Source organism: Prevotella sp. P6B4, assembly GCF_000619985.1.
Classification (GTDB): domain Bacteria; phylum Bacteroidota; class Bacteroidia; order Bacteroidales; family Bacteroidaceae; genus Prevotella.
In genome coordinates, this window is sequence record NZ_JHVE01000006.1 from 1 (window position 1) to 57671 (window position 57671).

General features: G+C 44.7%; 44 protein-coding genes, 1 pseudogene and 1 riboswitch (1 of these 46 running past the window's edge). Of the genes and pseudogenes, 28 read left to right on the plus strand and 17 right to left on the minus strand.

The genetic code is table 11. The features are described 5' to 3' along the window. Positions 1 to 232 (minus strand): annotated as a pseudogene (locus tag T491_RS0105220) (IS5/IS1182 family transposase); the annotation flags it as partial. Between the two features lie 233 nt (positions 233 to 465). On the opposite strand from T491_RS0105220, the gene T491_RS0105225 reads away from it, so the two are divergent. Together T491_RS0105225 and T491_RS0105230 are read left to right on the plus strand one after the other, a co-directional pair. After that, positions 466 to 3519: a SusC/RagA family TonB-linked outer membrane protein gene (locus tag T491_RS0105225; RefSeq protein ID WP_369699742.1), complete on the plus strand. Its 3054-nt coding sequence runs from the start codon at positions 466 to 468 to the stop codon at positions 3517 to 3519. Between the two features lie 24 nt (positions 3520 to 3543). After that, a complete protein-coding gene (locus T491_RS0105230; RefSeq protein WP_051522985.1) occupies positions 3544 to 5511 on the plus strand; it encodes a RagB/SusD family nutrient uptake outer membrane protein in 1968 nt (655 codons plus the stop codon). Between the two features lie 90 nt (positions 5512 to 5601). Here the strand turns inward: T491_RS0105230 and T491_RS0105235 are convergent, their stop codons facing one another. From T491_RS0105235 to T491_RS18020, 7 genes are all read right to left on the minus strand, one after another. Next, complete coding sequence (locus T491_RS0105235) at positions 5602 to 6864, minus strand: DUF2264 domain-containing protein (protein ID WP_028902953.1); 1263 nt, start codon at positions 6862 to 6864, stop codon at positions 5602 to 5604. After that, positions 6861 to 8036: a DUF4861 family protein gene (locus T491_RS0105240; RefSeq protein ID WP_028902954.1), complete on the minus strand. Its 1176-nt coding sequence runs from the start codon at positions 8034 to 8036 to the stop codon at positions 6861 to 6863. The genes T491_RS0105235 and T491_RS0105240 overlap by 4 nt, the downstream gene beginning before the upstream one ends. Next, a complete protein-coding gene (locus tag T491_RS0105245) occupies positions 8033 to 9778 on the minus strand; it encodes a heparinase II/III family protein (RefSeq protein ID WP_028902955.1) in 1746 nt (581 codons plus the stop codon). Before T491_RS0105245 ends, T491_RS0105240 begins: the two co-directional genes overlap by 4 nt. After that, a complete protein-coding gene (locus tag T491_RS0105250) occupies positions 9775 to 10890 on the minus strand; it encodes a glycoside hydrolase family 88 protein (RefSeq protein ID WP_028902956.1) in 1116 nt (371 codons plus the stop codon). Before T491_RS0105250 ends, T491_RS0105245 begins: the two co-directional genes overlap by 4 nt. A gap of 158 nt (positions 10891 to 11048) precedes the next feature. Then, a complete protein-coding gene (locus T491_RS0105255) occupies positions 11049 to 13079 on the minus strand; it encodes a RagB/SusD family nutrient uptake outer membrane protein (protein ID WP_036915371.1) in 2031 nt (676 codons plus the stop codon). A gap of 13 nt (positions 13080 to 13092) precedes the next feature. Beyond that, on the minus strand, positions 13093 to 16308 hold the full coding sequence (locus T491_RS0105260) for a TonB-dependent receptor (RefSeq protein WP_231480187.1): 3216 nt from the start codon (positions 16306 to 16308) through the stop codon (positions 13093 to 13095). A 193-nt stretch (positions 16309 to 16501) separates the two neighbouring features. Next, on the minus strand, positions 16502 to 17668 hold the full coding sequence (locus T491_RS18020) for a glycoside hydrolase family 43 protein (RefSeq protein ID WP_369699743.1): 1167 nt from the start codon (positions 17666 to 17668) through the stop codon (positions 16502 to 16504). A 1115-nt stretch (positions 17669 to 18783) separates the two neighbouring features. Here T491_RS18020 and T491_RS0105270 point away from each other — a divergent pair. Continuing rightward, the gene (locus tag T491_RS0105270; protein WP_081773252.1) at positions 18784 to 21663 is read left to right on the plus strand and encodes a two-component regulator propeller domain-containing protein; all 2880 of its coding nucleotides are present in this window, start codon (positions 18784 to 18786) and stop codon (positions 21661 to 21663) included. Here T491_RS0105270 and T491_RS0105275 read toward each other — a convergent pair. Continuing rightward, on the minus strand, positions 21652 to 24609 hold the full coding sequence (locus tag T491_RS0105275; protein WP_081773253.1) for an ATP-binding protein: 2958 nt from the start codon (positions 24607 to 24609) through the stop codon (positions 21652 to 21654). The genes T491_RS0105270 and T491_RS0105275 overlap by 12 nt on opposite strands. Next, entirely contained in the window at positions 24606 to 25556 is a 951-nt protein-coding gene (locus tag T491_RS0105280) for an ABC transporter substrate-binding protein (protein ID WP_028902962.1), read from the minus strand. The genes T491_RS0105275 and T491_RS0105280 overlap by 4 nt, the downstream gene beginning before the upstream one ends. A 125-nt stretch (positions 25557 to 25681) precedes the next feature. On the opposite strand from T491_RS0105280, the gene T491_RS0105285 reads away from it, so the two are divergent. Further along, the gene (locus T491_RS0105285) at positions 25682 to 26005 is read left to right on the plus strand and encodes a TfoX/Sxy family protein (protein ID WP_028902963.1); all 324 of its coding nucleotides are present in this window, start codon (positions 25682 to 25684) and stop codon (positions 26003 to 26005) included. A 187-nt stretch (positions 26006 to 26192) separates the two neighbouring features. Here the strand turns inward: T491_RS0105285 and T491_RS0105290 are convergent, their stop codons facing one another. After that, positions 26193 to 26813: a hypothetical protein gene (locus T491_RS0105290; RefSeq protein ID WP_028902964.1), complete on the minus strand. Its 621-nt coding sequence runs from the start codon at positions 26811 to 26813 to the stop codon at positions 26193 to 26195. 320 nt (positions 26814 to 27133) lie between these two features. Here T491_RS0105290 and T491_RS0105295 point away from each other — a divergent pair, with 320 nt between their 5' ends. The 3 genes from T491_RS0105295 to T491_RS0105305 all read left to right on the plus strand — a co-directional run bounded on the left by T491_RS0105295 (position 27134) and on the right by T491_RS0105305 (position 29934). Then, positions 27134 to 28594 (plus strand): site-specific integrase, encoded by a 1461-nt coding sequence (locus T491_RS0105295; protein ID WP_197018802.1) that lies wholly within the window; start codon positions 27134 to 27136, stop codon positions 28592 to 28594. Positions 28595 to 28795: 201 nt separating this feature from the next. Further along, positions 28796 to 28951, plus strand: coding sequence for a multiprotein-bridging factor 1 family protein (locus tag T491_RS18240; RefSeq protein WP_369699744.1), 156 nt, complete (start codon positions 28796 to 28798; stop codon positions 28949 to 28951). A gap of 80 nt (positions 28952 to 29031) precedes the next feature. After that, positions 29032 to 29934, plus strand: coding sequence for a hypothetical protein (locus T491_RS0105305; RefSeq protein WP_028902966.1), 903 nt, complete (start codon positions 29032 to 29034; stop codon positions 29932 to 29934). Between the two features lie 18 nt (positions 29935 to 29952). Here the strand turns inward: T491_RS0105305 and T491_RS0105310 are convergent, their stop codons facing one another. From T491_RS0105310 to T491_RS0105325, 4 genes are all read right to left on the minus strand, one after another. After that, positions 29953 to 30579: an RloB family protein gene (locus tag T491_RS0105310; RefSeq protein WP_028902967.1), complete on the minus strand. Its 627-nt coding sequence runs from the start codon at positions 30577 to 30579 to the stop codon at positions 29953 to 29955. Further along, complete coding sequence (locus T491_RS0105315; protein ID WP_028902968.1) at positions 30579 to 31796, minus strand: ATP/GTP-binding protein; 1218 nt, start codon at positions 31794 to 31796, stop codon at positions 30579 to 30581. The genes T491_RS0105310 and T491_RS0105315 overlap by 1 nt, the downstream gene beginning before the upstream one ends. A 194-nt stretch (positions 31797 to 31990) precedes the next feature. Then, positions 31991 to 32377, minus strand: a complete 387-nt coding sequence (locus T491_RS0105320; RefSeq protein ID WP_028902969.1) for an AlpA family transcriptional regulator — start codon at positions 32375 to 32377, stop codon at positions 31991 to 31993. Between the two features lie 32 nt (positions 32378 to 32409). Next, a complete protein-coding gene (locus tag T491_RS0105325; protein WP_028902970.1) occupies positions 32410 to 32922 on the minus strand; it encodes a hypothetical protein in 513 nt (170 codons plus the stop codon). A gap of 158 nt (positions 32923 to 33080) precedes the next feature. Between T491_RS0105325 and T491_RS0105330 the strand changes: the two genes are divergently transcribed. The 13 genes from T491_RS0105330 (at position 33081) to T491_RS0105390 (ending at position 43529) form a co-directional block, all read left to right on the plus strand. After that, positions 33081 to 33581: a hypothetical protein gene (locus T491_RS0105330; RefSeq protein WP_028902971.1), complete on the plus strand. Its 501-nt coding sequence runs from the start codon at positions 33081 to 33083 to the stop codon at positions 33579 to 33581. Continuing rightward, on the plus strand, positions 33578 to 34837 hold the full coding sequence (locus T491_RS0105335) for a hypothetical protein (protein WP_028902972.1): 1260 nt from the start codon (positions 33578 to 33580) through the stop codon (positions 34835 to 34837). The genes T491_RS0105330 and T491_RS0105335 overlap by 4 nt, the downstream gene beginning before the upstream one ends. A 193-nt stretch (positions 34838 to 35030) precedes the next feature. Beyond that, on the plus strand, positions 35031 to 36089 hold the full coding sequence (locus T491_RS0105340; protein WP_051522987.1) for an ImmA/IrrE family metallo-endopeptidase: 1059 nt from the start codon (positions 35031 to 35033) through the stop codon (positions 36087 to 36089). Positions 36090 to 36093: 4 nt separating this feature from the next. Continuing rightward, a complete protein-coding gene (locus T491_RS0105345) occupies positions 36094 to 36597 on the plus strand; it encodes a hypothetical protein (protein WP_036915378.1) in 504 nt (167 codons plus the stop codon). 29 nt (positions 36598 to 36626) lie between these two features. Further along, entirely contained in the window at positions 36627 to 37700 is a 1074-nt protein-coding gene (locus tag T491_RS0105350) for a DUF6043 family protein (protein WP_028902975.1), read from the plus strand. Positions 37701 to 37856: 156 nt separating this feature from the next. Next, positions 37857 to 38153 carry a DNA-binding protein gene (locus T491_RS0105355; protein WP_036915381.1) on the plus strand — a complete coding sequence of 99 codons (297 nt, stop codon included), beginning with the start codon at positions 37857 to 37859 and terminating at the stop codon, positions 38151 to 38153. Positions 38154 to 38160: 7 nt separating this feature from the next. After that, the gene (locus T491_RS0105360; RefSeq protein WP_028902977.1) at positions 38161 to 39162 is read left to right on the plus strand and encodes an AAA family ATPase; all 1002 of its coding nucleotides are present in this window, start codon (positions 38161 to 38163) and stop codon (positions 39160 to 39162) included. Further along, positions 39155 to 40216 (plus strand): DUF6371 domain-containing protein, encoded by a 1062-nt coding sequence (locus T491_RS0105365; RefSeq protein WP_028902978.1) that lies wholly within the window; start codon positions 39155 to 39157, stop codon positions 40214 to 40216. Before T491_RS0105360 ends, T491_RS0105365 begins: the two co-directional genes overlap by 8 nt. 117 nt (positions 40217 to 40333) lie before the next feature. Further along, positions 40334 to 40699 carry a plasmid mobilization relaxosome protein MobC gene (gene mobC / locus T491_RS0105370; RefSeq protein ID WP_036915383.1) on the plus strand — a complete coding sequence of 122 codons (366 nt, stop codon included), beginning with the start codon at positions 40334 to 40336 and terminating at the stop codon, positions 40697 to 40699. Continuing rightward, positions 40680 to 41795: a relaxase/mobilization nuclease domain-containing protein gene (locus T491_RS15765; protein WP_051522988.1), complete on the plus strand. Its 1116-nt coding sequence runs from the start codon at positions 40680 to 40682 to the stop codon at positions 41793 to 41795. The genes mobC and T491_RS15765 overlap by 20 nt, the downstream gene beginning before the upstream one ends. Positions 41796 to 41818: 23 nt before the next feature. Then, complete coding sequence (locus T491_RS0105380) at positions 41819 to 42469, plus strand: hypothetical protein (protein WP_028902980.1); 651 nt, start codon at positions 41819 to 41821, stop codon at positions 42467 to 42469. Between the two features lie 39 nt (positions 42470 to 42508). Beyond that, entirely contained in the window at positions 42509 to 43180 is a 672-nt protein-coding gene (locus T491_RS0105385; RefSeq protein ID WP_036915387.1) for a ParA family protein, read from the plus strand. Between the two features lie 31 nt (positions 43181 to 43211). After that, positions 43212 to 43529 (plus strand): hypothetical protein, encoded by a 318-nt coding sequence (locus T491_RS0105390; protein ID WP_028902982.1) that lies wholly within the window; start codon positions 43212 to 43214, stop codon positions 43527 to 43529. A gap of 45 nt (positions 43530 to 43574) precedes the next feature. Here T491_RS0105390 and T491_RS0105395 read toward each other — a convergent pair whose 3' ends face one another. Continuing rightward, positions 43575 to 44378 (minus strand): hypothetical protein, encoded by an 804-nt coding sequence (locus T491_RS0105395; RefSeq protein WP_155950045.1) that lies wholly within the window; start codon positions 44376 to 44378, stop codon positions 43575 to 43577. A gap of 542 nt (positions 44379 to 44920) precedes the next feature. Between T491_RS0105395 and T491_RS0105400 the strand changes: the two genes are divergently transcribed. The 3 genes from T491_RS0105400 to T491_RS0105410 are packed head-to-tail and all read left to right on the plus strand — an operon-like array spanning position 44921 to position 53984. Next, positions 44921 to 47830, plus strand: coding sequence for an SNF2-related protein (locus tag T491_RS0105400; protein ID WP_036915389.1), 2910 nt, complete (start codon positions 44921 to 44923; stop codon positions 47828 to 47830). A 12-nt stretch (positions 47831 to 47842) separates the two neighbouring features. Next, positions 47843 to 50773: a DNA methyltransferase gene (locus T491_RS0105405; protein ID WP_028902985.1), complete on the plus strand. Its 2931-nt coding sequence runs from the start codon at positions 47843 to 47845 to the stop codon at positions 50771 to 50773. Positions 50774 to 50777: 4 nt separating this feature from the next. Continuing rightward, entirely contained in the window at positions 50778 to 53984 is a 3207-nt protein-coding gene (locus T491_RS0105410; RefSeq protein WP_028902986.1) for a DEAD/DEAH box helicase family protein, read from the plus strand. A 70-nt stretch (positions 53985 to 54054) separates the two neighbouring features. On the opposite strand, the gene T491_RS0105415 is transcribed toward T491_RS0105410, so the two are convergent. After that, entirely contained in the window at positions 54055 to 54312 is a 258-nt protein-coding gene (locus T491_RS0105415) for a hypothetical protein (protein WP_155950046.1), read from the minus strand. After that, positions 54310 to 54423, minus strand: a riboswitch (SAM-I-IV-variant riboswitch). (Overlaps the previous gene by 3 nt.) Before the next feature lie 165 nt (positions 54424 to 54588). Here T491_RS0105415 and T491_RS17630 point away from each other — a divergent pair. From T491_RS17630 to T491_RS0105435, 5 genes are all read left to right on the plus strand, one after another. Next, positions 54589 to 54747 (plus strand): hypothetical protein, encoded by a 159-nt coding sequence (locus tag T491_RS17630; RefSeq protein ID WP_155950047.1) that lies wholly within the window; start codon positions 54589 to 54591, stop codon positions 54745 to 54747. Positions 54748 to 54930: 183 nt separating this feature from the next. After that, complete coding sequence (locus T491_RS15770; protein ID WP_036915392.1) at positions 54931 to 55968, plus strand: RNA ligase, Rnl2 family; 1038 nt, start codon at positions 54931 to 54933, stop codon at positions 55966 to 55968. Positions 55969 to 56087: 119 nt separating this feature from the next. Then, positions 56088 to 56717 (plus strand): metallophosphoesterase, encoded by a 630-nt coding sequence (locus T491_RS16960; RefSeq protein WP_051522990.1) that lies wholly within the window; start codon positions 56088 to 56090, stop codon positions 56715 to 56717. Between the two features lie 34 nt (positions 56718 to 56751). Continuing rightward, on the plus strand, positions 56752 to 57453 hold the full coding sequence (locus T491_RS0105430; RefSeq protein WP_028902988.1) for a hypothetical protein: 702 nt from the start codon (positions 56752 to 56754) through the stop codon (positions 57451 to 57453). A 51-nt stretch (positions 57454 to 57504) separates the two neighbouring features. Continuing rightward, positions 57505 to 57671 carry the 5' portion of a metallophosphoesterase gene (locus T491_RS0105435; RefSeq protein WP_028902989.1) on the plus strand. It continues 604 nt past the right edge of the window, so 167 of the gene's 771 nt are visible here — the first part of the coding sequence; its start codon is at positions 57505 to 57507; the stop codon falls past the right edge of the window.

A 57671-nucleotide genomic window follows, 5' to 3' on the forward strand; every position in this document is an offset into this window, starting at 1 on the left:
CATCCACGTCGGAGATATCATAGATGACCTTAAGGAGCAGGTACTTGAACATGCGGATAGGAGACTCTGCCATACGACCATTGTCTGGACAGTATTTGTCTAACAACTCTTGATAGACAAAAGAAAAATCAACGAGCCCGTTGATACGTCTCAGAAGATTGTCTTGTGGGACAACTATGTCGTACAAGGCACTATACTCACTCAATACTAACTCTTGTTGTTGCGACAGCATAAGCACTCTCTTTTATGCTGTAAAGGTACAAAAAAATCTGCACATAGCCAAATGTTTTACTGACTATGTGCAGACTGTAATTGTTAAAAAGTGCCTAATAGGACTTTTTCAGTGCCCTCCTATCTTTGCGGCAGATTTTTTTATCGTTCAAATTAATTATTAACTAACAAACCAAACGTATGAGTTTCAAAGCAAAGAAAACAGCCTTAGTTGCAGGATTGTGCTTCTTTAGCATGGTCACCGCACAGCAGGCTTCGGCAGCTACCACAGCAGTAGCTTCCGTTCAGCAAACGAAGCAGGCAACCGGTTATGTATCCGACACACAGGGTCCACTGATTGGTGCCACGGTCAAGGAGAAAGGTACCAGCAATGGTACTGTTACCGATTTCAATGGCTTCTTCACTCTTAATGTTAAGCCAGGTGCTACGCTTGTAGTATCTTATGTTGGCTATGTATCGCAGGAAATCAAGGCCGGCGATAACCTGAAGATTAATCTGAAAGAAGACGGTCACATCGTTAACGAGGTGGTTGTTATCGGTTATGGTACCCAGCGTCGTGAGGCCGTTACGGGTTCTGTAGCCAACATCGGTGGTGAGAAACTGAACCAGATTGCTGCAACCAACGCTGCTCAGGCTCTGCAGGGTCGTGTAGCTGGTGTGCTGATGACACAGACAGGTTCTAAACCTGGTGATGAAATGCAGATCCGTATCCGTGGTCAGCGCTCACTGAGTGCAAGTAACGACCCCCTGATTGTGCTCGATGGTATTCCATTCATGGGTCAGCTTTCAGATATCAATCCAGCCGACATCAAGTCGATGGATATCCTGAAGGATGCCTCTGCTACCGCTATCTATGGTTCTCGTGGTGCAAATGGTGTTATCATCATCACAACCGTTAAGGGTGCTCAGGGTACCCCTGCAAAGGTTACCTATAATGGCTATGTAAGCTTTAAGAAGGTTTTCCATAAGTATCCTATGATGGATGGTCCTACGTTCAACAAGTTCCGTCAGTATGCTGGTAAGTATAAGAACTCACTCGATGAGAACGAGAATACTAATACCGACTGGCAGGATCTGTATTACAAGACAGGTGTAAGCCATAATCATGATCTCAGCGTAGCTGGTGGTACCAATGGTGGTAGCTACAGCTTTGGTGCAGGTTACTATCACGATGAATCAGTTCTCCCTACTGAGGGTTACGACCGTATCTCTGTTCGTGGTAACTTCGACCAGACTGTTGGAAAGTACTTCCGTTTCGGTTTAAGCACCAATAACAGCTATCGCAAGACTCAGGGTGTAAACAATATGTATAATGTACTTAGCGCATCTCCACTTTCAAGTCCTTACGATGAGAATGGTAATCTGAAGCGTTACAACACTCTGCCTGCAGATGATCAGGTTGTTGTAACCAAAGAGACTGTTGAGCGCGATAAGGATGTATGGTTGAGCGAAAACAAAGGTATCGGTTCTTACAATACGTTGTTTGCAGAGGTTAAGTGTCCATGGATAGAGGGACTGAGCTATCGTGTAAATGTAGGTCTGAACTTCCGTAGCTCTAAGGGTGGCAGCTTCACTGGTACTGGTGTCAATAATAAGGATGCAAATGCTGTTAACAGTGGTAGTATCTCAGAGAATCAGACTCGTAACTGGGCTGTTGAGCATCTGTTGACCTTTGATAGAACCTTTGCTGAGAAGCACAACCTGAATGTTGTAGCTATGTATTCTGCCGAGCAGACTACATATGAGTCTACAGGTGCTTCGGCTCAGGAGATTCCTGCCGACTACATGCAGTATTATAATCTGTCGTACGCTACAGGCGAAGTTAACCTGAACAACTATAGTTACTGGCAGAGTGGTCTTATCTCTTGGATGGGTCGTGTGATGTACTCTTATGATAATAAGTATATGCTTTCTGCAGCCCTCCGTTCTGATGCATCTTCACGTCTGGCTAAGGGCCATCAATGGCACACCTATCCTGCAGTAAGTGCCGGTTGGAACATTTCTCGTGAGCAGTTCATGGAGAATCTTACTTGGATTGACAACTTGAAACTGTGTGTAGGTTACGGTGAGACTTCAAACCAGTCTATTAACCCATATTCAACCTTGGGTACCCTTTCAATCCGTAACTATAACTTTGGTGACACCTATAAGGCTGGATATTATGTATCATCTCTGCCTAATGTGGATCTTGGATGGGAGTATTCTAAGACATGGAACTTCGGTCTCGACTTCTCTTTGTTCAATGGTCGTCTGTCAGGTTCGTTCGAATACTATGTTCAGAAAACAAATGACATCCTGCTCGATGTAACTATGCCTTCAACTTCTGGCGTAAGCAGCTATACTGGTAACATTGGTAAGACTGAGAATAAAGGTTGGGAGTTAACTCTTAATGGCATCATCATTGATAACAAGAATGGATGGAGCTGGGATGCCGGTATCAACCTCTACGCTAACCGTAACAAGTTGACATCTCTGGCTTCTGGTCAGGATCGTGATGAGAGCAATCGTTGGTTCGTTGGCTATCCAATCGATGTTATCTACGACTATGAGTATGAAGGTCTGTGGAACGAGAGTGATATCGTTAAAGGTCCTGATGGCAAGACCAATCTCGAGGCTCTGGTAAAAGGTGGAAATGTGGGAATGATTAAGGTGAAGTATACTGGCGACTATGACGCAAACGGCATTCCTACTCGTCAGATCGGTCCAGAGGATCGTCAGATCATCAGCATGGAACCAAAACTGATGGGAGGTTTCAATACTACAGTTGGTTATAAGAACTTCGACCTGACTGTAATCGGTGCGTTCCAGGTAGGTGGTAAGTTGATTTCTGCTATCCACTCTTCAAATGGTTACCTCAATATGCTGACAGGTCGTCGTAACAACCTTGACGTTGATTACTGGACTGAGGAGAATACAGGTGCCAAATACCCCAAACCAGGTGGTATTCAGGATGGTGATAATCCCAAGTTCGGTTCTACTCTTGGCTATTTCGATGCTGGCTATCTGAAGATCCGTGCCATCACTCTTGGTTACAACTTCGACAAACTGAAGGCTATTAAGGATCTCGGCATCAGCCGTCTGCGCCTCTATGCTACTGTTCAGAATCCATTCGTTCTCTTCTCACCATTCAATAATGAGAGCGGCCTTGATCCTGAGACCAACTCTTGGGCTAACCAGAACACTGCTGTTGGCTATAGCGAATATTCTGGCAAGCACAAGATGCCGATTGTGGGTTATAACACACCTGCAACCCGCAACTTCCTCTTTGGAGTAAACGTAACATTCTAATGAATCATTAAAGAATAAAGAGTTATGAAAACTAAAAGTATAAAATTTATTCTCGCTGCGGGTTTGGTTTGCTGTGGTCTTTCCACAACATTCACCTCTTGTAGTGAAGTGCTCGATGAGCAGCCACGCAGCACTTTCGACCCATCATTCTTCACAACGAAGACGGGTATTGAGGGCGGTCTGACATCGCTCTACGCTCACCTGCGCTATTTCTATGGCAATGGTTATTATCTGAACACACTGGAGACAGGTACCGATGAATATACATACGCCCAGTCGGCCGATGGCAACTTTAAGGATGCCGACCTTTCTGGTGTAGGTTCTGTTACTTCTACCAGCACTGTTGCTGGTGGTGCTTGGGGCACATTGTTTGCAAATATCAATACCTGTAATGGTATCATTGAGAATGGTGCAGCTGCAGGTATCGACGATGCACTGCTCGCTGAGGCTTATTTCTTCCGTGCATTCGACTACTTTATCCTGGTGCAGACCTATGGTGGTGTGCCCCTTGATCTGGGTGCTGGCGAACTGAAATTCAATACAACAACTGTTCGTACTTCTGTACGTAACACTGTTCCTGAGGTTTATAAGGTTATCTTCAGTGACCTGGAGAAGGCTCTGTCTGATCTGCCTGATAATCCACGTCTTACAGGTTCTGCAACCAAGAATCTGGCTCGTTTGTACCTTTCAAAAGCTTACCTGACATACGCATGGTGGTTGGAAAATCCAAACAATATTCCTACCTATCCTGAGTGCAGCCGCGACGCTGGTCAGGCTCAGAGCTACTTCCAGAAAGCTTTCGATATGGCCAAGGCGGCTATCGACAATCCTGGCCCTTATGGATTGCAACCCACATTCTATGATGTTAATGTAGCTACCAACGACCGTAACTCAGAGATTATGCTCTATGCTGATCACAATGAGAATGAGAAGTTTGGTAACGGTGGTGCTGGTTACGGCTGGGGTAATGGTGGCTCACCTGAGAACTTTGCTTACTGGATGGAGACCTGGAACTATACAGAAATGATTGCAAAGACCGATAGAAAGAATGATAAGGGTGAAACTGTTTATATCAACCCCGTTCAGCGTGAGGCTGTTCAGGCTCTTGGACGTCCTTGGACACGTATGGCTCCTATCGCCGACAACTTCATGGAAGGTGGTGTATGGGAAGATGCTGTAAAGGCTATCGACTCTCGTTATGATGCAACTTTCACACTGCGTTATCACACCAACTGGCATAAGGCAGGAGGTAGCGATGCATTTGTATATGGTGCCAATGGTGAGAAGGTCTATCCAAATGATGTTTACTTCAGCTGGATTCCTGAAAGCGAGGATGAAAACATCAACTATACAGGTGCTGATGACAAGCTTGGTTTCGGAGAAATGCCTGGCCGTGCTGACTTTGTTGTAGCTGTTAACCACATCAGTCGCAAGAAGTACCCCATCAACTGGAAGATTGGTATCTATCGCACAGATAATGATGGAGGTCTTGGTTCAAAGGTTAATGGTGGTAGCCCACGTCCTTGGAACATTGCTAAGTTCTCTGAGTTCTATTTGATAGCTGCTGAGGCTGCTGTTAAGATTGGCAAGAACGATGATGCAAAGACACTGGTTAACGTGCTCCGTGCCCGTGCTGGTAAGCAGACTTTCAATCAGAACGACAATGTTGCTGTTTCTATTGATAAGAGTGCAGAAATGGTTGCTGCAACTCCTGCCACTATCACTATAGACTTCATTCTTGATGAGCGTAGCCGTGAGTTCTGGGGTGAGGGATACCGTTGGTTTGACCTTGTTCGTACCCAGAAGTGGGCTGAGCGTGCTGGTACATACCGTATCGCTGGTGCTGGTTACACCGATAAGGATCTGCAAACAGTTAAGCGCGATATTCCTGCAGGTTACTATATCCGACCTATTCCACAGGACCAGCTTGAGGGTATGGAGATGAGTGATGAAGAGAAGATTGCTTATCAGAACCCTGCATACAGAGATTAAATATTGATTAGTTAGTTTATTTGCGAACGGACCGTCCAATTGGGCGGTCCGTTTTTTCTTTCTGTATTTAGTAAGGATAACTGGAATTGCTTACCACTTATCGTGGGTACGAATGTCATCACTCCAACGATGATCCTTGGGGAAAGACTGACCATTCCAGGCTTTTACCTGTGTCCAAGGCTGGGGGGCATCAGTCCAGAACGGATGATTGGCTGGCAAACCAAGAGGCATCAGGCTGAGGCTTGTGAGATAAAGCGAACCATTGTTGGTGTACCAGTCGGCTACTTCGGGCTGCGAGCCACAGAAGCCGATAGTCAGGTAGCCTGCATCATTGAAATTCTGCTGATAGTCGAACATACGGTGATGTACCTTGGTGAGGGCTGCACGAACCTGACCATTACTCAGTTCCTGAGGCAACTTCTGGTACCAGGCTATCAAGGCCAGAGTCTGCATAGCTGCTGTGCGGTAGGGGATAGAACGCCCTATCACGGGGAAGGTGCCCTCTGGCGAGATGAATCGCTCAAGGATGATAGCAAACTTCTGTGCACGCTTCAAGGCGCGGTCGTAATACTTCTGATAGTCGATACGTGTGTTGGCTTTGGCATCGACCATGGCCTGCAATGTCTCAAGATACATGGCATGGAACACATAGCTACTATAGTAGTCAAAGGCAAACACAGGTCCATCGGCATACCAACCATCGCCCACGTACCACTCTTCAACCTTACGGCAGGCGGTGTTTACGCGAAACTCATCGTACTGAGCACCAGCCTTTGCCAATAGGCTCTCGATGGTAGATGAGAACAGGAACCAGTTGGTATAAGGTGGATCAATCTTTCGTAGGGCTTGGAACTCTTTGATGTAACGCTGCTTGGTAATCTCGTCGAGTGGTTGCCATAGGTTGTCCCAAGCACGCAGGAATGACTCGGCTATATAGGCAGCATCAACTAAGTTCTGACCTGCCTTACCCCAACAGAGATAATCGGGCGAGGTGGGGTCAACGGCGTTTTTGTACGCAGCTAAAGCCCATTGGCGTAGCTGACGGCGCTGTATGCCTTCAGCAGTATTGTCATCAGGCAGCGATAACCAAGGAGCAATGCCTGCCATCAGGCGTCCGAAGGTCTCCATATAGACTACTGAACGGTCGCGATTATCGAATGATGGCGAGAACTCTGTTTTCATGTTCTTCTGCAGTTCGCCTTTGGCCATATTCTCCAGTACGGGCTGAGCCATCTTGTAAGCTAACGAGCACCAGTATTGGCGGTCATTCTGGTCTGTGGTCTTTGTCTTTTTGGCTTGCGTTGGTATGGCTAATAGAAGTCCAAATACCAACAGGGTTGTTATTCTTTTCATTGTATGACTGTTATTAGTGGATTATTGATATTCTTCAGATAGTTGTTGCTCAGGAGTTGCCACTCTGCGAAAGTCTTGACATCGTAGTTACTCCATGCCGAACCGAAATAATAAGTATATGGCTGTCCCTTGTATTTGCGGACAATACCTATGCCATGGCTCTTATTACCTTTCAGCATAGTGGTTTCATCAACACCATCAGGAAATAAGGTGCCGACGTATATCTGTGATTGATTAACCTTGGGGTTGTCGGTAGGGTCGGCATAAAGCACATAGTCCTGTCCCATTGCCAGTTGACCGTCGCCATTCATGACAACACCCGATGCCCATGCTGTAGGTTGTTTGATGCCATCGTACCAAACCGTTATCTTATTATAATGCGAGCCTCGGTCCAAACTGATTAATCTGTGCTCTGTAACGCCGTCGCTGTTGGGATGGTAGGTAAGCTCTACAGTGAAGCGGATGGGGCCGTTGTCGAGTATCTTATAGTCTTTATAACAATAGGGGAATACCAGTTCGCCGTTTTTCATCAGTGCTGGCGCACCGCAGCCTAAACTGGGTCCAACGGAATAAACATCGAGTCCATCGCCGTGGTCGTGGTGGAACGAGCTGGCAATATAGATGGCGTTGCCCTCCTTGGGGTGACCTGCTTTCTTCAGCGAGTCTCGCTGTCCCACACCCCATAGGTGTAGTTTGTAGCGCTTATCTACTACTAATTCCTGTGTACTTTTAGTCCATACGTCAGTTCCAAACGATTTCTCACCGTTGCGCTGTAAGGCGGGGCCGTACACACGATAGGCTGAGCGATCGTTTTCCCAAGCGAGATCATCGATGCGTTCAGGATAAGCTTTTCCGAAAACAAACGATTTGTACGCTGACGGAGAGCCCTTGACAATTGTGAATTCTGCTTTACTCTTGGGTAAAACAGATACGTACAGCAATAACTTACCATCGTACGATTTCTGATAGGCTTGCTCCTGTCCGAATCCGTTCTTGATGACGAACGACTCTTGAGCGGTGATGCCTAATAGGTTTTGAACTGTTTGTAGATTCGCTTCAACCACCTCCTGGCGTTGATGGTCGGTAGGGTTGGATACAGAGAGCGTGATTTGCTGAGCGTGAGCACTTAGTCCCAGTGTGGTCAGCATGAATGTAATGAGTAGTTTTTTCATTTGATACAATATCTGATTTGTTGTTTAGTTTTCGATGATTTCACCGTGAGCACGATGCGATACATCTCTTGTCCCCACATGCCTTGCAGCAGTGGATCGAGTTGTTTGCTGATATCCTCGATAGAGGCTTCCAGCTGATTGGCGTTATAGCTGATATGTTTCAATGCATGACGATTGGTGGTTATCAGCATCAGACGGGTGGGAGCGGTGGTTTCGTTAAGTTCGAAGTCCTCTGTGACAATAATACCTGATTTCATCGCAGATACAGTTCGCTTCCATGTCTTTACCTTTGCTTCTGCGGGGTATGCGCCTGCGATGTCAAGCGTCAGCTGACCATCTTTGTGGCTAATGACTCTGGCAGCAAAATCCTTACCGTCCTTCTGGTCGATGCCGTTAATCTGAGGTAGATTGTGGTAGCCTGACTGCATAGTCCATATCTCATAGCGTCTGTTGCTGAATGTCTTGGCTGTATATTCGCCTACACCTGGATCAATAAACAAAGGTTCGCCATCCGCATAAACCACAAACGAGCCCACATCGTTATGATTATGACTCTCACCATTATGTCCGCCTTTAAATGCCGTAAAAAGGCCACCACGTCGCGCGGTCATGATTTGTAGATTAGGCAACCATGCGTCCTTAATTAATGGCTCCTGAGGTTTTTCTGCAATGAAATGACGAATATCCCGTAAGAAAAACAGCTCGCGCCCCAATGTAGGAAAGTTCCCGCTCTTGTCGTAGAGCTTGGCAGGCTGGGTCAGCACTTGCTTAGTTCTACCCAGATAGGCTCCAAACTCCCTCATCGTCTTGTCGTTGAGCCAATAGCCGAATGGATAGACAATGTTGACCTGTTGCACAGCTTTGTTCTCGTGTGCATCGGCAAAGTTCACGCAGTAGTCATGACCGATATAGGTTTTATAGGTATAGGTAGCCATCTTTCTGATTTTATCAGCTGAGGCGTCAAAACATGAGCCGTCAGGTAGCAGCCTCAGCACCTCGAACATCGAGGCTGCTGCTCTGTCCCAATAGCCAGGACCTTCGTCGCAACCGCCATCCTCGGGATAGGTATTGATAAAAGCCTGAGTGGCTTTTTCTATTTGGGTGATGGCTTCGGCCTTACGGTCCTCGTTCTTTTCGCAGATAAGCACACAAGCCAGCCAGTTACTGCATATCCATGGGTTCCAGTTCATGCCGGCAGTCTTCCACCAGTAATCTTTGGTAAGTGCAGGTTTCAGAATCCGGTTTTCTATCTCTTGGTCTATACGTTTACAGATGTCGGGCGAGAAGTTGTTCAACTGTTTTTCGAGCATATATCTGGTCCAGACGATGAGGCTGGCAGTCTCGGCGTTAAAGAGGTCTACCTCTTGGAGTTCTTGCAGCGGGATTCGTTTACCATAGTGGGCAGGGATACCCCACCAGGTTTCTTCGCAGAAACTTCCGATACCATTGATGATATCGGAAGTAAATCTTTTTTTTCCTTCTACAATCTCTGCCATAACGAGTGCTGCCAGATGACGACGTTTCTCAAAGCAGATGCCCTCGTAGTTCACGCGATTGCCAGTTATCTTGTTCTCTGCAAACACAGTCCAGGGTAGGGCTGTCCATGCTTTGCCCAGGTACTGTTCGCCATATGCTATATAGCTCTGTTTCATCTCTTGCGGGATGGAGTCGCGCCAAAAGGCATCTTCAGCCTGTGGTAGCAGACTGGCTAAACTGAGGGTTATCGTCAATAACAGATTCATCGTTCAATATATCTTACGTATTCACATGCAGCTAACAAGAAGGCACCCACGCCGAAGTTGGCCTGAGAGTTGGCGTTGATGACCTGACCAGGGATGGCACGATCGCCAATAGGCTGTACGTAGCCAACCTTTCCATCTTTCTGTAGTGCGATGGTTGTCAGATAGTTCCAGGCTTTCTCAATGGTTGCTCCGAACTCTTTTTTTGAGAGATAACCATGATTAACGCCCCATAGCAAACCATAGCAGAAGAAAGCTGTACCGCTGGTTTCGTAACCAGGTGCCTGTTGGGGATCCATCATCGAACGGGTCCAGTATCCTTCGGGTTGCTGAAGTCTCTTGACGCCACGGGCCAAATTGACATATTTTTCGACGAAGAAAGGCTGGCGTACGTACGATTCTGGCATGTCCTGCAGCACTTTGGCCAGTCCGGCCAGCACCCAACCATCACCACGCGCCCAGAAATCCTTTTTACCTGCCTCGGTCTTATGTTTTGGATATACATATCGGCCGTCACGGAAGTAAAGTCCTGTTTCCTTGTCGAGCATGATACTGTCGCTATAGCAAATGTTATCATAGAGCTTGCGCAGGTATTTTGTATCGCCGGTGAGCTTATACATCTTAGTCAGCGCGGGCATTACCATGTAGAGGGCATCGGCCCACCACCAATAGTCGTTCGCCTTAGAGTTGGCCTCATAGCCCATCACCTCTTTGGCGCGTGCCACTTTTTTCTCATCGGGTGCCAGGTTATAGAGATCGATATAGGTCTGGAAGCATATCTGCCAGTCGCCAAAGAGTACATAGTCCTGTCCTTCGCCATAATTCTTATATTTCCAGTTGGCAGGATTGGGCTCAGTGGCGCCTTTCCACTGGTTATGTTCTGCCCAGCGTATGCTATAGTCCAGCATCTGCTGATCTTTCAGCAGTTTATATACCTCCATATTTCCTGTATGGTAAGCGGCATTGTCCCAGAAGGAACGGACCTCAGCGGGATTGTTTGTCTGCCAGTAGGTGTTTACCTGCCGGATGACATCCTTCACCTCATTGGCTGTCCAGTGTCGTGCATGAATAGCAGTTATACTCAGCAAACACGCTAATAATAATAACTTTCTCATTTCGTTTGTCTTAGTTTCGTTGCAAAGATACGAATATCCTCATAAAAAACGCGAATCAATAAGTTAATTCTTAATAAAAGGGGCAGTCTAAGACTAAATAGACCGCCCCTCCACCTTAGAAATACTAACTTATAACCTAATTATGTATGAACTATAGATTAATTAGCGGACTCCTCATCAGCTACGGCTTCCTCCCAGTCAGTCCACATGGGAATCGTTTCGCTATAGCCATCGTAGCCAAAGTTCTGACGGAGCTGTCCCTTGTTGTTTGCTGTGATAGCAGAGTTTGGAACTGGCCAGAATAGATTGTGCTTATTGATCTTGTACTCAAATGTCTGGTTGCCCTGCTGACCTTTTCCGTAGTCGTGGTTGAATACATTATAGGTGGTGCAGCGGCGATACCAGTAGCTTCCGCCATTCAGATCGGTACCTTCCTGCTTGTCCCATGTGTTGAGATCGTAGGTGTTACCCCATTCATCGGCTACACCGCTACGAGCCAGACACCAGCTGACGCGTACCATCTCAGCCTGACGGAACTCCTCAAGATACAATTCACGGGCACGTTCTGCCATGATATCACCGATGTTTACTGTGGTGTACATCTTCTTAGCGTTGGCACGCTTACGGATGGCATTTACATCCTCTGCAGCCCCCGTTGCATTCTTTTGATAGAGACGAGCTTCGGCACGCAGCAAGTAAGTCTCTGCCAAACGGAACAGATACATATCGCCATTAGCTCCCTTTCCCGATGCTCCCTGGAACTGGTTGGCACCATCATTGTTTTCATTAGGTGTATCAAGGATGTAGAGCTGGTAAAGTGGTGTTGGATACCAACTACGGATAGTATCTGAGCACAGAATGTCGCCCTTGTGTACCAAAACCTTCGAGGGATCTGAAGGATCAGTATAATCTTCTGTGGCATACAACTGATAGTTCTGGCCATAGCAGTCTGAACTCTTATTGTTGTATTTGAAGTCTTCCATTTCCATCCAGTTACCTACTTCACGGTTGTGGCGTAGGTCCTGCCAGTCATATTCTCCATCGTACATCCATATAGTCTTGTTGTAAAAATATGATGTGCGGTTCACGGCAATACCACGTCCAGCAGCACGCACCCAGTCGAGTTCTGCATTATATTCCCAGTTGTTACGGGCAATGTTTTTGCCAGGGCCTCCTAATCCATGAGGATCGCGGATGATACCATTGCTCCAGTGAGCAAAACAGGCACGCATTACATTGTAAGTTGTAAAGTCCTGGTCGTTAGAGTTAGAGATCATCATGATTGTCTCCTTGTTGGCAGGGTCGGCAATATTTGGTGTACGGTGCAAATCCCACACAACATTACGGGTAACCTTCCAGGTTTCCTCTGCGCCTGACGGCTGCCAAGTTCCGAAATTATCGGTCATCAGCTTCAATCCATGGTTATTGATCAAATCTGTGGCTACAGCCTCAGCTTTGGCATATTCGCCAACAGTCAGATAGCACTTAACAAGCAAGTGCATACATGCCTCTTGATTGACCTGACCGACATATTTCATATTTGCCTGTGATGGAACGTGGCTTACAGCGAACTCCAGATCGTGAACCAGCATCTTGAAGATGGCTTCTTTGCTGGTAGATGTATAATTGCGCTTGGGCACACTAATCAGTTTTGTTATCAAAGGAATATCGCCGAACTGCAAAGCCAGATTGTAGTAGGCATAAGCACGATGGAAGTATGCACGTCCTTTATAGGCGTCGCGAGTAGCGTCATCCAAACCTTTTACTTGATCGATGGAGGAGAGAATAGTATTGGCGTATTTTACCATGCTGAATCCCTGATCCCAGAAACGCTGCATGTAGTTGGCATCGCCACCACTTGCCATACCAGAAGTTGGTGTGAGTTTGGCATCAAAGTTGTCTTGGAAACCACCACCCATATCGGTCTTTGCATACATACCAACATCCGACATCAGGTAGTTGGTAAAGATACCAACGTTGTTCCAGTTACCATCGATACGATAGGTTTTCAACTGTTTGTCGCATTGTGCCAGAGCTGCTTGCAGACCAGCCTCTGTGCTATAGGTAGTTGCCGGCTCATAGAATGACAGTGGATCTTGCTCCAGGAAGCTGTCCGAACATCCTACCATGGTTCCCGCAAGGGCTAACATGAGTCCTCCGCGGAGTATATTGTTCTTTTTGATTTTCATACGATTCTACATTTTAAAGTGTTACATTAAGACCGAATTGGAACTGACGGTTGGCAAAACCTCCTGTTTCAGGATCGCCATACTCCCAACTGTCGATTGTGAATGCATTGTGGATACCAGCAGTTACATGTACACGCTGGATTCCCCACTTGTTAGTAATGTCGCGTGGGATGGTGTAACCCAGGGTGATGTTGTCCAAACGTACGAAACTGCGGTTGTAGAGCTTCTGTATTCCTGTAACACCAGAGGGACCAACAGCGCCTAGACGAGCATACTCGTTGGTTGGGTTCTCAGGTGTCCAGTACTCCTTCTTGTAAGTATTACAGGTTTGAGTGAACATTGAACCAGAGTTATCGCCATTCAGCCAGTTGCCGCTCAGGCTCTTGTGGCCCATGTAGCTGTACATTGAGAACGAGAAGGTGAAGTCCTTATACTGGAAGTCGTTACGCATATTCCAGTAGATTGGTGGCTGGGTAGTGCCTTGGTAAACACGGTCTTTGTCGTTATAAACAGGTACGCGTGTGCCGTCAGCCAGAATCTTATCGTCTTCGGTATAAACATTTACAACCTTAGGATCACCAGGCTTCTGGTTTACAAGTGCAGCCTGTTCAGCCTCGTTGACCTGCCAGATGCCGTCGGTCTTCCAGTACCAGATTTCGCCGATAGGCTTTCCAATGAACCAACCGTTACTGGTATCGTCCATCTCCTTACCATCCTCGTCGTATTCATAGTACAGGTGCTTAATCTTATTCTTATTGTAAGAGAATCCAAGAGAGGTACCCCACTTGAAGTCCTTTGTTTCGATATTTTTGCTGTTCAGCGTAATTTCAAAACCAGTGTTGGTAACCTCGCCAAGGTTAGTAGTGATGCTGCTGAAACCAGTGAAGTTTGGCAGACGCTGTGACATAATCATGTCGTGGGTCTTCTTGTGGTAGATATCGATGCTACCGGAGAGGCGCTTGTTAAGGACAGCGAAGTCAATACCGAAGTTCCATGACGAAGTCTTCTCCCATTCCAGATTGGGGTTACCAAGGCGGTCTACGCTCAGGGCATTGAGCACCTCCTGTGTGGTTGAACCGTACTTATAGTAAGCGTAGAGACCACCGTTAGCGAGGTTAGAAAGTGCCAAATATGTATCAGCAAGCGAGCGGTTACCATTAGTACCATAGCTCAGACGCAGCTTAGCCATATCGAGCCACTTCCAATCCTGTGCGAACTTCTCCTCAGAGAGTACCCAACTGGCACCTAATGACCAGAAGTTTGCCCAAGGATTGTTCTGTCCGAATGCAGAATAACCGTCACGACGTACAGTAGCAGTCAGCATGTAGCGATCCATGAATCCATAGAATACACGACCCAGATATGCTGAAGCTGTGTAGTGAGTATCATTGGTTGAGAATGAACTCTGCTCCTTGTTGGCGCCAGAGATATAGTGGTAGCTGAGTACGTCAGTTGGTGTAATGTTACGGGCAGAGATGTTATCACTCCAATAACGGTTTTCCTCAGCCTCCTGAGCCAGGGTCACTGTGACATGATGCAGCTTGGCAAAAGTGCGATCCCATGTCAAAGTGTTGTTCAGGTTCCAGTTGAAGGTCTTTGAAGAATTGCGGTTCACACCACGTGTAGCGGGGTCGCTATTTGGTAACTCGGCTGACATCCAATAGCGATCGTAGAACCACTGATAGCGTGGAGCAATATTAAATTGGTAGGTAATGCCGAATGGCAAGGTAACCTTTGCATTGAAAATTGTGTTCAGTACGGTATAACCCTTCTCCAGTCCGATGTATTGCTGCTGGAAGTGGTAGTTGTAACCACCATTTGTAGGGTTGCCTGTACGAGGATACTGGATTTCGTTGCCATCAGCATCGTAACGTGAAGCGTAAGGCGACTCGCGCAACTGGTTGTCATCCCAATAATTGCTGCCCAGAGGCACAGCCTGTGATTCATCGCTACGATCCTGGAAATTTACGTTAGCACCTACTTCGAGCCAATTTGTTATCTTGGCGTTCAATTTCATGTTAGCGCGATAAGCATGGTAGTCATCACCTTGAATGGCACCCTGATTCTTCAGATAACCAAAACCTAAGTAGTAGTTAACATTATCTGTTGCACCCGAGATGCTGGCATTGTAATCCTGATTGAAACCTGTACGGAAGGTAGCATCCTCCCAGTTGTAAGTCTTACCAGCCAGGAAGTTCTCCATAACGAGGGCAGCATCAGCGTCAAATCCCATACGACGTGCATAGAGGCTCAGCATACTTTCGCCTGCCTGCTGTGTTTTTGGACCGGTGCTGGCCCACTGCTCCTGCGAGATACCATACTGGCCGATGTTGTTCACATTATCATAGTAGCCAGCAGGTATGCCGCTGTCTTTACCATAATAGCCCCATGTACCATCTTCACGATAGCCGTAGGTCTGTCCCTTATACCAGTCCTCTCGGTAGGTCATATATTCGCTGGCGCTGAAAACATCGCGATAGGCTGCCTTTGAGTTTGCTGCCAGGTTCATGCTTACATTAATAATAGGCTTGCCCTGCTTACCTTTCTTGGTTGAGATGATGATAACACCGCTGGCGGCCTTAGCACCGTAGATAGCTGCTGAAGAAGCATCTTTCAGAACGTCGATCTGCTCAATGTCGTCAGGGTTGATTTCTGAGAGCTCACCTGCGAACTGCATGCCGTCGAGAATAATCAATGGAGAGTTGTGCGAACCTGATGTGTAAAGAGAGTTCTGTCCACGCAGCTGGATGCTGGCGCCAGAACCTTTTGCTGATGAATCGAAGCCAATCTGCAGACCAGGTGTTCCGCGCAGCAGATCCTGTACACTACTAGGGTTCTGGTCAGCAAGTTTGCTGGGGTCAATCTGTACTACAGAGCCAGTCAGGTCTTTCTTGCGCATGGTACCATAACCAACTACTACTACCTCTTGAAGGGTCTCAGCATCTTCTTCGATGGTAATGTTAAGTGGCTGGCCTCCTCTGTAGGTAACTTCTTTGGTTTTGAAACCGATGTAAGATACCACCAGTGTACCACTGCCAGGAGCGGATTTAAGTTCGAATTTACCATCGAAATCGGTAACTGTACCAACATTTTCGATGTTTTTTACTTTAATGGTCGCACCAATAACTGGCTCACCACTCTTGTCTGTCACCTGACCTTTCACAACTCCGCTTTGCTGCGTAGCTTGAACTGCAGGTTCTGCCATTGCTGGTATTGGGAATGAAATCATTCCAGCTGCCAACGCCATCGCAAAACATAGTTTGCGGGATGGATTTGTTAAATTAGCATACTTCATTTAAGTTTTCTTTAGTTATTAATTAATAAAATTGATAGAAGTTCCTTGAAAGATTTTTTTGGCTGCAAAGATACGGCGGTTGATGTAAATCAAGGGGAAAAATCAGTGATTTTTGGGGAACAAATCGTTATTTATTCCCCAATTCACTGAGATTCCATGCATCGCGCCATCTGATTACGGGTGTTCCGTTCTCAAATTCGATAGGCAGCCAGATATAGCGGGCATCACTTGGATGTTTGGGACGCCAGATGTCGGCCATGAAGATGAAACGGTCGCCGTAGGGAAGGATGAAAGTTGACTGTCCCTCGAAGGTTATTTCCGATTTTGGTCCAACGCAAGGATTGGGGTGCTGAGTCCAAGGTCCCCAGATGCTGGGTGCCGAGAACATGCGAGCCTCGTTGGGAGCCCATCCGGTGCAACCAGATGTAATCATCCAGTAGGTGCCGTCTTTCTTGAAGATGGCAGGTGCCTCGTTTTGTCCACCAGGTGCCACACGGGTGTAACGTCCTGAGTGGTGCAGGTAGTCGCCTGTCAGTTCTGCAATGTGCAAGGTCAGGTTGTCTTCAGATGAGAAGATATGGTAAGCCTTGCCATCGTCGTCGACATAGAGAGTCATATCGCGGGCCATCTGTCCAGTGCCGAAGTCACGTTTCAGGAAGAGTCCTTGTTTGATGGCCTCACGCCAAGTTGGTGTCCACCATTTCTTGAAGTTGTCGGCGTTGAGTGTATCGAGTGTAGTTTGTTCGTTTTTACCAAATTCAATGGGATAGGTGCCCGCGTTGGCTCGCTGTGAATACAGGAACTTATAGGGGCCTTCGGGACGATCGCTTACGGCTACACCATAGCGGGCTGCACTATACCCCTTGCCTTTCAGTTCCAGATGGAACCACATGCAGAATTTCTTTGTTACCTTATTATATATAACTTTAGGGCGCTCCAATATGCAACCACGTGTGATGTCGCTATGGCGGTCATCGCTCACATAAAGGGCTACGCCGCGGTTCTGCCAGTTCATCAAGTCCTTCGATGAGTAGCACTGCACACCAATCATAGCCGATGAGGTGGTATCACACTTGTTCTCACCGAACCAGTAGTAGGTATCTCCGTATTTCATGATGCCGCCACCATGGGCATTGATGTGTCGTCCACTGGCGTCAGGCCAGATTTCACCCGAACGGATCATCTTTGGTTTCTTCTGCTGCTCGTTCCAGTATTTCTCAATACGTTTGGCTTCGGCTTTGGTGATATGAATCACGCTGCCGTGTTTGGGGGATGAGAAGTTTGAAGCTTTCATCACGCCTTCGTTGAAGCGTCCGAGGGGTTTGAAGGTCTTGAAGTCGCTCGTTTCTACGAAACCGAAGTTATGAGGGTTCACGCTATAGATATCATACATGACCACCCATTTTTTCTGACCTATGCGCTTCCATACGTTAGGTGCCTCGCAACCACGGTTCTCGCCATCAATCTGCTCGGCATGATAGTCGTTGAAATGGTTGATTTTATCTGAAATCATGTATTTGATACCGCCAGGATTCTCCTGAGCTACATACGACATGAAATATCGTCCATCGGGCATCTGGCAGATGTCGGCATCGAGTACTTGTATTTTGTTATCGGGATATTCAAAAAGTAGTTTGGGTTCGGTTTCCAGTGTTGTGAATGCTTCATCGGCATAGCTATAGTAGAGCTTTGTGCGTCCACCTGCCTGCTGGCGTATGGTGAAGTAAACCATGGGTTTGCCTACAGCAGGATCCCAGATGGTCTGAGGCGCCCAGGCACAGCCAATCTTTCCGAACTTCTCGGGGAAGAGCTTATCAATACGTGCCTCATGGTGAGTCCAGTGTATCAAGTCGTCGCTGGCCATCAGTACCAGTCCTCGGTTGTTGCCCCAGCCAAACTCTTCCGGACGTTCCCATTGTGTGGCGCGCAATCCCATTTCACGTCCGAAAACATGCAGATCAGTCATGGCTATATAGAACTTGCCGTTGGGTGCACGATAGATGTGCGGGTCGCGAATGCCTCGCTGGTCGGCAATGGAGTCGCCAGCAATGATAGGCTTACCGTTGTTCACGGCTGTAAACGTATAGCCATCATAGCTGATGGCCATGAACAGCGAGTGGGTAGGGTCATTGAAATACGTGAACAGGTAGGCACCCATGTCCTTTTCAGTGAGTGTCTTTTGTTTCTTGGCTTCTGCCGTTGTCATGCATACTCCAATGAGTAAGGCAATTAATAGTAGGGGTTTCTTCATTGTTGTTAGTAACTTGATTTCGGCTGCAAAGGTACAATTATTGACTTATATCAATGTCTCAACATCATTAATTATGGGGAACAAATTGTTATTTTTGCCTTTTTTTTGGGGTTTTTGTGAAACTTTTGTATCTTTGCAGTCAGAAAGATATCTAACTGATGAGACGATTACTTTTACTAACTATAGCTCTTCTGACTCTTTGTCAAGTGTCCCAGGCATGCCGTGTGTCGCTCAGAATTATGTCGCAGACACCCATTCAGGGTATTGAGGAAGCACGTAAACTGATGTTCGACCACTATGGTATGATGTGGGTGGGAACTGATCAGGGATTCCGTAGCTACGATGGGTACAGTTTCAAGACCTATCGTAACCATGCTTATACGCCAGGCATCTTGCCAAATAACTATGTACGTTCGATTACTGAGGACCAGCATGACGGACTTTGGATTGGCACTCGTGACGGATTGGCTCATTATAACCGGAAACTTGGTTTGTTTAAGACCTATCATCTGCGTGGTGACAATGCCAAACTGATTAATGCGCTTTATACCGATGCAGCAGGTATAGTATGGGCAGGAACGAATGCAGGTGTGTCGCGCTATGATGAGAAAAAGGATGATTTCACCGATATCCGTCTGCCGGCAGGCGTTATCTCGTTTGCCGAGGATACCCATGGTAATATATATATAGGTACGTGGGAGGGTGGCTTGCTGCGCTTGAACAAGAAGAGTGGCAAAATAGTGAGCTATCCGCGCTTAAGTGAGCGTAATACTGTTCAGACGATGTTGATGGATAGTCGAGGACGTCTTTGGATTGGTACCTGGGAGCATGGTATTGTGCGGCTGGACCACCCGGAGAACGAAGCGGCACCAGGCATGCATAAGATGAATGAAGGGCGCACTGATTTCCGTACTTTCCATCGCTTAGTTGAAGACTCGGTGAGTCATGCTGTATGGGGCTGCTGTATTGAGGGCTTGACACGTGTTGACCTTGATAATGATGCTGATGTGGAGAACTATCCGATATTGACCTTCTGTTATGATCTGGTTACTGATGGTATGGGCAATCTTTGGGCGCTTACCCGTAATAATGGTATTGTGCATCTAAGCACCAAGCCATCGCCTTTCCGTTTCTATAATCTCGACCCGGCAGGGCTCGAATTGCCTGTAAATCGTATCCAGCGGGTGTTTACAACTGATGGAAAACGTTTCTGGTTGGGACTGCAGCCTTACGGATTGGCGTTATATAACCGCGAAACAAATCAGGTGGTCTATAATAACCGGATTCCAGGTATGGAGCTTCAGGATGGGCAGCATGGTGTTTATGTTCAAACCTTCTCTGATATGATTGAGCGCCCTGACGGGGCTGTGTGGATGGCCAGTTCGCGTGGTGTTCTGATATGGAAGGAGGGTGAACCTGCTCGTTTGCTGGTTCGTGGTAATGTGCCTTTTTTCAGCGATAGCGAGGTGAATGCTTTTCATGCCTTGCCGAACGGTGCTGTTCTGGTTGGTTTGAATAATGGTATCGGTATTGCTTTCTCCGAATCCAAAGGTCGCATGCTCAAGTTGAACGAAGGTGGGCGCGATTTCAGCGATTGCCATGTGCTATCGGTGCATGAGGACCATCAGCATCGACTATGGGTGGCCACCGAAGGACAGGGTATTATCCGTATCAGCGGCAAGCTGAGTGATGCACGATCGTTTGTATATCACCAGTATGCGCCTGTAGCAGGGAATTATCCTGTTGACGAGGCTACTGCCGTTTACGAGGATGCCAACCATCGGGTGTGGGCGATATCAAATAGCGGTGGATTCTTCCTTTTAAACGATGAAACCGATCAATTTGAACCAGTTAATCACCGTTATTATATCGGTATGAGTGGCCTTTATTCTATCCAAGGCGATCTGAATGGCAGAATCTGGCTTTCTACAGATAAGGGATTGGTAAGATTTACGCCTTCAGACAAGGAGGGAACTACCACCTATTATAATATGGAAGATGGTATTGAGGCCATCAGCTTCTCGTCGAATGGTGCTTTCAGATATGGTAAGGAGCTGTTTTATGGTAGCGCCAAGGGTTTCTTCTCTTTCGATGCGGCTGAGGTGGAAAGGTGGCAACAGGGTGCTGCGCCATCGTTGGTGGTTACAGAGCTGCTTGTTGATGATCAGCCCTATCGCTGGTATGATTCCCTGTGGCAGAACAGGGTATCTGACGAACAACCCTTTTATTCGCGAAAAATCTCGATTCCATCGGATGCGCGTAAGTTCTCGATAGAGTTTGCGCTGTTGGCTTACCAGAATCAGGAACAATGCCGCTATGCTTACTATCTGGAGGGGTACGACCGCGATTGGCATCATACTGACGCCCAAAGTCGTGTGGCTACCTATCAGAACCTGCCTCCAGGCACGTATCATCTGCAATTGCGTGCTGTCGATAGCTATGGGCGCCTCGTTGAAATGCCTTATTCTATTGAGATTTGTGTGTTGCCGCCCTGGTATCGCACGTGGTGGGCTTACCTTGTCTATGTCATCTTGCTGGCAGCAGCTGCCTATGGTGCAAAAGAGTGGTATAAGGCGCGTGTAAACCGTAAGGCGAGATTACAGCAGCGCGTGAACGAGTTACTGCATTACCGTGAGATGATGGTGATGAAACAATTCGAAGGTGCCCGCAAGGTGCTGGAAGTAGAAGAGCAGCAGCACTCTTCGCCTGATGAGCTTTTCCTTCAGAAAGCCATTGACTGCGTCAAGCAGCATATTGACGATGCGGATTACGATCGCGAGCAGTTTGCCTCCGATATGTGCGTGTCATCGTCAACGCTCTATAATAAGCTCCGTGCGCTGACAGGTGAGAATGTAACGGCCTTTATCAATAACATCCGATTGAAAGAGGCTTGTACCATTCTCCGTCAAAAGCCTAACATCAAGATGACGGAACTCTCGATGTCAGTGGGATTCAATACCCCCAAGTATTTCGCCAAATGCTTTAAGAAGGAGTTTGGCGTGCTGCCAAGTGAGTATCTTGACAACTTAGACCGGTAGTGTCATTACAAAGCGGGCGCCTGTGGTATAGGAGCTATCGAGTACGATATCGCCTCCCAATCGGCGTGTCAGCGAACGGGCTATGGTGAGTCCGATACCGGTGCCATCGTAATATTCATCCAACTGTACGAATTCATCGAATATGTGTTCCGCCTCGTTGACGGGGATGCCGATACCAGTGTCTTCAACGATGAAGCTGACAAAGTCGGCATTCCGCTCTACGGTGAGCACGACGTTCTGCTTCTCAATAGATGCATCGCCTTTGGCCTCGGCAGGACGTGTAAACTTGCGTGCGTTGTCTAAAATCATGGTGAGTGCGCGAACGGCTGCATTTTCGTTGGTGGAAATCATCAATGTCTCGACCTCGGGGGTGATTTTCATGTCGAACGCTACATGGGCGGCTTCGCTCACGCCGCTGGCATCAGCAGCTTTTGCAGCTACTTCTATGGCCAGTACCTGATTGGTACGCTCTATGACGGCTGTGCTGTTGGCATCGCTCAGTTCTATCATCTTGTTTACCAAGCCGGTAATACGGTCTGTATTCTCCATGATCTTGGTGTTGATGTCCTGTCGTGTGTTATTATCGAGTGTCATATCCGACATGGTGATGATCTGGGTGAATCCGCTTAGGATATTGAGTGGAGTGCGTATCTCGTGACTCATCTGACGGATAAAATTCGATTTCATCTTTGATGACTCCTCAGCCCTCTCGTTGGCAATTACCAGATTCTGATAGCTTATTTCCAACTGAGCGTGGGCTTTACGCAGTTTGCGATACATGGCGTGGAGCACTCCCAGGAAGACTATCAGCAGCACGAATACGATGGCGGCGCCAATCATGCGCTGGTGGTTCAAGTCCTCTTTCTGCTGGGCTATCTGGGCTTCCTTCTGTTGGGTCTCGTAAATAACAGCCAGCTCTTCGGCGTCGCTCTGGTGCTGATAGTTCTTCACAGAGTCGAGCATGCTGATGATTTGCTGGGCCCGTTGCAGTGCTTCTTCTTTGCGGTTTGTCTTGAGGAGTGCCTTGAAGGTGGTGGCGGGGCTCTCTATCAGGAAGTCGAGGGTGGGCGGGATGCCTGCAGCCAGTTCGGCTGAATCGATACGTAGCTGAATATCCAGCAGGCTCTGCCACTGTTCGGTGATTTCAAGATAATAGGCCTGGTTGTATATGCCGTAGTATGTCTGTGCGTAGGGCAGGGCGATATAGCTGCGATAAGCCACATCGGCCTCTTCTTTTCTTCCTGTCTTGGCGTAGATCACCGCCTTGTTGCATAATAGTGAGGCCAGATAGTGCTCGTATTTCTCGGTTTCAACATCGGTGGCGGCATAGCGTTCCAGGGCTTGCTCCATCATGCTGAGCCAGGGCTCTACGGCTTTGTATTCGTGGCGGTTCAAGTAGCCGTTGATGATGTTGGAGGCCATGAGCAGGCAACTCTCTTGCAGCATGCCGTTCTCGGGATGGGCAAGAGCCAGTTCCTCTGTCTGGCGGCGTACTTGTTCGAAAGTCTTTGCAGCCTCATTGGCGTGCGATAGTTTCAGCTGGCTGATTCCTATCTGCATGAGCAGGTTGTTTGCCATGTCGCGCCCAATAATTGTGGTGTCTTTGCTTGCCAGTTGGTAGCCTTTGGTTGCGGCTGCTAATGCTTCCTGCAGGTTGTTGATGTTGCTGTAGCAAGTGTGCAGTCCTACAAATGAGTCGTAGTATTTTTGCGGACTGGTATGCAGCAGATCCTCGTTGGCAACAGCTTTCTTGTAGTAGATGATGGCAGAACGGAACTGATTGGCATCGTAATACTTCTCGGCGAGTTCATATTCGCTCTCGCTGGTAGACTGGGTCGACTGTTGGTCTTTGCTGACTTCCGTGTTTGATTGTTCTGATTGACACGAGGCCAAGGCGAGCGTGATGAGGATCATGCTTGCTGCTGGTAACTTGGTGTGACGATGCAACCATCGCCAGAATGGCAGGAATATGAGCATAAGTGATAGTATGATGATTGGTAATAGTATGCAGAGTAAGCGCAAGTAGTTGTAGAGTATCACCTTGTCGGGGCATACCATAGCGATACTCCAGCCCGTCTGACGGAAGGGCATGTAGAACACATGACATTGCTGCCCGTCAATCTCTAACGATTTGTAGCCTGTCTCGCCATCAACCATGGCTCTGCCTAATGAGATGCGGGCTGTATCAGCCTTTTCGAGTGTTGAAGTGAAAATGGTTTCGTAGAGTATTCGCGTACTGTCGGGGTGTACGATGTATGACCCGCCTCGTCCCAGCAGCATGCAGTAGGAGTGCGGCATGGGGTGCTCTGATAGTATCAGGTCGGATAGCCACTTCAGCGGTACATCGGCCGACAATATTCCCACTGGCTTACCGTTGGCATTGTAGATAGGCTGGCAGTAGGATGTCATCACGTCGTTCACCTGAATACCATCGGTTCCTGATTCCTGGAAAGGCTCAATCCAGTATTTGTGATCCAGCAGGAAGGGTATCAGATACCAGTCCATATAGAAGTACTGGTAGCCGTCGTCGCCCTCTTGCTCGGTTTCTATACTGTTGCCGTTGTTGTATGAATAAGCCGAGAAGTAGCGGCCTTGGTTCTTGAAGAAGTAGGGCTCGAAGGCAATGCTGCAGCCCTTCAGATCGGGATGGTTTGATAGTAACTGCCTGCTCAGCTCGAACATCATGTCGGGGTTGTCCAGATGCTGCTCTACCTCTACGAGAATACTGTCGGTAGCAGCTTCAATCTCATGAATGCGATTGTCGGTATAGTTCATCACGTGCTCAAGCGCACTTACAGCCTCGTCCATCGCGTGATGACGCATGTATTGGCGGCTGAAGTGCAGAACGAGCAATACAGCAACGAGGAGTCCCAGCCCAAGGGCAGCAAACTTCCATTGGCGTTGGGTGTAATAGTTCCAGATTCTGTAAAACCGTTCCTTGTTCATAGTCCCATCAGTTCTTTATAGGTAACCTCACGTTTCAGCATGCCTGCCTCCATCATCAGCCGACTGGCTTTTTTAACCATATCCGGACGTACGCGGAATTCGCGCCGTTTCGATTCACGGTCTATCTGCTGGCGTAACACCTCTTCAAGCATCAGTTTCTGCATCACCCGGTTGGTGTGTATCCCATGCTTGTTCACGTATTTCATCACAATCTCCAGTGCCTCGTCGGGGTGAGCAGCTACCCATTCCCATCCACGGCGGCTGGCAGCTGCAAAACGGGTCACCTCCGATTGGTGCGATACGAAGTAGTCGCGCTTCACGTAAACACCGTTTTCCTGTATGTTGTAGTCGTGCTCGCTGAACCGGTATATGCTGTTCTCACTCATGGGGAATCCGGCTTGCTTCAGCAGGCAGAACTCGTTGTAGCTGACTACCATGGTGGCATCAACAGCCCCTGAGAGGAATACGTTGATGTCGCTCGTAAAGCGCACCCACTTGTAGTCCATGCCCTCGTGCTTGCTCATGATATAGGTCAGATAGTTGGGGTCGGCATTGAATATGCCAACCTTCTTGCCTTTCATCGTGAGCGGATGGGTGCCCCAGCGCGATACCAGGATGTTGCTGCTGTTCATAGAGTCCTGGAAGATGTTGACCAGAGGTGTGCCTTGGGCAATGAAGTCCATGGCCGACATCATCGAGAACATAGCCGCATTGCATTGGTTGGTTTTGAGTCGGTTAGAAGCAGAGCTGGTGAGCGACGGGTGTTGTATAACCACATCGAGCCCCAGTTCCTCATAAAACCCTTTCTCCTTGGCCACGTAATAGCCGGCAAACTGCGCCTGAGCCGTCCAGATAGTAGTAAATACAAATTTCTCGGCTCTTATTGGCAGCGACACCAGCAACATTGCGGCACAAGCGAAAGCTATGTGTTTAATGCTACGTATCATTATATATTCTCTCTCTTAGGCTGCAAATATACAAAAAAAATGGATTTATAGAATAATTATGTGTACAAAAAGAGGCATTATTGAATGAATTTATTATCTTTGCGCAAAAAAAAGCGGAATAAACAATGGCAAGTAATGCAGATTTTGTACAGTATATCGCCGACCAGTGTAGTGGGGCAGGCGAGATTGTAGCCAAGAAGATGTTTGGCGACTACGGCATCTATTGCAATGGCAAGATATTCGGTTTGATTTGCGACGACCATTTTTATCTGAAACCCACCGATGCCGTACGTGAGATGCTGAAGGTTATCGACCTGCGCCCACCCTACCCAGGCGCCAAGCCTTACTTCTACATCGCCGATGTAGATGATCACGGCTACCTTTCCGCCCTGGTCAAAGAAACCTGCAAACATCTTCCTGAGCCAAATCCCAGGAAGAAGAAAAAATAAGTAGTTAGGTTTCGGGGTACAAAACCTAAGGAAAACAGGTACAAATAGTAAGCTTAACAGGTACAAGTAGCCTACTCATTTATCGTTTGCCTATACGCAAACGATCATTCGGCTATACCCAAACGGCTGTGCGCCTATACGCAAACGATTATTCGAGTATAGGCAAATCAAAGCATATTCAAGCATCCTAAACCTCTGTATAGATATGCTCTCTACCCATCTGTGTCTTCAGCAGTTTGGGATTTTTTCCAAGAGTCCATAAGTTGAGTTGTTTGCGGGCGGAATAGAGCGTAAGACCCGAAACACGCGAGAACATACCTGCAGTAATATAGCCAGTGCGCTGGACAACGCCTCGCATGATCTGCTCCAATTGTTCCTTATCAGCCATAAGTTCCTGTGTATCAGGATTATGATAACGACGGAATCCACTCAACCACTTCTTGATTTCCTTATCCCAAAGTTTACCCGGATTATATTCAACACCCTCCAAGCGTACATCGCGATCCTTAACCTCTCTGGCATCGGTTATTTGCTTGGTAAGAACCAATCTTGGTGCAAACGACCCGATGGGTGTATCAATACGATACCCTTCGGCCAGGAATCTTCCCGCCGCTCTTATAAACGCATCGAAGGCACGACGAAGCTCACCATATCGCGAATAGTTCATTCCCTCACAGTAATCCTCCAACTCCTTCATATCGATCTTCAGTCCGCTTTTGGGGCGAACATAAACCAAGTTCTTCCCATCTGCGCCTTTCACTGGCGTAGGGTGAACCTCATACCACATTCCACTATTCTTTCTAGGCATATTTATAGTTTCCTAAATAACTGCCTGCAAAGATATAACAAATATTCGAATCAACAAAACTTATTCATAAAAAAAGTCCCAACCTTGGGATTGGGACTTAAGCGCTTCAGGATGGGCTTGGATTCAAGAAGATGAAATCGTTAGAAACCTTTGGAAATTGTAAGAAACTAAAATACAGATAGTTACTGAATTGAGACAAAAAGTTCTCAAAAGTTAAAATTTCGCTAACTTTCAAAAAATGGCTACAAATTGGCTACAACTTTCATGGAAAATATGTATCTTTGCACCATCAAAATCACAATATTATGTCGCAATTCTTTTTGAGAACTAATAAAAATGATGGCAAAGCTCCCCTGTATGTCAGAACTCGACGCAAGGGAATCCTGTTTTGTGTGAGTACTGGTATCATGGTTGACGTAAAGGAATGGACGAAGGCCCAGAAGAGTCTATCGGCTATGCAACGATACGAGAGAACTGACGAAGGTGTACGCGTTCATGATCTTCAAGTAGAGGTTATGAAAACCATTGATGTACTTTATGCTGAAAACAAAGTGCAATCTAAGGAGGATAAGCCTGTGTTGGAACAAGCCCTGTCACGGGTTGTCCATGGGACAGTAGAGGAAATCCAGCAAACAGCCAAGGTTGTTACTGCCAAATCGAGGGAAACAGTATTGGGTTTCTTTGATTATTTCATTGCAGGTATTTCTGATGGTTCCATCCGTCATGGCGATAACTCAGACTACTCCTCTGGTACAGTTGTCGTGTGGAAAGCTTTCGGTGAGAACCTAAAGGAGTATTGTAAAAAGGATATCTCTTTTGAAGATATTGACAAGCCTTTTGCTGACAGATTCACGCTTTATCTTCAGAAACAAGGCTATATGCCGAATACCATCAACAAAAAGGTTTCTTGTTTTCGCAAACTCTGTAACCTCGCAGCTATGGAAGGGTACAACAAGAATGCTGTTTCCCTACGAGTTTGGAAAGACAGGACGATAAAAGAGATAGACAAGCGAGCAGAGATATACCTGACTGACGAGGAGATTGATGCCATGTACGACATGGAACTGACTGGCGAGAATGAGATAGTACGTGACATCTTTCTTCTTGGTTACTTCAGTTGCCAGCGTTATAGTGACTATTGTAAGTTACGCGAAGAGAACTTCATCACCTATAATAAAAGTGGGCTGATCACATTGACCCAGAAGAAAACCGGGAAAAAGGTCGAAGTGCCTATTTTCGATGATCGTGTCTATGAACTTTGTGAGAAGTATAACTATAATTTTCCGGATATTACTGCTCAGAAAATGAATTTGAAGATTAAGGTTGTTGGTTATGAGTTGTCAAAAACGGTACCTTCTTTTTGTGAGAAGTACGTAACGGTGTTGACAGGCGTGGAAAAGCGATCTGAACAAACTTACGAAAAGCTTTTGAAGAAGAAAAAGGATGGTATCAAGTTTTCCGAAAACGAACGCAAATGGTTTCACAAACTGGATAAGTGGGCCAAGATTCGAAATGGATCCCCTCTTTGGGAACGGAATAAGCATGGTGAAGTCGTGCGAGCCAAATATGAGCTGATCTGTTCACATACGGCACGAAGGAGCGGAACCACCAACCTATATAAATTAGGTGTGCTGTCAGACCTGGAACTGCGTAGCATAACAGGCCATGAGTCGCAGAAGAACTTTGAGGGCTACATCCGCATAGGTATATCGGAGCAGGCCCAAAGAGTAGGCGACAAGATTAAGGCAGCAATGGAAGCGAGAAAACGTGTTGACAAGTAGAAATCTCTAAGGTGTTTTCAACTGTCAACCATATAAAAGAACAATTAGAATAGAACAAATATGAAGTCAAAGGCAATAAAGTTTTTGGAGGAACATCAATCAGGGGATCGTTCCACGTTCGTTGACGATGCCAAATGGAGACAAGAAAACGCATCATGGCTAAAACAGTCCCAGCGTATAGCTTGCACTATCATGGACTATATGCAGAATCATCATCTCTCACGTAATGACGTCGCAGAGAAATTAGAAGTCACTCCTCGGTATGTGAGCAGTATTCTTTCCGGAAAGATGAACTTCACGTTGAAGACGATTTCATTAATAGAAGAACGTCTCGGACTGGAATTATTCTGCATTTAGATGATTTTAATAGCCAAAAACGTAATATTATAACGAAATATTGAAATAAAATCGATGACTTGCGAATTTTAGTCAACTGCATGAAGAAAACTGTTTCAATGGAAATTGTCAACTATGCCGACATTCCTATACCCCAATTTGTAGATATTATATTGAAAGGTGACGACGAGGCTATGTATTATTTGCTCCACGAACGCCTGAAGCACCTGCTATTCGAAAGATATCAAGACTATAGCCATAATCTGTATGACGATTTTGATGACTTGTTAGATGACTTCTTTATCTACATTCGTGAGAGTGGCCACACGCCATATCAGGCACTTCAACGCATCAAGAAAAAAGAGGCATTTGAAAGTTGGTTGTTGAACACGTTCCGTAACTACCTTAACAATAGGTCTGAGGCTGAGTCCCATATTCCCCTTGTTGATAAAGATTGTGAGAAGATCTCTTTGCTAACAGAAAGTTCGTCGGCAGATGGAGAGATCAAGATTCATATTGTCTCCCAACTGATAGCCTATGCGTTGCAGGTGTTTTATCCGAGAGGACGTTTTATATTTCTCCGATCACTCCTCACCATTCTCAATGAACAGCAAGCAGTTCCGGATAAGCAGATGGCCGAAGCACTTGGTATGTCTTACATCTCATATCGTGTAACCCTTCACCATATGAGGAGCAATGTAAAACGCTTTAGGGAGTGCTTGTTAAATGGAGAGTCATTGCGGCTTGATGACAAGCATGAGATTTTGGCAAGACATATTTATGATGATTTCTCGAATCTTTATCCCATACTATTCGATTACTACATACAATGCATTGATACACTAAAAACCAGTGATGCCGTTAAAGAACTTCGCAGCCAATATATTGAAGAACGCGGATTTGTTGTTCATGAACCAAGCGTCCCAGAACAATCCCGAATAAGTATTGTACGATTCTGGGTGAAACTTAATCGATGGTTGATACCAGGAATGATGGCTATGTAGAAAACTGTAGGTTCATCTTTACTCTATGAACTGTAGGAGTTGTTCAACCAATTGATGTACGGTGGTTGACGACTCTTCTTTTGCTGGATTACTGCCATCGAATGATTCCAGTATCTTTTGGGCATTGTCTATTGCAATACGAGTTTTCGGGTAAATGACATTGAAGACTTTCATGGAGTCCCCTTTTGTCTTACCGTATCTGAAGCCAAGCAGATGGGAAAGCATCTCACCGTAGCGACTTCTGTGTATGGATCCTTGATATAGGTTGAAATGTAACAGGAACCAATATTCAAATGCTTGGTTGCTATATGCCACATGAAAACCATTAGTCTGTGCCATCTGTATAGCGGCATTGAAGTCGCCGTCAGAAAAATCATCCTTGTCAAATACGACCCAACATTGATCGTAGTTTCGACTTCTTCTCTTCTCGATATCCCTAATGGCTATTGCCTCTTTAACCAGCGAAATGGTATTCATACCCTTTCCAATAGCTTTCACGTTTGCAGATGTCAGTCGGAAGGAATTGAAGTATTCTGGTTCAGTTACCTCTCCTTCACAGACGATAAGGAAGGTTTGTTTAACCAGCCTTAGGCTGCTTGTCCTTTTGAGTGTACGCTCAATCTTGGGGTTTTGTCTGCGTGCCATCACTCTGCCCTCCTTAATACTGATTCCAGATTACCGATAATGGGTGTGGCTCCATATTTTCCACTGAGATAATCCTTTTCGAAAGGAGCATCACTTCTGACTTTATAGTCTGACAAGGAATAGAGTGAGGTGGCTCCAAATCGATTTTTCTGGGTGAACCAGATTTGATCACGACGGAATAAACCAGAACTGAGGATGTTGGTGTCGTGTGCCGTTAGTATCAACTGAGCGTTTCGTGGATTGGTTTCGCGAGAATTAAACAGAGAGATAATCCGATTTGTCAGAACCGGATGCAGTTTGGAGTCGAACTCATCAATGACAAGTCTCGATCCGTTGTCAAGAGCCTTGATGATAGGGTAAGCCATAGAGAAGTACTTGATGGTTCCTTCCGATTCCATGCTCAGGAAAGGGAAGCTGGTTTCACCTTTTGCCACTCCATTTGTGTCATACTGCAGATGTCGGCTAAGGATATGATTGTCACTTTTCTCTATATCCTCAATACCCAAGTCGGCAAACTTGGAAAATTCCACGATTCTTGACCGCATCTCTACATCGTCAAGATGGTTTACGGCCATATTCCACATCCTTTCTTCGTCAGAGCATGTAAGGATGGTTGTTTCCACAAGCCAGTTGATAATCTGAACCGCAGTAGGGTCGTTAAACTGAGCTGCGGCAGAAAGTAGGAGGGCATTGTTGCGAATCATCTTCCTGTTCACTAAGTCAGTAGCGATTGAGAAAGATGTATGGACTTTCATTTCCTCTCCTTCACGGTAAAACAGTTCCACCTCCTTAGCTCTCTTACGACAGGCTTTCCTATACAGCCATTCGCCATGCACAGACTCCCTGCTGACATCCATGCCATAACGATATTGGTACCCATCCAGAATGAATATCATCTCGAAAGAGCTGGGTGCCTTGGCACTATCTGTATTCAGTTTAAACGCTTCAACGCCAATCTCCTCCCCAACTTGCAGATTCTTAAAGGAATCAATAATATAGCTCTTGAAGAAATCGAGGGCCTTTATCACATTGCTCTTGCCTGAAGCATTAGCACCTAAAATGACAGCACTCTTTAAGAGGCTGACATCCATTCCGTCAATGTCGAACATCACATCCTCTGCCGCAACGCGAGCATCTTTAAGTGGTGATGCTACCAACGACAGGGTGGCTGGCTCCATAATAGAGCGGAAATTCTCAACAGAAAATTGGATAATCATAAAGATAACTCGCTTTTTTGTGAAATTTCTGCAAAAATAAGAGTTTTCTTTCAAAATTCCAAAAGAAAACTCCAATTTCTGCAATTATTTTATGATTTTTTGATGAATAGGGGCATTTCGTGTTATGGATAACAGTTTATCTTTAAAAAAGATGGGACACAGCATTATGTTGGCAAATGTTGATAGCCTTTGTCTTATTTCCCGCCCATTAAGTTGTTTACATCCCGTCTTTTATAGAATATCCTTCGGCCAATCTTTACAGGTACCAGATATTTTCTCTTCTCCCATATCCAAAGAGTAGTTGAACTAACATGAAGTTTATCAATTACATCTTGCTTGGTTATCAATTCGATGTCAGAATCTTGCTGGTTCGCTTTTTCTTCATTAATCTCTTCATAAATGACTTGCTGGACTGCCTTGATTAATTCCATTAGCCCTGTTCCTGTCATGGTCAAAGATATGTGATCAGGATTCTTGCGAATTTCACTTATCAATTGGCTCATCAGAAGCTCATTTTCAAAATTTGTCTCAAGGATGGGGTCTTTCGACAATCCTTTAAAATTTGTAAAGTCAGGTTTCATAAGCAAGTTTCTTTTGTTATCTATATTTTAGTCTAGTCCCACCAGTCAAAAAGTTTGTACTCTCTAATAAGATGGTATAAATGCAGTGCCTTTTGTTTTCGAAGGCTGATTTTAAGGTGAATAGGCCAATCTCGTCTGTTTTCTGATAATGCATCTTTTATTGGAGTGCTACGAAAGTAGCGCCTTTCATTTCTGACGTTTACATAAACGGGGAGGTCAGCCAATGGCTTTCTATCATCATCCACTAACTCGTAATTGCCATCTTCCAGTTTGCGGAATCTCAATCGGGTACCCGAATAAGAACGGTCTAGCCATGTGCTATATACCGCATCATTTTCCATGAAGATGTCAATGAGACGTATACAGATACCAATGTCCCGTACCACAAATTCATTGTTCGCTAGATGATGCTCTTCCTTGATACATTCTCGCATTCGCTGGAGTTTCTTTTTCTCCAATGCAATGAGGTAAGCATAATCCCAGTCGTGGTCATTAGCCAATAAGCGCTTGTAAGCATGAATAGGACTTCTTTGTTTCTTTTTCATTTTTCTTCTTTGTTTTGTTTAACTTCATAGTTATGTATGTAAAATCACCAAATGTTAATAGCTGGAAGAAATAATTTATGAGTTTAAGAATTAACATTTCCATTTTTTGCATACTACTTGGATGAAGAATTATTGATCATTCATAAAATAATATTGCTATGAGTTTAGATTTGCACATTAAATCAAAAACACCAATCCTTAAACATGGAACAGGTGTGTATGTTAGAGAAAAGGGGCGTACCCGTGAGTTAGAATCGTTGGCAGAGGTAACGAAGTATTTCCCAGATGCGGATATTAGCCACATCAAAGAATTCGATTATGAGACCGATGATATGTGGCATGGAAATATCACTCACAACATGACAGAGATGGCGGATCATGTTCCAATAGGAGAATTGACGTTATACGATTATCTATGGAGACCCAAAGAACATGGATTTGAAAATGCATCGGTAGACTACCTACATGGAGTATTTGAAGGGTTGATGTACTTGAAAAACCATAAAGAGGAACTTCTTCCCTATGAACCGGACCCAGACCCCAAAACGGGTGAAAGATGGGGCGATTATGGACTTCTTGTACAGTTTTGTATTTCTCTTATCAATTGCATGATGGAGTTGGATTTCTCTAATGAGTATAGAATATTATCTGATGTATGAAGAATTTGCCGGTATTGAAATACAATGACCTTCAAGATCTTATCTGTCTTGACGACGTATGTGATTTAAATGGTGTCGTGATTGACGATGCTTCACTTGAAGTGATGCTCAGAATTGAGAAAACTATGCAGCGCTTGGAAGTTATGGGTGACGATGAATGTCGCAGGCTATGGATAGAACTAAAGGCACCTCAGAAACGGTTTCGTGACGATGATGCAGACAAAAATGGTAACTACTGGTATCAGATTTTCTCTGCCCATTATAAAGATTTCCATTACTTGGTACTTACTAATCGCCATTGGAGATTCATTGATTTACGAAGTGCTCATCATGTAGGAGCGGAACGGGAGCCAGATTCCGTCTATGGAAATGTCTCAAAGCCATTAAAGAAGATTGAGACTTATGTGACAGCTTTAGTGGACCAGATATGTGAACATCCTGACGAATACAATGCGTATGTTGAGGAGCATTTGCCCTATTCGAAACGTAACGGACGAATTAAAAGGGCTGATTTGAACCGGATTTGCCCTACATATCGCACCTTTGCCAATCCTGAACATGTGATAGAAGTGGTATCTGGTTTTAAGTCTCTTCCCCTATGGTCTTGCAAGGAGATGACCTTACGGACCTATATGCGATTCTGGCGTATGGCTTATGAAGCATACCGTGTCAAAGACGAAATTACGCCAACATCCAAGTATTCTTTTGATAAGCAAAGTGACGAGGAGGTCTTTAGAAATCATAGTAGCAAAGGAAGAGAGACGGAAGGGCTTAATCTTGATAGCGAGCAAGACTTTCTCAAATGGGACAAGGAGAATACCCACTATCACAACATGGATGTTATCTATGCAAGAGTGCATCTCGTCCCCAGGAAAAAAGGAGAAGGTTGGGATGATGAGGATCTTCCTGTTCCTGATGGACATTGGTATTTGGATTTAAGCTTTTGTGTCTATGGCTTCTCTAATGACGTTGTCAATATGCTCGAAACCTTCTGGCGTGCTGGGGTAGGTGTCGTTTGTGATGAAACCAGTCGGTTACTCAAGATGGCCAAAGAGTCAGACTATGTCAGTATCTCACCAATCCCTAATAAATATTGTTGTGATGATGAAGTGGGCAACGAGATGAGCTTGCCTTATCAATGCGACACTATTTCTGCTCAACAAGTGGCAGATGTTATAGCTGCCACAAAATGGGAAAAGCAACAAAAAGTAAAACCACTAGCTCTGGTCAAAGAGAAAAATGATTCCCAAGAATGAGATAAGCACCTTTCAATAAATGATTTTATGTAAAACTCTTCCCCCAACTCGAAAAATTGCAGAGTTGGGGGAAGTTTTATATAGAAAGCTTTGCTTTGTGTTAAAAATCATCAGTTCAAATTAGTTTTTTCTGATTTTGGTTGACAATTTAGAGAATTATTTGTAATTTTGTCGCCAAAAACCAGATGGAACTATGGAATTGAAAAATGTATTTGGAGCAAGACTGAAGAATGCCAGGGTTATCAATGGCATGTCTATGGATGATCTTTGTGCTAAGATGAACAACTTAGTGTCGAAGCAAACGATATCCAAGTATGAGTCTGGTAAGATGTTGCCAAACTCAACCAACCTCATTGCCCTTGCCAATGCTTTGAATGTTAGGCCCGATTACCTTTTGCGCCCCTTTACAGTTTCGCTTGATAAGATTGAGTTTCGCAAGAAGTCCAAGATGAGCGTGAAAGAAGAAAAGGCCATCAAGGAAAAGATTCGTGACAAGATTGAGAGGTATATTGAGGTGGAAGAGATCTTGGGCATCAGTTCCGATTTCATCAATCCGATTCTGCAAAACGCTGTTATTGCTCCTTCTGATGTATGTCGCATTGCAGAACAGCTAAAGGCTGCATGGCAGTTGGGACAAGACGGTATACCTTATATTATAGAGATGTTGGAGGACCACTGCGTGAAGGTTATTGAGATGGATGCACCAGATACCTTTGACGGATTGAGTGGTATTATTGGTGAACATAAGCCAATCATTGTACTGAACAAGAACTTCCCAGTCGAACGTAAGCGATTTACCGCTATGCATGAACTGGGACATTTGTTGCTTGACTTTGATGACGCTCTCCCCCAGAAGGATGTTGAGCGCTTCTGCAATCTATTTGCCAACGAAATGCTGATATCTCAGGATGTATTTAAGAAATTGTTGGGCGTATCTCGCCACGACATTTCTTTGAACGAACTTCGGGCTATTCAATCTAATTATGGTATATCAGTAGAAGCTCAGATGTTCAAAGCAAAGCAGCTGGGCATAATTAGCGAGTCGCGCTATAAATATTTTTGTATTACAAAGAACAAGAATCAAGCATTCAGGGAACAGGTTGAGAAGAGCACCTTCCACGAAGAAAAGTCTAATCGTTTTAGTAGCCTGGTTTATCGTGCCTTGGCATCTGAACTGATAAGCTTTTCCAAGGCATCAGAGTTGCTGAATGAGTCAATCTACGTAGTCCGCGAACAGTTAGAGCTGGTATAATATAATGGAGATTGTAATCAACGATACAAATATCTTCTTGGATTTGTACGATATCGGCCTGTTAGATGATTTCTTTCAGTTGCCTATACGGGTGCATACTGTTGACTTCGTAATCAATGAAATCACCCATCCCGATCAACAGAAGGTGATACAACAACTGATTAGTAAGGGAATTCTTTTTGTGAAGGACTATCCTGCAACAAGTATTCCCAATCTATATCAGTTCAATATCGAGTGTGGTGGAAATCTGACTTTAACCGATTCTACTGTCATCTATTATGCCCAAACACTTGATAACTGCAGGATTTTGACAGGTGACAGACAGTTACGTAATAGGGCAGAAGAACGAGGCATTATTGTTTCTGGAATACTATACGTATTTGACCAACTTGTAGAACACAATCTGATTCCACCATACGAAGCCTCACAGAAGTTGGAAGCTCTATTCAAGATTAACACTCGACTCCCGAAGCGAGAAATAGAAATACGATTGGAAAAGTGGAAATAGAAAAGAAAACAAATTAACAGGATATCACAATGAATATAGAAGAATATAAAAAAGAACTTGCGGAATGGAAGAAAAACCATATTGATTTTTACAATGAATATGTTCATGCTATAAAGAGCAGGAAAGCAACCCTTACTACTTATATGCATGTTTACGTATTTGCCATGAATCAGATTCCGGGCCTACCAAAAGATATTGAATTGGGCGATTGCGATGATCTCTTTAAAACCTATTTTGGAAAATATGGCTTCAACAAGTTATTAGGAATGCTTGCATCGGTTATAGGTAACGATATATTTTTCGGAATCAAGTCACTTGCCCAACGCAATAAGTTAAAAAAGGCAATTGTAGCTTGGCTTATATTGGGCGACCTTCATACATGTATCATTAACAAAGTGATATCCTATCCTGATAAAGGTAATTATGAAGAGAGTCTCAACAAACTTCTTTGTCGAATTGTCAGAAATAGCCTTATATCAGGATTAAAGGATGAGGATTATTGGCGTTCTGTACAGAGCAAGAAACCATTATTCTTAAAAGATGATGAGATGGAAAAACTCTTAGGTCTTATTAAAAAGGAGATTGGGGAAAAGAAAGAATCTAAAACGTCTCAACAAAAGGATTCTGATGAAATAAAGCAAGCCGAGAATGTTCAGAATAAGAAAGGCAAGCCTGGAAGAAAGCCAAAGTTTGGTGACCTGAAAGAAGAAACTTTGGAAGCCTTCATTGAATATAGCACAGGAAATCAAGGTAAAGCAGAAACCTATACTCAGAAGATTGTAGATCAACTTATTAAGTGCTCCACAGGCGAAGAACTGGCAGCATTAGCAGTCGCTTTGGAACATCTTAATATTATAATGTGTATTGACAACGGTGGGGTGAGAATGTTCTGGGGTATGTTACAAAAAAAGTGTAAAACAATAGTAGGCTATAAGGTTATGAACGAAAATTATAAAAAACTTGAGGCGTATAACAAAAAAGGCATAGTACCTCCCGAATGTGCCTCTGGTAGAAAGAAAATTTCAGATTTCATCGAGATATTTCGAGAAATAAATATGCCTTCAGGAAATATAGTTCAAGAAACCTCTATAGAGGTTAATTAATTCAATCAATTCAATTAATTCGTGCATCCCAATTAATTGGCCTTAGTTTCATTTCCTACCCCATAAAAATCCAATAATTTTGCCGTCGAATTGAGAAAGACTCAGTTCGGGGACCTTCCTTTGTCCCTTAGTTTTGGACAAATAAATTATTGGATTATGAATAACATTATTGTAATTGAAAAAGAACAGTTGGCAGAAGTCGTTTATGCCGCTGTAAACAGATGCCTCGATGAAAGAAAGATCGAGGAGAGTGTGAGTAAACCTGATGATGAAGGTTACTATGATCGTGATGAGATATGCGGCTTGTTGCATATCGCATATCCTACTTTGTGGCGAATTGAGAAGTCAGGCTTGTTGAAAAGCCAAAAGGTGGGACGCAAGAATCTCTATTCTAAAGCTGAGGTAAACCTGCTGATGAAGTCTGGGAAACTGGCCAAGTACAACCGAAAGTAATGCTATCATGGAGAATTATGTACAAGGTATTACTGAAGAACAGCAACAGATGCAGTCAAAGTTTGTTTCTGCCGCTGAGTTGTCTGGTGAAATCACTGGTGAGATGCTGCTGAAGAAACAGATTCACGAAATCCCAACACTTGTGGAGCCTATCTTCCCCAAGGTTGGATTAGGTTGTCTAGCAGGCAGTTCTGATACGGGAAAGTCTGCTCTGCTTCGTCAAATGGGCATTTCTGTAGCTGCAGCATTGCCAACATTCCTTGGAATGAGACTTAATGTGAGTCGTCGGGTTGTCTATTATGTATCTACGGAAGATGATGAGACGGCAACAGCTTATCTTCTTTGTAGGCAGAATATAGACCTAAATATTGACCCAACAGAATTAAGACACTTGCGATTCTTGTTCGAGAGTGAGAATGTTATTGCGGAATTGGATAAGCGATTGGCGGTTCATCCAGCAGATCTTGTTATTATAGACTGTTTCTCAGACCTCTATACTGGAAATATGAATGAGAGTAATCAGGTACGAATGTTTCTTAATCAGTATTCCCAGTTGGCCAACAAATATCAGTGTCTCATTATTTTCCTACATCATTGTGGTAAACGTACTGAGAACTTCATGCCGAGTAAGCATAATCTTCTTGGTAGCCAGGCATTCGAGGCAAAGATGCGACTGGTTTTGGAACTCAGAAGTGATGTGGCAGATAAGACTGTCAAGCATCTGTGCTGCGTGAAAGGAAACTATTTGTCTGCAGACTATAAGACAGAATCCATAAAGCTCAAATTCTCAGAGAACCTTACTTTCCATGAGACAGGTGAACGTGTCCCTTATGAGAATTTGGTTCCGGAATCTGGAGATGTGGATGACAAATATGAACTGGTTATGCAATTGAAGTCGGAAGGACGCACACTTGATGAAATTGCCAAGATTATAGGCTATAAGGACAAGTCTGGTGTGTCAAAATTCATTGCAAGATATGAAAAACGAAAGGGAATAGCAAATGGATAACTACGATTATAACGCATTGGCCAATGAGGTGGTCAGACGGGGTATCAATATGTTTGAGTCGTTTGACGACTGGACTAAGGGGGCTTTTGCTCTCTCCAATCTTGGGAGGGATGGGCTCGACATTTTTAAGACCATCAGCAGTCTCAGTCAGAAATACAATGCTGCTGAGTGCGAGCGAAAGTTCAGAAATGCACTTAGTACAAGCAACCGTATTGGAATTGCCTCCTTTATATATATGTGTCAGCAACATGGCATTGATACCAATAAGTATTATGTGAAGGATTCAGAGGTGGCCCTTCTTCAACCAGTGGCAACTCACCAAATCGAGAGTTGTCCGATACCACCGTTGGTTTCTATTGATAGTGTCTATCTCACCAACAGCCTCGATTATTCTCTGTCATCAGATTTTGGTTTTTATCTAAGAAATCTTGCGGATAGAGTTGACCATGTGGTTGATGTTGCAAGGCTCTACTATTTGGGAATGAATCGCGAACATCATACGATCTATTGGTATGTTGACAAGGATAACATCGTCCGCTATGGCAAAGTTATGGCTTATGGTGCTGATGGGCATCGTAACCGTTTCTTCAATCCGATAAGTATTCCCAGGGAATTGTCAACGATAGGACTTCTCCCCAAAGAGTACACAATAAAGCAGACTCTATTTGGAGAGCATCTTATCCGACTCCCTCAATACGCTGGCAAAACTATCGGCATTGTTGAGAGTGAAAAGACGGCTATCATCTGCTCCTTATTCCTTCCATCTCTACTTTGGTTGGCAACAGGCTCAATGGGTAATGTGCAGACTGAAAGGATGGAGGTTGTTAAAAATCGGCTTGTCATTTTCTATCCTGATACAGATCCGGATTCTTTGGCATTCAACAAATGGAGGCAAAGAGCAGATGAGTTAAATCATCTTGGATGGCAAATTCAGGTCAGTGATTATCTGGAAAAAGTTGCTACACCTGAGCAGCGCCAGATGAAAATCGACATTGCTGATTTGCTGAGAGACAATATTCAAACCCAAACAAAGGCCAGTCTGGTCTCTCTGTAAGGTATCGTGATGTTTTGTAGGGAGCAAGTTTATGTTTTGAGTTGCTCAAAACCCCACTATTTCCCCAATGGGACGCGTTTTCATCCCATTGGTCTAACTTAATTATTGATTGAAACTATGGCAGAAAAGAATAAAGGTGGTCGCCCCAGGGTGGCTACGATAGACAAGAAGAAATATAAGTTGCCTCCAGTCCGGTTAGGCACAAAGAATTATGTGATGGTGAAGAACCAGGCAAAGCAGGCAGGCTTGTCGCTGACTGAATATCAGCGGCAGAAACTGTTGCAGGGCTATGTTGTCGAACGCATCAGTCCAGAGCAAATGGAGCTTTATCGTCAGTTGGCAGGTATTGGCAACAACCAGAATCAATTGGCCCACCAAGCCAACACTTTTGGCTATAGCAAAGACGCAGCACTCTATCATGAGAATGCACTGCAAGTAAATAACCTTATCAAGAAGATTCTCTATGATGGCAAAGATAACTAAGGGGCATAGTTTTGGCGGTGCTGTCCGTTATGTCATGCAGGATAAGAAGGAGGCAAAATTGTTGGATTCGAGGGGTGTCTTGGCGAATGACAAACAGTCCATCATTAACTCTTTCCGTCTTCAGTGTCAACTGCGGCCAGATGTTAAGGTGATGGTTGGGCATATTTCTCTCGACTTCTCTGTTGAAGACGTTGACAAAATGAGTGATGACTTTATGGTTAAGGTGGCGCAGGATTATTTGCAGAGGATGAATATCTTGAATACTCAGTTTATAATAGCTCGTCATTATGATCGTGAACATCCTCACTGCCACATCATTTTCAACCGCATTGGCAACAATGGCAAGATGATATCAGATAGAAATGATAGAGTACGGAGCGCAAAAATCTGTAGGAGTTTGACCGAGAAGTATCACCTTCATCTGGCAAACGGCAAAGATCATGTGCATCGTGACAGACTTCGTGGAGCTGATGCCGTGAAGTATCGTATCTATGATGCTCTGGAAGCAATTGTTCCAAGATGTAGGAATTGGGATGAATTGCGCACGTCCCTTGCGAAACAGGGTATTACAGTCTCTTTCACCTGCCGGGGAACGACAACAGCCATTCAAGGTGTTGTCTTTGAAAAGGAAGGACTCCGTTTCAATGGTTCCAAGGTTGATCGTAAGTACAGCTATTCCAAGATTAGTACAGTCTTACGCCAGAATGAGATGCACCAGAGAAGGGAAACTGTTAACGGCAGTTTCGGTCATGGAGATTCTTATGATTACGAGATCCAGTCGCAGCGAAAAAATACTCTGAGCGGGCAGACTTCGTTTGAAAACGATGGACATCCCTATGATCCGGAGCCTTTTGACAGTTTCCATTCAGGTGCTTCTGTTGCCAGTGATCTACTAACAGACGTAGCTTCAGGCGTAACAAATGCTGCTGGTACTATTGCTTCTGGCATAGCCAACGCTATGATGGCAACTCCTACTGAGCCTAGTGTTTCTCCTGGAGGAGGTGGTGGCAATAGTAATTCTGATGACCTTGCCGATGATGAATATATTGATGAATATGGTGTACGCCGCAAGAAGCAGCGCGGTATGCACCGATAGTATTAACAATAAACATTTTTTATATGGATAAATTAAATTCTACTGAAGTGATGCTCGCAGAGCTTATCGAGCAGAATAACAAGCAACAGAAGGATGTTGCTTCAATGAAAACCTCACTTGATACACTTTCAGGTGAGCTGACCAAACTAAACAATATCCTGAGTCCAACTCTAAAACCAGTAAAATTTGAGGAGGTGATTCCCAGAAAGGATGCTGATGAACGGGCTAAATATTTGGTTCGTATGTATGGCGACATGCAAGCCAAATATGCGAATCTAAAGGCTGAGTTTGGCGAACTCCAGGCAAAAACTCGCTATTGGGCTTCTAACCAATGGGCTAAGCACTTATTCCGCTGGTTGTTCGTTAAACGCCACGTGTGGTTTTTCTTCGTATTCCTTATATACGGAGCTATGATGGCGATGCTCATTTATGTCGATATGAGAAAAAAAGATGAGATTAATCGCCTTCAAGAAGCAGATTTGAAGTATCGCTATATCAGGGCTGCGAATGTTGCTCCGCTGACAATGAATTGGGTCGATAGTTTGTTTGAGACAAAAGTGCCATCCGACATGGAGTATATCCATACGACTATAAACGAATATGAAAGTGTCATCAAGCATAAATGTGATAGTGTGGTTAAGGCCGAGAACCAGAAGCGTGCTCGTTATAAATAGTAAAGTAGCATTTGTGATAACTAACAAAATAATAGAATCATGAAATCGAAGAAGAACAAAATCATTGTTTTCGCCAATCAGAAGGGCGGAGTGGGCAAGTCCACGCTCTGCATCCTTTTGGCAGACTATCTGGCGTATTGGAAGAAAGATGTCTGCATCATTGACACCGATCTCCAACAGTCCGCCACCCTGCAACGTGAGCAGGACAAGCAGACCTTTGGAGAAGAAGAACCATACAGCATCCAATCTTTTGAGGTCAGCGACCCCAAGACGATGCAATTGTTGATGGAAAATGCTCAGTCACAAGACGGCTTTGTGCTTTTCGATGCTCCGGGCACCATCAAAGACGATGGCTTGGCACCGATGTTCATCTATGCCGACTACATCATCTGTCCATTTGAGTACGAATCGAAGTCGTTATTCTCAACCCGAACTTTTATTCAGGTCATTAATCGACTTCAACAACTCAATCCACAGATGAATGACCAAATCTTCTTTGTGCCAAACAAGGTTGATGCCCGAATGGGAACACGTGAAGAGTTGGAACTATGGAAGCAAATGGATGCTGAATTTGGCAAAAGTGGCATCGTTACCCCGCCTGTTGGCTATCGGGCACAGATGAAGCGAGTGAACACCTACAACGTCCCGCTTCCACTGAAACATGCAGTATATGGGAGTTTTCGATTTATCGTGAAATCTATTCTGCGATAATGTGAGTTTATGATTAATAGATAATGCGACTATGGAAAAGAAAAAGCTTAGCATTGAACTGCCAAAAGGTGGTATGAGTGATCTCACTAAACAGGTGAGGAATAACCCCATCATAGAACCGTTAGCCGATGCCACCGAATGGCAACGCTTTACACACTATCTGGACGAGTTCAAAAACGTCTCGGAACATGGGGAATGCGTCTGGTTATTCAAAGATGTGAAACGGGAGATTGAACGCATCAAGTTTGAGTCGGATGCAAAACTCAATATCCGGCAACTGGTAAACGCAATGCTCCTTGCTTTCATCAAAGAACATCGTGATGAACTGAAGAATATCCGGTCTGGATAATACAAAATGTTACCAAGATGTCTGACAAAATACTGAAACATCTCTTCAGCCCCCATTCATTAATTGGTCATGCTCTTGTTTGTCAACGTAATCCCAAAGCATCTGTAGGAACAGGTGATGTTCCTCTTTGCGAGAAGGTTGATGCTCAAGGTCTTCGATTTTTACCTTTATAGGCAAGTATTTGTCCTTGAAACGGGAAAGATAGGAGTTCTTGTCCTTTGCAGTTTTCTCATTTAGCAGATTGAGTGCGTCAATCAGTTCGTTCCATTCCTTTTCGGTAGGTGGAATACATTTCTCACCTGCAAACGGCATTAGTTCTTCTTCGTCGAAGTCGTATCTCCAGAAATCGTTCTTTGGTTCGCGCATCCACTCTGTCAGTTTCTCTTTGGTTAGTTGTATCAGCCTATGAGCATCGTAATCCAGGTCTTCCACTACATGATATAGAAAACCAGTTACCATAATCTTCCAGTCATGTCCATGACTGCCCACGCGCCAGCACTGTGACTTGAAGAATTCATCACCTTCATCACCTCTTTCCGCTTGGCATATTTTCCGAGCAACATAAGCTGCAGCATATGCAATCTCCGTCTTGTAACCAAGTGATTCCTCGAGATTTTCCTTGAGCTCTTTTGCCTTTAGTGGGTTGAAAGTGGCAATATGACTTATGTATTCCAGATATAAGGACTCAGCATCACCACCTTGTTCCATGAAGTCATGAAGACTATCCATGTATGAGTCCATATAGTCAAGATCTGTCTCACCTGTAGCTTTAAAGCCAGCCAACATGGTTTTACATTGTCGAACCTGTGCCTCTTGCTGCTTTGCAATCTCGGCAAACATGTCTAGCATTTTTTGTGGGAAATGAAGTGGGTTGTTCTCTTCCATATTTTTTTTATTGCAAAATTATCATTTATTACTTAATTATGTATGCAAAAAACAAAAATGTTAAACCTTAATGGCATAAAAATGAAAATGTGAGAACAATTAGTGTGATTGGTGCTCCTTTTTGATGACATAATTACCATAAAGACGTTCTTTCTATTAAATAATGTGTAAATTTGTGGTAAACCGTTATAAACTCGGAAAATAATTCGTATCTTTGCAATTGCTATCTGTGCGAAAGCATTGGAGCAGGAGATCTTTTCTTATGAGATAAACAGCGTTCTGCTATTGTTCTATTCACGTTGAAACCTAGGAAATTTCAATAACAAGGAAATAATGGAGGCAGACAAGTAAGCACACGTGCTGTCAAGGCGCGTGGGCTAAGTCTTGTGCCTCTATTTGGTTTTCCTAGGACCACAACGTGAGCAAGATGATGCCCACGTTTTTTGTGTCCTATTGGGAACCCCCAAGATAGAAGCATAGACAGACGTTACTGACTTGAAATAGTTATGAACGATGTACAGAACCAGCGCTTGCCGCTACTAACAGAGGAACAGCAGAAGTACATCGCCTGGCTGCTCACATCGAGGCGGTCGGGTGATGATGATATGCGTGTAGCTGGTGTTCTGTCAGAGGCTCGTGTTGATTTGAATCCCCATCAGGTGGAGGCTGCCCTGTTTGCCTTGAAATCGCCTTTCTCGAAAGGTGTGGTATTGGCCGACGAGGTAGGTTTGGGTAAGACCATCGAGGCCGGCATCGTTATCAGTCAGTACTGGGCAGAGCAAAAACGCCGTATTCTCATCATTGTACCAGCCACCCTGCGACGTCAGTGGAGCACGGAGATGGAAGAAAAGTTTTTCCTCAAGTCTGAAATCTTGGAACGCTATTCCCTGATTTCGCCAGACATCATTTTACGTAAGCATCACCTCTTCATCTGTTCCTATCAGTACGCAGCCAAGTATGCTGACCAGCTGTCGCAGACCAACTGGGACTTGGTGGTTATTGACGAAGCTCACAAGTTGCGTAATGTCTATAAGAACTCTTCTGCTGCAGCGCGACGCATCAGCGATGCTTTCCGTCACAACAAAAAACTGCTGCTGACAGCTACACCCTTACAGAATAATATTCAAGAACTCTACGGCTTGGTGTCCGTCATCGACGATAAGTATTTTGGCGACCTGAAGAGTTTCAATACGCAATATGGCTATCATTCGTTAGAGGACAACCACAGCTTCCATGACTTGAAGTTCCGTTTGAGCACCCTGATTCATCGCAACCTGCGCAAACAGGTGACAGAGTATGTGAAGTACACCTCGCGCATCCCAATGGCTCAGGAGTATATGCCAAGCGAGAAGGAGCAGGAACTCTACGACAAGATGAGCGCCTACCTGCTTCGCGATGATGCCTATGGCTTGCCATCTGGTCAGCGAACCCTGCTTCTGTTGCTTATCCGTAAACTCATGGCTTCATCATCTTTTGCCGTCTGCGATACCGTTCAAGCCATTATCAATCGCTTGAAGCGACTGGTTGGAGAAGAGGAAACGGAAGAAGCAGAAGTGGATGAAAGTCTGCAAGACCTGTTTGATGATAGTTTTGGTGAAGAAACGGAGGAATGGGAGGATGATGCAGATGACGAAGAAAAACTCAAGGATATAGAAAAGATACGTCTGACACCAGAACAACAGACAGCCGTCTATCATGAAATAGCCGACCTGCAGGAAATCTTCGACCTTGCCAACAGCATCAAAGACAACAATAAAGGAGAATGCTTGTTGAAAGCTTTGGAAGTTGGCTTCAAGAAGATGGAAGAACTTGGTGCCAATCGCAAAGCCCTGATTTTCACAGAGAGCCGTCGCACTCAGGAATACCTCTTTGAACTATTGGAGACCAACGGCTACAAAGGTCAGATTGTGCTTTTCAATGGCAGCAACAACGATGAACGCAGTAAACATATCTACAAGAACTGGCTTGCTGTCAATGAACGGACTGGTCGTATATCTGAATCCAAGTCAGCCAATCGTCGTCAGGCCATTGTTGACTACTTCCGCAATAAGGCATCCATTATGATTGCCACAGAGGCTGCCTCTGAAGGTATCAACCTCCAGTTCTGTTCTTTTATCGCAAACTTCGACCTACCATGGAACCCCCAACGTGTAGAGCAGCGCATTGGTAGATGTCATCGTTATGGCCAGCGCAACGACGTGGTGGTATGCAACTTCATCAATGTGAAGAATGCTGCCGACATCCGTGTATATCAGTTACTCTATGAAAAGTTCCATCTGTTCGATGGCATTTTTGGGGCCAGCGACGATGTGTTGGGTAGCATAGAGTCTGGTGTGGACTTCGAGAAACGCCTGTTGGAGATATACCAAACCTGTCGCACACCAGAGGAAATCAATGCTGCTTTCGACCTGGTGCAGAACGAAATGGATGCACAGATACAGCAGACGATGAACGAGACACGTCAGGCTTTGTTAGAGAATCTGGATGAAGATGTGGTTAATCTGCTGCGTATTCGAAGGGAGAACGACGACAAGAACATCAGCCGCATCCATCGTTGGCTCTATGCCTTGACAGTATCGTATGCCCCTGAATGCATTGAGGCAACAGATGCCGATAACCTCATTTTTACGCTGAAGAAAAATCCCTTCCCTCAGCAGCATATAGCCACAGGCACTTATCAGATAAGCAATACAGACGGACGCTATGAAAACTATCGTCTGTCACATCCATTGGCAAAGGCTATTATCGAAGCAGCAAAGAACAAGGAACTGCTTCATCGTGAACTGCACTTTGATTATAAACTGCATCCCTATAAGAACTCAATTATTGAACAGACAGACTGTCAAGAAGGTTACTTGGCAGCCCATCTTGTCAGCTATCACAGCGACGGGCAGGATGAAGACCATATTGTGCTGACCGCTATAGGTGCTCATGGCGAGGAACTGTCATCAGAATTGGCACAGCGCATATTAGGCATTGTGGCAACAGCAGGAAACACCATCCATGACGTGCCACAAACAGAGATGTCGCGCTTCTATGATGTCCGTAAGGATGCGCTAACCACCCAAATCAGCGAGCGCAACGACAAGATGCTGAAGGACGAGATAGCCCATGTAGAGGCTTGGGCTGACGATAAGGAGCTGACCATTGAGCGAGAAATCAAACAGCTAAAAGCCAGGAAGAAAGAGAAACAGCGACTACTCACTAAGGCAGATTCGCTGAACGAGAAATTGGCCCTTGAAAAGGAACTGAAACAGGTTACAAACGAACTGAAGAGAAAACGTGCTGAGCAGGATGACCTGGACGAAGAAATCGAGCAGCAGCGCGATGAGATGATAGCCCGTCTGCGCCAGTATCTGAATCAGCAGATAAGCGACAAGGAACTGTTCTTTATTCACTTTACACTTAGCAAATAAACAACATAAGATATGAATCAACATTACGAAGCATTTCGCAAGAAACTACAGGAGATATTCATGATGGATCATGCTGAACTGGACTTTGGCATCTATCGCATTATGAACCACAAGCGTAATCAAATCAATGACTTCCTTGACAACCAATTGTTGCCACAGGTGGAGCAGACTCTTAAGGAGTATGTCAAGACAGATGACTCTTTGCAGCAAGAGTTGACCAAAGCCATTGAAGGTTGTAAGAATCTGGGCATCGACCCTGATACGAACCCCAAGGTACAGCAACTGCGCCAGCAGATAGCTCAAAGCAGTACAGGTATTGATGATTTGCAGAACACCGTATTCTCTCGCCTCACGCAGTTCTTCAGTCGTTATTACGAGGGTGGCGATTTTGTGTCACAGCGTCGCTATAAGACTGGCGGCAATTCTGCTTATGCCATTCCCTATAATGGTGAAGAAGTAAAACTCTATTGGGCCAACTACGACCAGTACTACATTAAGACCTCAGAGTATTTCAAGAACTACACCTTCAAACTTCGTGATGGTCGCAGGATATTTTTCGTGCTGGTGGATGCTTCTACAGAGCAAAACAATAACAAGAGTACAGAAGGTATGGAACGTCGTTTTGATGTGCTTCGTAATGAGGAAGGTCTACCCGTTTTTGAAGAAATGGATGACGAATTCCATATCAGTTTCACTTATGAACTTATGATGAAACCTCCAAAGCAGGAAATTTTTAACAAGAATGCATTTGAGGCTTTATCTGTGATGATACCCAAATCATGGCAGGATCTTCTTGTTAAAGAGAATGTTACTGACAAAGTAGTGTTGTTAGAGAAACATATAAAAGCATATACGGACAAAAATTCTTTTGATTACTTTATTCATAAAGACTTGGGCGGTTTTCTTAGCCGTGAGTTAGACTTTTACATCAAAAATGAAGTGTTTGTCATAGCTGACCTCGATGCAGCAAAATTGCAGAGTCAGTTGGCTGTGGTAAAAGCGATAGAAAGGGTTGGTCAGAAAATCATCGACTTCTTAGCGCAGTTAGAGAACTTCCAAAAGCGTCTTTGGCTGAAAAAGAAATTTGTGGTGCAGAGTGACTATTGTATTACGCTTGACCGTGTGCCAGAGAAATACTATCCTGAGATTTGTGCTAACGATGAACAGCGTAAAGAATGGGTACGCCTGTTTGCCATTGATGAGATAAAAGGCGACATGATGACAGAAGCGTATTGCGAACCGTTAACTATTGAGTTTCTGAAGCAAAATCCACTATTGGTACTTGACACCAAATTCTTTTCATTACAGTTCAAACACAAATTGTTGGCAGATATAGAAGGACTTGATGAACAAACGAATGGATTATTGATAAAAAGTGAAAATTTGCAAGCTATCAATCTATTAACTCGAACATTTTCATCAAATGTTAGGGGATGTTATATTGATCCTCCTTTTAATCTTGGTGAAAATGCGGACTATCTCTATCGAGTTGATTATAAAGACTCAACATGGTTAACCCTATTATATGACAGAGTTTTAGGAATTAAAAAGCTATTAATGGATGATGGCTCTATTTTTGTAAGATGTAGCCATGATGGGAACATGATTCTTCGCCAATTATTAAATCAGACCTACGGGCAAGATAATTATAGAAACGAAATTGTTTTAAGAAGAGCTGAGGAAACAAAAGGTGATTTGAACAAACAATTTGGGACTATTAAATCAATTACAGTAAATTATGACAATTTATATTGGTACTCGAAATATCCAAATTCTAGATTCAGTAAAATAATAAAGCCTATAAGTGCAGAAAAATCAGATGCTCATTGGCATTCTTTTTGGAAAGCATTAGATCGACCAACTATGCGTTATGAAATACTTGGTATTGATTTGTCGAATCATTATGGACAATGGATGTGGGAAAAGAACAGAGCTTTTGCTGCTGTAAAAAACTACGAAATATACCAAGAACAATTCGAGCCCAAAGGAATATCATTAGAAGATTATTGGGTTCAGACAGGAAAGTCTTTGGAATTTGTAAAAAGGGATGGTGATAAAATTGGAAGTATAAAATATTGGATACCTCCAAGAACTGAAACAATGGCCGATACTAACTGGCTTGACATAAAAGGTTATGCTAATAAATGGGGGTTCAAAACAGAAAACTCAGAAGGCGTATTAAAAAGAGTAATCGACAGTTTAAGTGAAAAAGACGATTATATTATTGATTGTTTTCTTGGTTCTGGAACGACTGCTGCAGTAGCTCTCAAATTACAGAGAAAGTTTATTGGAATAGATATGGGAGATCATATCTCAAAGATTGCATATCCTAGGTTGAAATATGTTCTTAATGGAGAAAAATCTGGTATATCAAATTCGTGTACATATCGTGGGGGAGGATGCTTCAAATACATCCGTCTAGAGCAGTATGAAGATACGCTAAACAACTTAGAGGTGAACGATGGATTTGGAAAGCCAGATAATGAGAGCTATGTGCTGCGCTATATGCTCGACACAGAGACGCGTGATAGCCTTATCAACACCAAGGATTTTGTACGTCCCTTCGATTATACCATCAAGACTACTCGCGACAATGAGTTGGTAGATACACCTGTGGATTTGGTGGATACCTTCAACTACTTGATAGGTCTGCACGTTGACAGCATCCATTGGCATAAGGATGATAACATCTGTGTGGTGGAAGGAACGACGCATATTGAGAAGGAACATGCTCTGGTCATCTGGCGCAATCAGGATGTGATAAAGAACGATGACCTGAACGATTTCTTCCGCAAGCAGGATTACTCGACACTCGACCGTGAGTTTGACGTGATTTACGTGAATGGCGACAACACCCTGCCAAACCTTAAGAGCGACGAGGAGCATTGGAAGGTTCGACTGATAGAGCAGGAACTGATGAAACGTATGTTTGAAGAGGAGTAAGACTATGCCAAGAGGAAGACAACGAACAGACAACGGCAAGCTACAATATGCGCTGGTGACGTTCAACTATGTGCTGCACCTATTGGGTGCTAAAAGTCTGACAGCACTATCAGAGGACATGAAAGACCCCATCTACGAAGGTGTGGATGAAAATGGTATTTCACGTATCTATTATGCCATGCGCGACCATATGCATAATGGCGAGGTGACAACAGATGACTTGCTGGAGTATGACCACCATATTGTGAAGCTGACCAACGAGATTAATGAGAAACGTCGTGACAAGATTGTATGGAAGTATTTCCAGTATCTGAGTCTGCTGTTTACAGAGATCTATTTGGATAGGTATTTTCGCAATAAACAAGCATTGGTTGCTGACCTAAACACATTCCTGATGACGAACTTCCTGCAAAGGGAAGGTGTATGGGAAGGCGTGCCTGACTTTACAGAAGATGACCTAAACAAACTGGCCTTCTGGTGTGCTACTGGTGCAGGTAAGACGCTGATGATGCAAGTTCACATCAAGCAGTATCTCTACTACGCACAAAAGGCAGGTAAGTTGAACGATATCAACAACATTATCCTGCTGACGCCCAATGAAGAACTGAGCCGACAACACTTGGAGCAGTTGCAGAAGTCGAACATGTCAGCTGAATACTTCTCGAAAGAAGGTATGGGTGGTATGTTCAAAAAGCAAACTGTTCAGGTGATTGATATCTTCAAATTAGGAGATGTTAATGGCGACAAAAAAGTGGCAGTTGATTGCTTTGAGGGGAACAATTTAGTTCTTGTTGATGAAGCGCATAAAGGTTCAAGCGGTGATGACTGGATGAGATATCGTAATAAACTGACTGAGAATGGTTTCTCATTTGAATACTCAGCCACCTTTGGACAGGCCATAGGTGCATTGGGTAACAAGGACAAGAAGGAGTTCTTGCAGATATACGGCAAGGCAACGCTCTTCGACTATAGCTATCGCTACTTCTATAACGATGGCTATGGTAAGGATTATCGCATCATGAATATGCGAGAATGGCAGGAGCAACACATGTTAGCAGAGTATCTGACGGCCTATCTGCTCTGCTTGTATGAACAGAAAATCGTATTTAAGAGTGACCATCGCATAGAACGTGACTTTCTGATAGACAATCCGCTTGGTGTGTTTGTTGGTGGTAGCGTCAGCGCATCAAGTGCAGGTAATGTGTGGAATGGTCATCAAGTATCAGACGTGGTGATGATTCTGCTGTTCTTGAATGATTTCTTGAAGCAGAAGAACGACTATAAGCAGCATATCATCAATATCCTAAATGGAACCACCTCGCTGACGGATAAGAACGGCAATGCCATCTTCAGTAAGGCATTTAAACGACTGAAGAAAGACTACGAATACAATATTGATGCAGCTAAGGCAGAAAAAATCTATCAGGGTATTCTGAAGGAGGTGTTCAATGCCAGCATCGAGGCAACGCTTCATGTGGATGTTTTGAAAGGGCTGGATGGAGAGATAGGATTGCGCGTAGGTACGGCAGACTATTTTGGACTCATCTTTGTGGGCGATACGAAAAAGGTGTCTGATATGTGTAGAGCTACTGAAGCGTTTGATGTTTTTGAGAAGCCCTTTACCAATAGGTCGCTGTTTGCTGAAATAACAGAGAAAACCTCAACTGTTAACATGCTTATTGGTTCGAAGAAGTTTACTGAGGGTTGGAGTTGTTGGCGTGTGTCGCTGATGGGCCTGATGAACTTTGGTAAAAGCGAGGGCTCGCAGATTATCCAGATGTTTGGACGTGGTGTGCGTCTGAAAGGCTATAAGATGTCGTTGAAACGAAGCACGGCCCTTGATAGCAGCATTAAACCTCACGATAGCATGATACCTAAAGACTTAAAGGTGATGGAAACGCTGAACATCTTTGGTGTGCGCTCCAACTATATGGACCAGTTCAAGGCCTATTTGGAGGATGAAGGTCTGCCACAGAACGACAGCGAGATCGTAGAACTGACGATTCCTACGATACAGACGCTACCAGAGGGCTTGAAGATACTGAGAGTAGACAAGGACTATAACTTCAAGAAAGAAGTGCCTATCAGGAGTCTGCTGGATTATCGCAAGACTGTCCGTGTCACGCTTGACTGGTATCCAAAGATTCAAGTTAAAAAGAGAATAAGTGGAGAAAAAGATAGCGGCACAGCCGAGAAACATGAAGATTGGTTGAGAGACTGGCAGTTGGACTTGCTGAATTGGACAGAGGTATTCTTCGAGATGGTGGACTTCAAGAACGAACGTTCGTGGTATAATATGGAGATTCATCAGGAGGAGATGCGCGAGATCTTGTCTGACCGTCAATGGTACAAGTTATGGGTGCCAGAACGCTCGATGCAGTTCAGTAGCGATTATGGACGCGACGTGGCTGAATGGCAAGAGATTGCCGTAAGTTTGCTGAAAGCCTTCATCGACAAATCCTATAAGATGAAGCGAGGCAAGGAGGAATCGAAGCATCAGCATATCGAGGTGTTGACGAAGGAAGATCCCAACTTCATCAGGGAATATGAGATTGCTGTCAGCAAGACGCAGGACAATTGGATAAAGGCTTTACAGGGTATTGAGAAGGAAGTGCGCGAGGGTACGCTGAATGGCTTGCGTCGTATTGAGAACGAGAACTTCGAGGCTCTGTACTTCGCCCAGCATCTGTTTAACCCAATGATGTACCTGAACGAGCATTACAAGCCAGGTGAAAATGAGGTGGTGGAAATCTATCCTGTGGCTGTGAATAAGGGCGAACGAAAGTTTATCAATGACCTTCAGCGTTATTATCAGCAGCATGGCGAAGGACGAGAAATATATCTGCTGCGAAACGTCAGCCGCAAAGGTATCGGCTTCTTCGAGAATGCTGGTTTCTATCCAGACTTCATCCTTTGGATTCGTGAAGACAGGAAACAGTATGTGAACTTCATTGACCCCAAAGGCATCAGTCATCTGCATGGAATGGAAGACGAGAAGATACAACTGTACAAGTATCTGAAGGATGTTATCGAGCCGACGTTGGGTGATGACAGCATTGCCCTGAACAGCTTTATCATCAGCAACACGGACTATCGCCAGGTGGACTTCTGGGGTAAAGGTCAATTAGAGAAGTTCCATGAGAACCATGTGTTATTTCAACTAAACGATGGTTATGTGGACGATATGATGGAGATGATTAAGTCGGCGTGATAGGATGAGTATTTTATGTACAATCGCCGCCCTTGCAAGAGCAGACTGCAAAGGCGACGTTTGTATAGGGTCAGTTGATGACTACCAATTTGTTGTTGGGTAGATCATACCTGACAGGATGGGCAAACGATATGGTCTTTCTGCCTGCTACGGCTGCGGTGTCGATGCCGCGCCGCTTGAACTCGTCAAGGAGCGCTTGGTCGTGATAGGCTCGCATACTGGACCATCCATGATTACCAACCTGGGCGTTGAAAACTGTGACTAACTCGGGAATCTGCATGTCTGCGAATTGCAGTGCATACTTCGTGTAATAAATGTGCTGTTGCATAACGTTTTGTTTTGAAGTGAATACTATTGCTTCCGCATCGTACTGACCACCGTGGCTACGTTTTGCTCGGTTGGCGAGTCCATCCGAAGATGACTGCTCTTGATGCTTTCGGGTGCAAAAATACAAAAATTCAGCAAAATAGCCAATTCTTTCTTGGGTGAAATTGACTGAAAATGCAAAAAAGATACGAAAAAGTTTGGCGGTTTGTGAAAATATGTATAATTTTGCCGCCGTTTTTCAAATTTATGTAAACAAAGAGCAATGCTGCAACAAAGAATGAACATATCAACACTGTTACCACTTCAGGGCAAAGAGAGCTTTGGAGGCTTCTGCTATGTTCATACGAACGACTCGATGAGTATTGCAGCACGTGACTGGTACACGAACACTTTCCAACGAACATCATCAAATAGAGAATCTGACCGGACGGCATAGATGCAGCCGAACTTCAGAGTATAAGAGATAACGAGACCGTTGGAAAGAGCTTACCAAACTTTCCAACGGTTTTTCGTTATCTGTGTGTCCATTATCCGTACTTCTCCACTCCTTAGCTAGTGGGCACAACCTAAACAACAACAGTATTAACCGCGCAGCGATGCGCACAAAAAGAAAAGAACAATGTTAGAATTCAAGAAGTACAGCTCTATCGAAAACTCCTTTAGCCGTGAGTTCATGGAGCACGTAGTGGCAGAGATGCCACAGGATTTGGAATATGTGGTGCAGGAGAAGGTGCATGGTGCCAACACCAGCTTCCTTTGCGATGGTGAGACCTTAAGGTTTGCCAAGCGTACGTCGGTGCTGGAGGAGGGCGAGCAGTTCTATGACTACCCTGAGTTGCTCGAAAGATACAGGGACAGAGTGCTGAAGCTATTCGGTGGCATCAAGGCAAAGTATCCCGAGGTGACTCATATCTCTGTGTTTGGTGAGATGTTCGGTGGTCTGTATCCTCATGATGGGGTCAAAGCAAGACAGAAAGTCGGCCTCATCCAAAGAGGTGTCTGTTATACTCCTGACCATGAGTTTTATGGCTTCGACATCTACCTCTTCACTGAGGAGGGTGGAAGGTTCCTCCCTGTTGATGAGGTTAACGAGATCTTTGAGACCTGTGGTTTCTTTTATGCCAAGACTCTCTTCAGAGGGACTTTGGCCGAGTGCCTGAAGCAGCCTAACGCTTTCCAAAGCAAGATTGCCGAGTGGCTTGAACTTCCTGCTATCGAGGACAACATCTGCGAGGGTATCGTTATCCGTCCTGTCACTCCAATGTATCTAAGGAACGGCTCTCGAGTGCTTATCAAGAGTAAGAACGAACGGTTCGCAGAGCGGAAGAGCGCCAAGCGCCGTACCAAGCTCTTTGTCGAGCCAGTGCCTTATAGTGATGAATTGAAGGCCCTGATTGTCGAGGGTGAAACCTACGTCACTGAGAACCGTCTGGCAAACGTGGTGAGCCATATCGGTGAGGTGCATTTCCCTAAGGACTTTGGCAAGGTGATGGGGTTGTTCTCCAAGGATGTGCTCGAAGACTTCCTCAAGGAGCATGGCAACTTGTATACTGCACTTGAAAAGAGCGAGCAGAAACTATTGAACAAGGAACTCAACAAATTCTGTACTGCCCTTGTGAAGCAGGTCTATATGAGCCAGGCTTATATCATGGAATAGTAATTCGTCTCTCCCGGTTAAAGGCTGGGGGAGACATAAAGAGAGATCTATTCTCTTCTGCAATGTAACATTTCATATTTATCCCTACTTATAGGTAGAAAATTCAAAAGAATAGAACAATGAATAAGATTTATTTTACGGCCGACTTGCATTTCGGCCATTCGAACATATTGAAGCATTCACCTAAGCGCCCGTTTTCGGATACGGTGGATATCGTGGCACACGACGAATGGTTGCTTGACCTTTGGAAGAGCACGGTTGACAAGCGTGATACTGTATATATTCTGGGTGATTTGACATTCCTGAAGAGTGAGAATGCCCGCCATCTGTTGGAGAAACTGCCTGGGCAGAAGTTTCTGATTGAGGGAAACCACGATGGTTCGATTCGAGCGTACAAGAACTATTTCAAAGAGGTCTATCAGATTAAGGAGATGCGCTTCAAGCCTTCTGTGGCACCGTTCCTAAGAGAGGATCTATGCGTGGTGATGCGCCACTACCCGATGGTGACATGGAACCAGAAACCTCGAGGATCTATAATGCTGCATGGGCATAGTCACGGCAAACTTGACGACTATAATGCACTGTCGATAGACCTACGCTTTGATGTTGGTATAGACGGCTCTCTCGCCAATCTGCACTTCCTGACATTGGAGGATATCTATAACGTAGCCATAGAGAAGATTAAGCAGTACGATTGCAACACCTTCATGGAGTATGCACAGAACAACTATCGTAGTGAAGTGAGGTAAACAAATGGTAATGAATTAACAAAAAACAAACAATATGGGAACTTATAGCAGTATTTTTATCGAATTCAAGAAAAAGGATCAGTGGCATTTGCTTGAAGGAATTGTGCCCCTCGATTATAAAGAATGGAGATATTTTGGCGAAGGCCCCTCTCCCGACGATAATCACCCCATAGAGATTGGCGGAGTGAAGATGGGGTGTATGTTTACTCTTGTACGCCAAGGATGCGTTCGAGACCTGTTGGTTGGTCACGATGCGCCATTCAATGACAGGGGCTTTCCAAACGACTTGAGCCCTGAGTTGAAAGAGATGTTTGACAAGGTTCAGGAAAGAATAGATTCGAAGAAGGATGTCGGCGTATTTGGCGGAGACTGGCGATGGGGCAAGTCGTGGTGCTACTTGACAGAACTGCAGTCATATTTGGATGAGCAGTTGGAGAAATGTAAGTCGGCTATACTGACGGAGCACTCCAAACAACTCTCTTATGGCATCTCAGAGAAACTCGATACGATTCTTGCGGCTGTCAATGGGAAAAAGATTGAAACTAAAAAGAAGCAGCAGGAAGACGAGGACGACTACATTGACCAGGGAGAAATGCTGGAGTATTACTTGGGGGAAGAACTGAACGAAATCATCTGGTTGAAGGAATTTGCTGCAGGCATCGCCCTCATCCATGAGTTTTTGACTGATGAATGGTGCTCAGAGGATTCTATCCGACTCGTATTTTATGCCTGTTAGGCCATACGAATAATTAACTGATTTGATATGAACAACGTATATTTAAGAGCAATGAGAATACAATACATGAGTGATCTCCATATGGAGTTATATGACAATTCGCGGTATATAAAAGCGAATGAGTTTGAAGTTGTGGGCGATGTTCTGGTGCTCGCAGGTGACACGTTCTACCTGCGGGACATCATTGCCCCTCAGAAGCGATTTTGGAACTGGGCATC

Bases quoted from the DNA above. Each gene is read 5' to 3' on its own strand.
- T491_RS0105430 (WP_028902988.1), top strand. From the start codon at position 56,752: ATGGGAACTTATAGCAGTATTTTTATCGAATTCAAGAAAAAGGATCAG.
- T491_RS0105415 (WP_155950046.1), bottom strand. From the start codon at position 54,312: ATGCAACAGCACATTTATTACACGAAGTATGCACTGCAATTCGCAGAC.
- T491_RS16960 (WP_051522990.1), top strand. From the start codon at position 56,088: ATGAATAAGATTTATTTTACGGCCGACTTGCATTTCGGCCATTCGAAC.
- T491_RS0105290 (WP_028902964.1), bottom strand. From the start codon at position 26,813: ATGCCTAGAAAGAATAGTGGAATGTGGTATGAGGTTCACCCTACGCCA.
- T491_RS0105350 (WP_028902975.1), top strand. From the start codon at position 36,627: ATGAATATAGAAGAATATAAAAAAGAACTTGCGGAATGGAAGAAAAAC.
- T491_RS0105255 (WP_036915371.1), bottom strand. From the start codon at position 13,079: ATGAAAATCAAAAAGAACAATATACTCCGCGGAGGACTCATGTTAGCC.
- T491_RS0105410 (WP_028902986.1), top strand. From the start codon at position 50,778: ATGCCAAGAGGAAGACAACGAACAGACAACGGCAAGCTACAATATGCG.
- T491_RS0105305 (WP_028902966.1), top strand. From the start codon at position 29,032: ATGAAGAAAACTGTTTCAATGGAAATTGTCAACTATGCCGACATTCCT.
- T491_RS0105310 (WP_028902967.1), bottom strand. From the start codon at position 30,579: ATGGCACGCAGACAAAACCCCAAGATTGAGCGTACACTCAAAAGGACA.
- mobC (WP_036915383.1), top strand. From the start codon at position 40,334: ATGGCAGAAAAGAATAAAGGTGGTCGCCCCAGGGTGGCTACGATAGAC.
- T491_RS0105330 (WP_028902971.1), top strand. From the start codon at position 33,081: ATGAGTTTAGATTTGCACATTAAATCAAAAACACCAATCCTTAAACAT.
- T491_RS0105275 (WP_081773253.1), bottom strand. From the start codon at position 24,609: ATGAACAAGGAACGGTTTTACAGAATCTGGAACTATTACACCCAACGC.
- T491_RS0105235 (WP_028902953.1), bottom strand. From the start codon at position 6,864: ATGAAAAGAATAACAACCCTGTTGGTATTTGGACTTCTATTAGCCATA.
- T491_RS0105400 (WP_036915389.1), top strand. From the start codon at position 44,921: ATGAACGATGTACAGAACCAGCGCTTGCCGCTACTAACAGAGGAACAG.
- T491_RS0105345 (WP_036915378.1), top strand. From the start codon at position 36,094: ATGGAGATTGTAATCAACGATACAAATATCTTCTTGGATTTGTACGAT.
- T491_RS0105285 (WP_028902963.1), top strand. From the start codon at position 25,682: ATGGCAAGTAATGCAGATTTTGTACAGTATATCGCCGACCAGTGTAGT.
- T491_RS0105385 (WP_036915387.1), top strand. From the start codon at position 42,509: ATGAAATCGAAGAAGAACAAAATCATTGTTTTCGCCAATCAGAAGGGC.
- T491_RS0105355 (WP_036915381.1), top strand. From the start codon at position 37,857: ATGAATAACATTATTGTAATTGAAAAAGAACAGTTGGCAGAAGTCGTT.
- T491_RS17630 (WP_155950047.1), top strand. From the start codon at position 54,589: ATGAACATATCAACACTGTTACCACTTCAGGGCAAAGAGAGCTTTGGA.
- T491_RS18020 (WP_369699743.1), bottom strand. From the start codon at position 17,668: ATGAAAGCTTCAAACTTCTCATCCCCCAAACACGGCAGCGTGATTCAT.
- T491_RS0105315 (WP_028902968.1), bottom strand. From the start codon at position 31,796: ATGATTATCCAATTTTCTGTTGAGAATTTCCGCTCTATTATGGAGCCA.
- T491_RS0105240 (WP_028902954.1), bottom strand. From the start codon at position 8,036: ATGAAAAAACTACTCATTACATTCATGCTGACCACACTGGGACTAAGT.
- T491_RS0105230 (WP_051522985.1), top strand. From the start codon at position 3,544: ATGAAAACTAAAAGTATAAAATTTATTCTCGCTGCGGGTTTGGTTTGC.
- T491_RS15770 (WP_036915392.1), top strand. From the start codon at position 54,931: ATGTTAGAATTCAAGAAGTACAGCTCTATCGAAAACTCCTTTAGCCGT.
- T491_RS0105325 (WP_028902970.1), bottom strand. From the start codon at position 32,922: ATGAAAAAGAAACAAAGAAGTCCTATTCATGCTTACAAGCGCTTATTG.
- T491_RS0105260 (WP_231480187.1), bottom strand. From the start codon at position 16,308: ATGATTTCATTCCCAATACCAGCAATGGCAGAACCTGCAGTTCAAGCT.
- T491_RS0105250 (WP_028902956.1), bottom strand. From the start codon at position 10,890: ATGAGAAAGTTATTATTATTAGCGTGTTTGCTGAGTATAACTGCTATT.
- T491_RS0105380 (WP_028902980.1), top strand. From the start codon at position 41,819: ATGGATAAATTAAATTCTACTGAAGTGATGCTCGCAGAGCTTATCGAG.
- T491_RS0105245 (WP_028902955.1), bottom strand. From the start codon at position 9,778: ATGAATCTGTTATTGACGATAACCCTCAGTTTAGCCAGTCTGCTACCA.
- T491_RS18240 (WP_369699744.1), top strand. From the start codon at position 28,796: ATGCAGAATCATCATCTCTCACGTAATGACGTCGCAGAGAAATTAGAA.
- T491_RS15765 (WP_051522988.1), top strand. From the start codon at position 40,680: ATGATGGCAAAGATAACTAAGGGGCATAGTTTTGGCGGTGCTGTCCGT.
- T491_RS0105340 (WP_051522987.1), top strand. From the start codon at position 35,031: ATGGAATTGAAAAATGTATTTGGAGCAAGACTGAAGAATGCCAGGGTT.
- T491_RS0105405 (WP_028902985.1), top strand. From the start codon at position 47,843: ATGAATCAACATTACGAAGCATTTCGCAAGAAACTACAGGAGATATTC.
- T491_RS0105225 (WP_369699742.1), top strand. From the start codon at position 466: ATGGTCACCGCACAGCAGGCTTCGGCAGCTACCACAGCAGTAGCTTCC.
- T491_RS0105390 (WP_028902982.1), top strand. From the start codon at position 43,212: ATGGAAAAGAAAAAGCTTAGCATTGAACTGCCAAAAGGTGGTATGAGT.
- T491_RS0105335 (WP_028902972.1), top strand. From the start codon at position 33,578: ATGAAGAATTTGCCGGTATTGAAATACAATGACCTTCAAGATCTTATC.
- T491_RS0105320 (WP_028902969.1), bottom strand. From the start codon at position 32,377: ATGAAACCTGACTTTACAAATTTTAAAGGATTGTCGAAAGACCCCATC.
- T491_RS0105395 (WP_155950045.1), bottom strand. From the start codon at position 44,378: ATGCTAGACATGTTTGCCGAGATTGCAAAGCAGCAAGAGGCACAGGTT.
- T491_RS0105365 (WP_028902978.1), top strand. From the start codon at position 39,155: ATGGATAACTACGATTATAACGCATTGGCCAATGAGGTGGTCAGACGG.
- T491_RS0105270 (WP_081773252.1), top strand. From the start codon at position 18,784: ATGAGACGATTACTTTTACTAACTATAGCTCTTCTGACTCTTTGTCAA.
- T491_RS0105280 (WP_028902962.1), bottom strand. From the start codon at position 25,556: ATGATACGTAGCATTAAACACATAGCTTTCGCTTGTGCCGCAATGTTG.
- T491_RS0105360 (WP_028902977.1), top strand. From the start codon at position 38,161: ATGGAGAATTATGTACAAGGTATTACTGAAGAACAGCAACAGATGCAG.